The following is a 57372-nucleotide window of genomic DNA, read 5'->3' as shown; positions in this document are numbered from 1 at the left end:
CCTGTTTTCACATCCGAAGGATTTCACCCCCGTTTGCACGACGGAACTGGGCTACCTGGCAGGCCTCAAACCAGAATTCGATAAGCGCAACACGAAAATTATCGGGCTCAGCATCGATCCCGTCGGTGACCACAAGGAGTGGGTCAAGGACATCGCGGAGACGCAGGGCCACGCGATCAACTACCCGCTGATCGGCGACCCGGACCTGACGGTCGCGAAGCTTTACGACATGATTCATCCCGAAGCGAGCGGTGGTCCGCGCACCGCAGTCGACAACGCGACGATACGCGCGGTGTTTCTCGTCGGGCCAGACAAGAAGGTCAAAGCCATGCTCGTCTATCCGATGAGCGCAGGCCGCAATTTCGACGAAGTGTTGCGTCTGCTCGATGCGCTACAACTCAATGCAAAACACACGGTGGCAACCCCTGTAAACTGGAAGCCAGGCGAGGACGTTATCATTCCAACCTCCGTTTCCAACGATGCCGCGATGCAAAAATATCCGCAGGGTTTCAAGACTGTGAAGCCTTACCTGCGGTACGTTGAACAACCCAAATAAAGCGCTCGCAAAAGCGGGCCGCGGAGCGAAACTGTGTTGATTTTCCGGCAGCTATTCGATCAGCAATCGTCAACCTACACGTATCTTCTCGCCGATAGCGCAACGCGAGAGGCGGTGCTGATCGATCCGGTATTTGAGCAGGTACGGCGCGACGCGGCCTTGATCGGCGAGCTTGGATTGCATCTGCTTTACACGATCGACACCCACGTCCACGCCGATCACGTGACCGGCGCGTGGATGCTGAATCGCCGCACCGGTAGCCAGATTGCGATATCGGCCGCGAGCGGCGCCGAAGGCGCGGACCGCTATCTGAGTCATGGCGACAGGTGCGCGTTCGGCACACGATACCTGACAGTACGCGCGACACCGGGCCATACGGATGGCTGCGTCACGCTCGTACTCGATAACGAAACCATGGCCTTTACCGGCGATTGCCTGTTGATCAGGGGCACGGGTCGAACGGATTTCCAGCGCGGCGACGCGCACGCCATGTTTCGCGCGGTCCACAACCACATTTTCACGTTGCCCGAGGCCTGCCTGCTTTACCCGGCCCACGACTATCGCGGCTTGACGGTCACGAGTGTGGGCGAGGAGCGCCGCTTCAATCCACGCCTTGGCGGCGAACTGTGTGAAGACGATTTCGCCGGATACATGACGAATCTGCACCTGCCGCATCCCAAACAGATCGACGTAGCGGTGCCGGCGAACCTGAAATGCGGGCTGGCGGAGAGCTACCCTGCGCAGATGGCGGAGCCCGATTGGGCGCCGCTGACGTGTTCCTTTGCGGGCATCTGGGAAATCAATTCGCAATGGCTCGAGGAAAATCTGCGAGCGGTCGAGATCGTCGACGTGCGCGAGCCCGACGAGTTCAACGGACCGCTGGGGCGCATCCCCGCAGCCAGGCTCATTTCATTGGGTGACCTGGCCGGGCGCGCCGCCGAGCTCACAAAGGAACGCCCGATCGTGACTGTCTGCCGGGCCGGCGGACGGTCGGCACAAGCCACGACCGTGCTGCGGCAGGCCGGATTCGAGCAGGTTGCCAACCTTGCCGGCGGCATGCTGCGCTGGCGTGCGGAAGGCCGCGTCGTCGAAAATGGCAGCCTGTAGCAATTGACTTCAGCGGTCCCCGGCGGCGGTGCGCAATGCAGACAGGCAAAAATTGACGACGATGTCGCTCAACTGATCTGACGTAGGTCTTTGCATCCCCGAGGGCGGCATATTACGGCCGTGCACAGTGAGTGTGGCCAGGCCGTGAGTCGCTGCCCAAACGGCAAACGCAAGCTTTTGCACGCTCAGCGCTTCAGCCTCCGATGCCGTGAGAAAAGGCGTCACCACGCTCTTCAGCAGTTCGAAGGAAGCAGCGCCCGCTTCCAGCAATTCCGGGAATTGCTCATGATTTTCGATCTGCGGTCCGTACATCAGGTGAAAACGCGCCGGGTACGTTTGAGCGAACTCCACATACGCAAGCATCACGGCTCGCAACCGTGCCGGCGCGTCGTTCGGGTCGACGTCATTTAACCGCTTCATGCGCAGTGCCACCATATCGCGGAATCCTTGCGCAGCGATGGCCGCCAATAAACCATTGCGGTCCTGGAAATGGTGAGCAGGCGCGCCCTGTGAAACACCCGCGAGCTTCGCGGCCGCCCGCATGCTCATGCCATCGATACCCTCCGTATCGAGGAGATGGGTTCCCCATGCAATGAGCGATGCCCGGAGGTCACCGTGGTGCCATTGACCCTTCGGCTTGACCGTCCCCTTCACGGTGCGCTTGCGTGCAGTCTTTGGGTTGGATTGACTTTCGGCCACTTCTGATCTCGACATCCGTTCTTTCCGTGCGTGCGGCGCTGTGATGCGTCTGTGCGATACGACCTGCTGCAGGCGATTATAACGGCCGGTTCCGCGACAGCCACAGCATGTCCACGCCGCAGGTAAACCCTTGTCCCGCGGCGCTTGCACCTGGTCAAACAGGCTGCTAAAGTCTGCCAAACTAGTCAGCGACAGGTTTACGCCACCAACGAACCGACAATCGGTGCGACTGGATAACTGGAGACAGCATGACCCCTACGCTTGTGTATGGCGGGCGAACCTACTCGCCCACACGGATGGAGGAGGAAATCCAGCGGGTGCTGGCAGGCTTGCACGACCTGGATTGCGAGGAAGGCGACACGGTCGCTGCCATGCTGCGCAACAGTCCGCACTATGTCGCGCTTGTGCTTGCCTGCCGTCAAGCCGGGCTCTATCTGGCTTCGATCAACTGGCACTTCAAGGCGCTGGAAGCCAACCATATTCTTGCAGATAGCGGAGCGCGCGCGCTCTTTATCGACGAGGACCTGCTTCCTCAGGTGCGCGAAGGTATCCCCGGCGAGATTGCCATTGTTACTGCATCATCCGCTTCGAGCACGAAAGACAACACTGTGGCGCCCTCTCCTGCGAACTGGGCACGGTGGGAGGACTTCGGCGCGGGTCGCCCAAGCATGCCACCGCGCGCTGGCACAGCACATAGTGCGATCACCTATACGTCAGGTACGACGGGAAAACCCAAGGGCGTGCGCCGCCTGCCTGTGGCCGAAGATCAACGCGCGAGTATGGCGCAGCGGTTGCAGCGCGTCACCGACACGGTCTACGGCACGGGCACAGCTGTCACGGCCTATTTGTGCGCGCCGATCTATCACAGCGCCGCAATGAGCTACGTCGTGCACTTCTGCACGCTCGGCGCAACGCTCGTGCTGGAGCCACGCTTCGACGCCGAACAGACCCTGGCGCTCATCGAGAAGCACCGGGTGACCCATGCTTATCTGGTGCCGACGATGTACCAGCGACTCCTGACCCTGGACCCATCCGTTCGACTACGCCACGACCTGTCATCCCTTCAGCATGTCGCATCCACTGGATCTCCGTGTCCCGTGCCGCTCAAGCAGGCGATGATCGACTGGCTGGGTCCGATCATTACGGAAGCCTACGGATCGAGCGAAGCCAGTTATACGACGTTCATCGACTCCGCGACCTGGGCGCGTCAACCCGGCTCAGCAGGTCGTCCACTCCCCGATGCTCGCGTCCATATTCTGGATGACGAAGGCAGACCGAAGCCCAACGGGGAGATCGGTCTGATCTACGTCCGTCAGCACGCCATACCGGACTTTACTTACATCAATCGCCCGGAAGACCGCCGCGCCATCGAACGTGATGGCCTCATTACCCTGGGTGACATGGGTTACATCAATGACGAAGGCTTTCTGTACATCTGCGATCGCAAGGCCGACATGGTGATATCCGGCGGCGTCAACGTTTATCCGGCGGAAATCGAGGCCACGCTGCTCACCATGCCTGGCGTCGCGGACTGCGCCGTCTTCGGCATTCCCGACCCTGAGTTTGGCGAGGGTCTTGCCGCCGCAGTCCAACCCAGGACCGGCTTCGAGATTACGCCGTCAGCGGTCCAGGCATTTCTGCGGAACCGGATCGCCAACTACAAGGTTCCTCGCGTCGTCGACATTCACACGACACTGCCGCGCGAAGACTCTGGAAAGATATTCAAACGCTTATTGCGCGAGCCGTACTGGCGAGATCAAACGCGCGCCATCTGATCTGAATTTTCCGTTCATCGCCTTAGTCGTCCGTATCCATTCCGAGTACCCAGAAGGAGTTTCACATGAGCCTGCCAGGCATTCTTTCTCGACGTCTTCGCCTTCCCGTCGTGGCATCGCCACTCTTCATCATTTCGAATCCTGATCTCGTGATCGCGCAGTGCAAGGCTGGGATCGTCGGCTCTTTTCCGGCGCTGAATGCGCGGCCCGCCTCCTTGTTGGAGGAATGGCTCGACCGCATCACAAGCGAATTGCAAGCCCACGACCAGCGCCATCCCGATCAGCCGTCCGCGCCCTTTGCGGTGAACCAGATCGTGCATCGCTCGAACGACCGCCTGGAGCAGGACATGGAGGTGTGCGTGCGATACAAGGTGCCGATTGTGATTACCTCGCTCGGCGCCCGCACGGATATCAACGAGGCGGTGCATAGTTACGGCGGCATTGTCCTGCATGACGTCATCGACAATGCCTTCGCGCGCAAAGCCATCGAGAAAGGTGCCGACGGTCTGATTGCCGTTGCAGCAGGTGCCGGAGGCCATGCCGGCACCCAATCTCCTTTCGCGCTCGTCCAGGAGATCCGGCAATGGTTCAATGGACCTTTGCTGCTCTCCGGCTCGATCGCTTCTGGCGCGTCAATCCTTGCAGCGCAGGCCATGGGCGCCGATCTGGCCTACATCGGTTCGGCGTTCATCGCGACCCAGGAGGCAAATGCGGCAGAGGGATACAAAAAGATGATCACCGAGTGTGCGGCACGCGATATCGTGCACACCAATCTGATCACCGGCGTGCATGGCAACTATCTGAAGCCGTCACTGGTAGCAGCGGGACTGGATCCGGAGAATTTGCCAACGAGCGATCCATCAAAGATGAACTTCGGTTCAGACCGTCAAAAGCCCAAGGCATGGAAAGAGATCTGGGGCTGCGGACAAGGTATCGGCGTCCTGGGTGACATTCCGAGCGCGGGCGATCTCGTCGCCCGCTTCGCAGCCGAATATCACGCGGCCCGCGCGAATCTGCTGCGTGGGGTCGCCACAGAACAGGGCGCCGTTACCGAGGCGGTGTAGAACACCACCCTGACGTGACATCGCGACGTTGAAAACTGCAACGCCCCCTGGCGCTCCGTTCTGTGGGTAGTTTTCATCTTCGCGATGCGACAAAGACTTCATTGCTGCTACGAGGTTGAAAGAACTTTTTTCATCGACGGCGCGGGGTGCAACACGTAACTCTGTCGTTCATAGAAAGGAACGGCATCCGGCCGCGCGTCGAGAAACACCGCGGTCATATCGCGAGCACGCGCGTCGGCTTCCGCATAGTCCATCAAGGCGCGTCCCGCACCGCTCCCTCGTGTTGCCGCATCGACGACGAGGTCATCGATGTGCAAGTGTGCCCCGCGCGCCAACGTGTGGACGGGCCGCATCCCCATCCCGCCGATAAGCCTGCTGCCCTGAAAGGCGCCGACAAGCTCGTAGCCGGAATGCGATTGCCGCCTCGCCCTTTTCAGAAATTCGGCCTCATCAAGCGAGCGCAATTGCGCGATGACAGGAAAAGCTAGCGCCCATTCTGCCGGGGAAAGCCTGCGGATGTCCAAGCCGTTGTCGTTATTTTCAGCCATAGCTGTATTGCGTCCTCGTTGGGAAATTGCACCTTGATACCGACCGTGACGTAAAGACCGGCTTCGACGAATCAGGCGTTAGGTAACACCCACCGCCGGATCGCTAGTGCCATCCTGGCCTGTTTCAAGACGCCCGGCAAATCGCCGCACGAACTGCCCCGCGGCGCTGACCGTAAAATCATACCAACCGCCCGATTGCGAAAGCGTCCAGTACGGTTCCACCTGCATCCCGGCGGCAACCGAATAGACCCATGGACCGTCGCTCCGATAAGCGTTGGATGTGACGGTGACGGACGCCGGCGCGTTACCGGCATTCATGATCGTCAGGTAGACGGCGTTGTTGTTGTGGTCATAGCAGACGCGTACTTCCGGGTTCGGCCCGCTTGCTGCCGTCGCAACATTTCCCTCGAATAACCGGTGATATCCATTGGGACCCAACACCCACAGGCTGTACTGACCTGCCGGTGAATTGGCGGCGAGGTTCCATGAATCAGAGATCCCCTTACCCGCTTCTACCGTGTAGCGACGTGGATAGCTCGCCAGGTTCAACCTGTCGTAGACGTGGAATACCGCACCTTGGGTTCCGGTGTTGCTGAATGTCAACCACAGTAGGCCGTCTGACGTGTCGACGTTCGAACTGGTATGCAGCCGGTACGGCAACGCACGCGAAGGACGCGACATCAATTGCTGCGTGGGCAACGGCACCGATCCTACCGTGGGTACAGGTACCGCGGCCGCGCCTTGCTGCTGCGAATAGGTCGCGTCAGCCTGCGCTTTGGTCGGCGCGGCGACCAGTGTCGGCGTAGCGCTGTTTGGACTGCTGAAGTTGAAACACGAGGTGAGATCGCCGAATACCGAGCGGCGCCACGGACTGATGTTCTCTTCGACGACCCCGAATCGCTGCTCGAGGAAGCGCAGCGTTGACGTGTGATCAAACACCTGCGAATTGACCCAACCACCGGCGCTCCACGGTGAAACGATCAGCATCGGCACGCGTGCCGCCGCGCCGAAGGGCCGCCCGTCCGGCAGGGTCGAGTCGGCGTCGAACGGCAGGTGCGGCATCGTGAAAAACTCGCTCGAGATGTCGACGGTGGACTTACCGAGGTAGGTACCGTCGCTATTGCGCCACGGCGGATCGGGCGGCGGAGCGTGATCGAAGAAACAGTCGTTTTCATCGTACGGGATGAGCAGGACTGTCCGGCTCCAGATGTCCGGGTTAGCCGTGAGCATGTCGAGCAGCGTCTGGATATACCAGGCACCCTGGTTCGGAATGGACGAGATCGGATGTTCACTGTAAGCCGCAGGCGCTACGATCCAACTGACCTGCGGCAGTGTGCCGGCCGCGATGTCATCCGCGAAAGCCTGCAAGTAACCGCCGTCCGGCATGGTGTTGCCAACGCCCTTGAGTAGCGGCGAAATCGGGTCCATGACCGATGACGAGTATGGCGTGTTGACGGTATAGCCCTTCGTTACCATGGTCTCAACCGCTGCACGGTAGCTCGCGAACGCGCCTAGCTGATTGTTATTGCTGTTATTAGTCGGGTTTTGATAGACCTTCCAGGTGACGCCTGCTGCTTGCAGACGCTCCGGATACGTGGTCCACGGCAGGCCCGTGCTCGACGAGCCGATGGTGTTGCCTGAAACGGTGTAACCCCAACTGGTGTTGCTGGTCACCGAGTGGCCGACGACATTCGAGCCGTTCGTGCCGCTCCAGAGGAAGATGCGATTCGGGAACGTGCCGGTATGCGTCGACGTATGGTACGCATCGCAAAGCGTAAACGCATTGGCAAGCGCCGAGTGAAAGGACAGGTCAGGCGGCTCCAGATAACCCATCGACGCGGCAATGCTCTTCGCCTTCGGCCAGGCCGACATGCGTCCGCCGTCCCATGCGGCCTGCTGATCGCTCCAGGAGTGCACGCCGCCCACGTAGAGTCCGTTCCCCAGGGCAGGATCCAGGTGATACGGCTGAACGGTGCCCGATGTTCCCTGCTGGATCCAGACGGGATTGCCGGAGGCCATCGGAATCGTGAAGCGGTCGCTGTACCCTCGCACGCCCGGCAAGGTACCGAAGTAGTGGTCGAACGACCGGTTCTCCTGCATGAAGATGACGACGTGCTCCACATCGTTGATGGTGCCGGTCGCGTTATTTGCCGGGATGGCTAGCGCGCGCTGGATAGCCGGCGGAAATGCGCTGAGCGCGGCGCCGGCTGCGGCGGCGTGCAGGAATTTGCGGCGATTCATTCTTATCATGGTGGATTCGAAGTGAAGTGGGTCGTCGAGGTGTCAAGGCTGTCCTGGCCCTGCCTCAAGGCGCGCAGTCGATCTGCGAGTTCAGTAGCGGCGATTGCAGTGCGGTCGTGCCCGACGCCGCACATGGACCGGACGCCGGCATCAGCACGATGGGCACCGCGCTGGCGGCCCCGCCCGCGCCCAACGGTGCCGTGCTCCCGTCCACCGCCTGTTTGGACGGCTGACCGTTCGAGGCTGCGGACGCCGGATTGCTCGACCCGCCGTCACCACAGCCGGATATCATCAGACACGCGCCGAAGGCGACTACGGCGGTTGCCACCACACCGCGCCTCGCGCCGCCGCAATGCCGCTTGAGCAGAAAGAGCGTGTTCATTTCAACCCCCTTGATTGGGCAGCAGCGTGGACAGCGGCTTCTGCGACAGGAATATGGACTCCACTTCGGACTGAGTCAGCGCACGATTCCACATGGCCAGTTCGCCGAACATCTCCTGATAGGTCGGCGCGGTGGCACATTTGCCGGCCGTATAAGGCGGCGTCACAGTGCTGCCGCATTTGTTCATCAGATACGTGCCGGTCCCGTCTTCGCCCACGCCCCATTGGCCAAACGGCGACAGCTTGCTCGGATCCACCGAGCCGGTCGACTTGGCGAGAACTTCCGATTTGCCGAGCACCGGGTCCAATGCATACATGCTCATCGTCTTCGCCACACCATCGACTGAGAGCGCGATGTACACCCACTGACCCACGCTGATCTGCGTGTACGGACTCGTCGGACCATCCGCACGTACGCCGCTACCCGAGCCGATGTTGAAGGCAATGCCGCATTGATTGGCAGTGCTACTGGCGAACAGGCCGATCGCAACGCCCGCGTTGCCACCGCTGACATAGTTCTTGTTGGAGAAAACTGGCACGTCGCTCGTCGCGATGCACGACTGCACCTTGAACCAGAAGCCGATCGTGAACTGGGGCGCCGTTCCCTGTGAGACGTCGAATCCGGATGCCGGCGTCAGCTTGTAACCCTCGAAGCCGTTGCTATCGACATAGTTGGTATCCACGAGCAGACTATCGTCGCTGCCAAGCGGCCCCGCGATGACCGAACCGGCCGCGGCGGGCAGGTCGGCTGCGTACGGTCCCAGCGCGCTGTGGCCGAGCTGGTCGACCGCCGGCAACGCACTGCCGAACGGGTAGTAGACGGTAAGGCCGTTTGTGAGCGTGGTTGCAAGAGGCACCGGCGGCACGAACGACACCTGCACGAGCGTTGACCGTAGCGCCGGGCTCGCCGTCGCGCCCGCCTGCACCGTATAGCTCAGCAGGTAACTTCCCTGTGCCGTCAGTTCCTGCGCAAGCTGGGTATCAGTGTAGGTTGTCGTTCCTGAGGGCAGATTCGCGGCAATCACCTTGCCGTCACGCAACACGGTAATCGCGCCACTTGCCGGAGCCGTCCAGTTCAGCACCACGCTCGCACTGGACGAGTTGTTGTTATTGACGGTGGTGAGCAGTTGTGACACCGGCTGCGCGCTGAGCAGTTCGCTGCCGTCCATCGCATAACTGATGGCTGCCGGCACTTCGTTCAGGTAAGCGAGCAGTGTCGGCGTCACATCCGCAATGCTGGGGGATGCGTAGAGTGCGCTGAGCGTCGTGGGCGCCACGGCGCCGTTGAAACCGGTCCCGTTGTTGGTGCTCTGGTTCATGCCGATAAAGGTGGTCGACTCAGGCGCGAGCGGCAACCCGTCGTCCTGGCTGTTCGCACTCAGTCCGTGATTGCCCGTCACCACGACAAGCCACTGACTTTTCGTGTCTTTCGCCGTCTCGGCCACGAGCGTGCCAACGGATTGGTCCAACTGCGTCAACGTGTTCGCGTACTGCGACGCCCCGAGTCCGTAATCGACCGCGGCATCCTGCGCCGCGTGATACTGCGCGAATATCGTCGTATAGCCGCTATCAATCATCTGGACTGCATGGCTTGTCACGCAGTCGGAGGCCGTAGCACTTCCGGAGCAGTCTGTCAGCGTGTCCAGGTAGCCGGCGCTGTGATCCGTCGAAAGTAATTGGGCCAGTCCGCTGGATGCAACCGCAACACCGTTCAGGCCGGTGCTTGACGCCTTGGTCATATGAAACACGCTTTCACTGTGCGGTGTTTGCCGAGGCGCGTCCGACATGACCTGATGACGCGGCGCCCACGTGCCGGTCAGCAGCGTTGCCCATCCCGGCGTGTCGAACGTCGGCTGCTGACTGAGCGTTCCCGCCACGCCACCACTGTATGCAAGCTGTATCTGCAGCTTCGCGAGGTTCGGCAAGGTGCCGGCGGCGATCCCGGCCTTCAATGCACCGTAGGTCGCACCATCGAGATCGATAACGAGCGCGCGGTTGACGACAGGTGCAGCGGCCTGACTACTGCCCGTAGCAGGCGATCCATTCGCTTGCGTGTTTCCGGCGGGAGAACTCGCCGTCTGAGTGCCGTTGCAGGCGGTCAGCGTCCCCGCCGTGGCGACAGCCAGCGCGATCAAACCCACGAAACGGGTCAGGCTCTGCAGCGGACCCGGTGTGCTGGTGCGATGACCACCGGGAGGTGTTGCGCCGGAACCCTTCGCGGCGTGAGGCCGGCACCACGGTACAGCTCGGCCTTTAGAGGGAGTGAAACCATATCTGTCTACTCGCATGCTCGCGCCTTTTTTTCTGGAGTGGGGAAACGCGAGGAAAGAATAGGGACAGCGCACGACGTCGAAATGACGGATTTACCAGTTGAATTCGCGCGAACTGCCGAAATTTTCGTGTGAACTTCAACCAGGACGCCCACACAATTTCAGTGACGCGTGCGTTTCGCACCAGGCCAACCCGCAGCCAGATCAGTCGCCTGAATCAGGTTTGTCACATTACGACCGTATATTGAAAAATTCGATCATTCTCGACAATTTGAACGGATTTTTCGTTGAACGGCCATGACACTCACTCAGATTCGAACCTTTATCGCCGTGGCGCAGCACGGTGGTTTCACCGCGGCGGCGCGGGCGCTTTCCATGAGCCAGACAACCATCACTTCGCAGATCCAGACCCTGGAGCAAGACCACGGCGTGGAGTTGTTCCATCGGCGTGGACGCCGGGTGGAACTCACCGCGCTAGGCGTTGAATTTCTACCGATTGCGCGGCGCATCAGCGGCTGCGAAACCGACGCGATCTCGCTGTTGCACGATAGTGGCGTACTGCAGCGTGGCACGCTCAAGATCGGTGCGGTGGGTCCGTTTCACGTCACCGAAATGATCGAGGCTTATCACGCGATCCATCCGCGCATGCATCTGTCTGTCACGCTCGGCAATTCGGAAGAAGTGCTACGCAATCTTGACCAGTACGACTGCGATGTCGGCGTGGTCGCTCGCGCTTTCGAAGACGCGCGCTACTTTACGCAGCCGTACGCGAGCTTTCCCGTGATCGCCTTCGTTGCGGCGACCCATGCTTTTGCACGACGCGATTCAGTCACGCTGAACGAGTTGGCGGAAGAACCACTTCTCATGCGTGAGCCAGGTTCGACCACACGCCGCGCGCTTGAAGACGCGATGGATGCAGCGAGCCTCAAGCCGCGAGTTGCAATGGACATCGGCAGTCGCGAGGCGCTACGCGAAGCGGTTGCGCGCGGCCTGGGCGTCGGCACGGTATCGCAGGCGGAGTACATCCCCGATGAAAGGCTACGCCCGCTTCGAATCGAAGGCGAGCCGGTCGAGACGCACATTCATGTGTGCTGTCTCAGCGAACGGCGCGACAGCCGGCTGGTTTCGTCGTTTTTCACCGCCGTTGAGCGTTGTCGGCCTTTCAAAAAGTAATCTGGCGGTTTTTCGCCATGGCGGCGCCTCAGGCGGTCGTCACGCTGTCCGGCGAATCTAACGATTTTTCCGTTCAATCCATGGATTAACAACGGGTATTTCGATCATCGACCTGTCACGGGTCACGCCTAACCTGTCGCTCACACTCTACAACTCGAGGTGCGAGCATGAATCCCACAGCCGACATGTCCCACGGCGCATCCACGTTCTCCCGCAGCATCGCGCCGCGCCGTGCATGGCGCGGCCCCATCACCACGGCGATTTTTGACTGGGCAGGCACCGTCCTCGATTTTGGTTGTATCGCGCCGGTTGAAGCGTTCTGTCACGTTTTCGCCGAGGCCCAAGTACCGATTTCCGTCGAAGAAGCCCGTCTGCCCATGGGCGCCGCGAAGCGCGAGCACATTGCGATGATTCTGGCCATGCCGACCGTGCAGGCGCGCTGGATGGCACAGTACGGCCGGTCGTCTTCAGAGCAGGATATCGACGCGCTATACACCGGGTTCCTGCTGCTCGACGAGAAAAATGTGGCCCGTCACAGCGCGCTGATTCCCGGCGCGCTCGAAACAATGGATGTGCTGCGTGCCCGCGGCATCGCCATCGGCAGCACCACCGGCTATCCCCGCGAGGTGATGCAAAACCTGTTGCCAATCGCAGCCGGCCACGGCTATGAGCCGGACTTCTGCTGCACCGTCAGCGACGTGGCGCGTGGCCGTCCCTGGCCGGACATGTGCCTTGCCAATGCCCTCGCGCTTGGCGCAGCCCATGTGCAAAGTTGCGTCGTCGTAGACGATAGTCCCACTGGCCTGGAAGCCGGTCTTGCCGCAGGTATGTGGACCGTGGGGATTGCCGCGACCGGTAACGAAATGGGCCTGTCGCTTCTGGAATGGCAGGCGCTGTCCCGCGCAGAACGCGATGAGCGACTCGAGACAGTACGCGCCAGGCTGCTTGAGACTGGCGCTCACTTCGTCATCGACAGCATCGGCGATCTTCCGCACGTCATCGACCAGATCGAGGCCTCGCTTGCAGCGGGAGAGGCAGCATGAGCGACTGGCACTTTCACAATCCGGTACGCATCTGCTTTGGTGTGGACTCGCTGGCCAAAATCGAAACCGAGCTGGCTGGCCGCAGTTACGTGCTGGTGACTTACCCCAACGCTGTATTCGGCGACATCGCCGAGCGCATCGAGGGCATCGTCGGCCCGGCGCTGTTGCGAATCGATACGGTCGAAGCGAACCCTTCCGTGTCGATGCTCAGGCTTGCGTGTGAGCGGCTCGATGCCATGCCACGCAAGCCGGACGTGCTGGTCGCGCTGGGTGGCGGGTCGGTCATGGACTCGACCAAAGTGCTCGCCGCTGAACATGGCGACTTCGACCGTGTCCTGTCGTATCTCCACCATGGCGATGCAGCCAGCCGGCGCGCGCTGCCGATCATCGCCATTCCGACTACCGCAGGGACCGGAAGTGAGGTCACAAGCTGGGCGACGATCTGGGATCCTGACAATGACCGCAAGCTGTCGCTGTCGCGCGATGATCTCTACCCGGAAGCGGTCATCGTGGATCCGCGCCTGATGATCGGCCTGCCCGTGCAACCGACCATCGCGAGTGGTCTGGATGCCCTGTCGCACGCCCTCGAAAGCATCTGGAATGTCCACGCCAACCCGGTCACGCGAGGCCTTGCCATCCACGCCGCACGCGAGTTGATCACCGGCTTGCACAGAGTCAATGCGAATCCCACCGACCTCGACGCACGCAGCGACATGGCCCTCGGCGCCCTGCGCGCGGGGCTCGCCTTCTCGAACACCCGCACGGCGTTGGCGCACAACATCTCCTATGCGATCACGTTGTCGCGCGGCGTGTCGCACGGCATCGCCTGCTCGTTCTGTCTGCCCGCCGTCATGCAGGCAGCGCTGGGTGCCGACGCCGCCTGCGATGCCGCGCTCGCCGAAATTTTCGGCGACACGGAAACGGCACCAGCTCAGCTTGTCGCTTTGCTCGAATCACTCGGTGTCGGCAGCGATCCGGCTTCGTATGGCATCGACGCAGGTGAATGGCAACAGATCGTCGAAGAAGCCTTCGCGGGTGCTCGCGGTCGCAATTTCATCGGGACGCGCGAGCGCTTCCCGCACTTCGATTTCGTACCGCGGCAGGCTCAAGCCGCATTGCAATGAAAGAGGCATCCGTCATGAACACCTCACACACTATCGAAACCGATGCGCTTAGCCGGCTCGACAACCTGCCGTGGACCCGCTTTCACACGGTGATGCTGGTCGCGCTCGGCGTGGGCTGGGCGTTGGACTCGTTCGAAACCAACATCATCGGCAGCGTATTCGGCGTACTGAAGTCGCAATGGCATCTCAGCGCCGCTCAAGGTTCACTTGCCATCAGCATATGGGTGTTCGGCATGCTGATTGGGGCTATCGCATTCGGCTATCTGGCCGATCGGTTCGGCCGAAAGCGCCTGTTTCTCGCGACGTTGCTGTGGTACGCGCTATTCAGCGTCGCGACGGTCTTTTCCTGGAACTTTGACTCCTTCCTGTTTTTCCGCGCGATGACCGCACTGGCGGTTGGCGGGGAGTACTCCGCGGTCACTGCCACGATGGGCGAATTCATTCCCAAGCGGCATCGCGGCAGAACCGACTCGCTGATTCTCTCCGGGTTTCCCGTTGGCGCGCTTCTCTCCGCGGCGATTTCATACCTTGTTCTGAATCATCTGCCGGCGGAGATTTCCTGGCGCGTTGGATTCGGCTTCGGGACCACGATGGCGCTGATTTTCTTCTGGATTCGACGCGTCATTCCGGAATCGCCGCGCTGGCTACTGCAGCAAGGCCGCGTCGCGGAGGCAGAGGCGATTGTCAGGACCATCACGGAAAGCGCGGCACGCGGCAACCTCTCCGCGCAAGATCGTACGATGCTGGGACGCCAGTATGCGAAGACGCGCTTCACCAGTAACCCGCCGACATTCTGGCGCAACATCCGCGAGCTTTTCGGAACCTATCGCTTGCGCACTGCTTTGGCCAGTGCACTCAATTTTTCCCAGGCCGCGGTCGTGTATGGCGTACTGTCGCTGATGGCGCTTGTCATTCTTCCTTATATGAAGGTGCCGTCAACTGACATGCCGCTCTACTACATGTATGGAAACGCTGCCGCGCTCGCCGGTGGCATCACCGCCGCCGTGCTTGTCGAAGCGTGGGGACGCAGGGCCTCACTGTTCGTTAGCTACACGTTCACGGTCGCCGCAATCGTCTTCATCTATGCAATGCACACGTTGTCTGGAATGGTGATGGGGTACTGCCTGATCCAGTTCGGCGTGACATGGGCCTACATTTCCGGGTACGTTGTTTCATCGGAGATTCTTCCCACGCGGATCCGCGCAACGGGTCTGGGTGTCTCTGTCGCCGTTGGCCGTCTCGGCGCGGTCATCGCACCGTTGATGCTCACCAGTCTTTACGCGACAGTCGGCACGCCCTCTTCCGCTTTGATTGCATTGTTGGTGCTCGCCTTGCCCGGTCCGCTTGCCGCAGGATTGTGGTATCTTCGCGGGCGCGAAACGCGCAACGTGTCGCTTGAAGAAGGCAGCGCCGACGAATGCGCAGCCTCTTCGATTGAGGCAAACGCGCTGACAGCCTGAAACGCTGGACGAACTGGCAGCCGGCGTTGCTACTTCCGAACGGGATCGAACAGTCCACCGCTTTCGATCCCGCGTCACCTGGCCCACCTGGGCCACCAGGCACGGTGGGCCAGGCGGCCGGGTTCAAGCGTCACCTGGCCCGCCCTCCGATCCAGCCGAACCTTAGGACGATTGAACGGATTAAACTACGTGATCTCGTGTTCAGCGCGCAGCAATCGACCGTGCTAGGCTACGCAAAGATATCGTCCGACATCAAACATTCCGGCGGCAGGCCGGGAAACATCGAAAGTTCGGATAACCTGAATATCCGCGTCCGCTCCCTCGTTTAAGCCAAACGAAGGCGGTATAAGGTGGATCGATGATCGACGTTGACCAGCGTATTGTCCGGTGGCCGCGCCTGTGCGTCGCGCTTTGCGGCTGCGCCGCAGTGGCCAGCTGCATGGTCGGCCCCGACTACCATTCGCCTTCAGCGCCAGCTACCGACACCTACACTGCTTCGCCGCTGCCCGAGCAGACAGCCTCCGCGCCGGGCGCCGCCGGTTTGCCGCAGCGCTTTGTTCCGGCACAGGACATTCCCGCTGCCTGGTGGACACTGTTTCATTGCGAACCACTCGATACGCTGATCCATCAGGCCGTCGTCAACAGCCCGAACATCGCCGCGGCGCGCGCCGCATTGCGGCAGTCTCGTGAGAATTTCACGGCGCAAGCCGGCGGTACCCTCCTGCCCAGCGTCGACGCGCAACTCGGCGCCACCCGCGAAAAATTGAACGGCATCTCGTTCGGCGAGCCCGGCGTCGTCGATGAGTTCAATCTCTACAACGCATCGGTCAACGTGTCGTACAAACTCGACGTGTTCGGCGGTACGCGGCGCGAACTCGAAGCGCTGCACGCGCAAGTCGATTACCAAAGCTTCCAGTTGCAGGCCGCCTATCTCGCGATGTCAGCCAACATCGTGACCGCAGCCGTCAAGGAAGCCTCCCTGCGCGCGCAGGTGGAGGCGACCGAGCGCATCGCAGCGGAAGAAGATGAGCAACTGGGCGTCCTCGGCAAACAGTTCGAGCTGGGCGGCGTGGGCCGCACGACGGTGCTCGCGCAACAGACCCTGGTGGCGCAGACCCGCGCGACGCTGCCGCCCCTGCAACAACAGCTCGATCAGGTGCGCCACCAGCTCGCCGTGCTGGCCGGCAAACTGCCCAGCGACGCCACCTTGCCTGAATTCAGGCTCGACATGTTTTCGTTGCCTGAGGCGCTGCCGGTGAGCCTGCCGTCGGCGCTGGTGCGGCAACGGCCCGACATCCTCGCCGCCGACGCCACGCTGCATCAGGCCAGCGCGCAAGTCGGCGTGGCGACCGCGGCGATGTATCCGCAGATCACGCTGTCCGCGAGCTACGGCGCCGAGGCACTGACACCGGTTCAGGTATTCAAGGCCGGCAGCACGATCTGGAGCCTGGGCGCGGGCCTGCTGCAGCCGGTCTTTCACGGCGGGCAACTGGGTGCGCAGAAACGCGCTGCCGAGGCAGCGTACGAACAGGCCGACGCGCAATACCGTGAAACGGTGCTGCTGGCGTTCCAGAATGTAGCGGACTCGCTGCGCGCGCTCGATCACGACGCGACCGGCCTGAAAGCGCAGACAGAGGCCTGGCGGGCCGCAAACGACTCACTTGAGCTGACGCGCGGGCAATATCGCGTCGGTGGCGTGAGTTACCTGTCGCTGCTCGACGCCCAACGCCAGTATCAGCAAACGGTGGTGAGCCTCGTTCAGGCGCAGGCATCCCGCTATGCCGACACCGCGGCCCTCTTCCAGGCGCTCGGCGGCGGCTGGTGGAACACCGCTGCGTCGGCCGCTGCCGCAACGCCGCAATGACGCCATGACATAGCCGGACCGGACACTCGCTTCACCGCTCTTTGCAATACGCGCCGTCAGAAACGAAGGAATGCAACGTCCAGCGCTTCGCCCCATGCCGTGCAAGGACATGACGATGAACGAAAGAAAACCGATGACGAAGCGGATGTTGATCATGCTGATCTGTGTCGGCCTGCTGCTGGCCGCGCTCGTCGGCTTCAACCTGTTCCGCGCGCATATGTTCGCCAAGTTCATGGCGGGCAATGCGGCGCCGCCCGCGACCGTCTCGGCGGTAGTCGCCGGCTATCAGTCATGGCAGCCGCAGCTCACAGCGGTCGGCAGCCTGCGCGCCGTACGCGGCGTGGACGTGACCACCGAAGTCGCGGGCCTCGTGCGCGAAATCGCGTTCCGCTCGGGGCAGGAAGTGAAGGCCAACCAGATCCTCGTCAGGCTCAACGACGACACCGACGTGGCGCTGCTCCATTCGTTAGAGGCAGCGGCAGAACTCGCGCAGACCGTCTACAAGCGCGATCAGGCGCAGTACGACATCAAGGCGATTGCCAAGGCGCAACTCGATGCGGACGCCGCCGACCTGAAGGGCAAGACCGCGCAAGTCGCGGGACAGGCCGCGCTGGTCGAAAAGAAAACCATCCGCGCACCGTTCGCGGGGCGCGTGGGGATCACCACGGTCAATCCTGGACAGTACCTCAACCCGGGCGATGCCATCGTGACGCTGCAAGCGATCGATCCGATCTACGCGGACTTCACGCTTCCGCAACAACAACTCGGCCAGCTCGCGATCGACCAGAGCGTCGTGGTCGACACCAATGCGTATAGCGGGAAAACGTTCGTGGGCAAGATCCAGTCGATCAGCCCGAAGGTCGACAGCGCCACCCGCAACGTACAGGTCGAAGCCAGCGTGGACAACCACGAGCGCAAGCTGCTGCCGGGCATGTATGCCAACGTGAAGATCGACGCGGGCACCGAGCAACGCTATCTGACGCTGCCGCAAACGGCCATCACCTACAACCCCTATGGCGCCACCGTGTTCCTCGTCAAACCGGGCACGCAACGCGATGCGCAAGGCAGGACGCTACCCGTCGCGCAGCAGGTGTTCATCACACCGGGCCCGACGCGTGGAGATCAGGTCGCGATCCTGAAGGGTGTCGACGCCGGGACGCAGGTCGTGACAAGCGGTCAACTCAAACTCAAGAACGGTACGGCCCTTGTCATCGACAATCGCGTCCAGCCCGCGGACAGTCCGAACCCGACGCCTCAGGAACAGTAGAGAGACCGCGCGATGACATTCACCGATCTCTTCATCCGGCGGCCCGTGCTGGCATCGGTCGTTAGTCTGCTGATTCTCGTACTCGGACTGCGCTCGCTCGCCGCGCTGAAAGTCAGCCAGTATCCGCAGACCGAAAACGCCGTCGTGACGATCAGCACGGCTTACTATGGCGCGAACGCGGACACCATCGCCGGTTTCATCACACAGCCGCTCGAAGCCGCGATCGCCCAGGCGCAAGGTATCGACTACCTGTCGTCAACCAGCAGCACCGGTGTGTCGACCATTACCGCGACGCTGCGCCTGAACTATGACGCGAACCGCGCGCTGACTGAGATCAACACGCAGATCCAGTCCGTGCGCAACCAGTTGCCGCCGCAGGCGCAGCAGCCGGTGCTGACGGTACAAGTTGGGCAGACCACCGACGCCATGTACATGGGTTTTTACAGCGACGTGCTGCCGAGCAACAACGTCACGGACTATCTGCTACGCGTGGTCAAGCCCAAGCTCGATTCGATCGAAGGTGTGCAGACGGCCGAAATTCTTGGCGGCCGGCAGTTCGCGCTACGTGCGTGGCTTGATTCGGCGCAGCTCGCCGCGCACGGCGTGACGGCGACCGACGTCTTCACGGCACTCGGCAACAACAACTACCTGGCCACCCTCGGCACGACGAAGGGGCAAATGGTCAGCGTCGACCTGAATGCGGGCACCGATCTGCACACCGTCAACGACTTCAAGCAACTCGTCGTGAAACAGAAGAACGGCGCGATCGTGCGCCTCGAAGACGTCGCGAACGTGGTGCTCGGCGCCGACAGCTACGACTTCAACGTCGCGTTCAGCGGCAAGCGTTCGGTGTTTATCGGTATCAAGGTGGCGCCTGACGCCAACATTCTCGATGTCGCCAAACGCGTCAAAGCCGTCTTTCCCGGGCTGCAGAAGCAGTTCCCGACCGGCATGACGGGAGACATCGTTTATGACGCGACCGATTTCGTCAACACAGCGATCGTCGAAGTCATCAAGACGCTGGTCGAGGCGCTCCTGATTGTCACCGCGGTCATTTTCCTGTTTCTCGGCAGCTTCCGCGCCGTTATCGTTCCGCTGATCGCGATGCCGTTGTCGCTCGTCGGCACGTTCTTCGTGATGCAGTTGCTCGGCTATTCAATCAATCTGCTGACACTGCTGGCGCTGGTGCTCGCGATCGGGCTCGTCGTGGACGACGCGATTATCGTCGTCGAAAACGTCGATCGCCACATGAAGGAAGAAGGCAAGACGCCCTTCGACGCCGCGCTGATCGCCGCGCGCGAACTCGGTGGACCGATCCTCGCGATGACCGTCGTGCTGATCGCCGTCTATGTGCCGATCGGTTTCCAGGGCGGCCTGACGGGCGCCCTCTTCACCGAGTTCGCCTTCTCGCTCGCCGGTGCGGTGACGGTGTCTGGCGTGGTCGCGCTGACGCTGTCGCCGATGATGTGCTCGCGATTTTTCCGCGCGGATCAGGAGTCCGGCCGCTTCGCGCGCTTCGTCGACCGCCAGTTCGAACGCGTCCATCGTGGCTACGGCCGTCTGTTGCACGCGACGCTCGACACCTGGCCCGTGTTCACCGTGATGGGTGCGCTGCTGCTCGCCGGCGCGGTCTACCTGTTCATGACGTCGAAATCGGAGCTGGCGCCGCAGGAAGACCAGGGCATCGTGCTGTCGCAGATCCAGGGGCCGCCGAATGCGACCATCCAGCAGATGCAGACGTACGCGGACCAGGTATTCGATATCTCCAAAGCGTTGCCTGAATACTCGCAGATGTTCCAGCTCACCGGTGCGCCGACGCTCAACCAGGGGATCGGTGGCGTCCTGTTCAAGACATGGGATCAGCGCAGCAAAGGTGCGACCGTGTTGCAGCAGCAGTTGCAGCAGAAATGGAATCAGATTGCCGGTGCACGCGTCGCGGCGTTCCAGTTTCCGCCGCTGCCGGGCTCGCAGGGGCTGCCCGTGCAGTTCGTGATCAGCACGACCGAGCCTTTCGAGAATCTCAACGAGGTGTCACAGGCGGTCCTGCAGAAAGCGCGAGAAAGCGGGATGTTCTTTTTCGTCGACAGCGATCTCAAGCTCGACAAGCCGGAAGCCACGCTCATTGTCGATCGCGACAAGGTTGCCTCGCTCGGGCTCTCGCAGAGCGACGTCGGGCAAGCGCTCGGTTCGGCGCTGGGGGGTGGCTATGTCAACTACTTCTCGATCGCCGGACGCTCGTACAAAGTGATTCCGCAGGTGCTGCAGACTGACCGCCTGAATCCATCGCAAGTGCTCGATTACTACCTGCGCACGCCGGACGGCAGTGTCATACCGGCTTCGACGATTGCGCATATCGAACACAACGTCGTGCCGGAGTCGATCAACCACTTCCAGCAGCTCAACTCAGCGACGATCTCGGGCGTGATCGTACCCGGCGTGTCACAAGGCGAAGTGCTCGATTTTCTGCGCAAGGCGACCGCACAGGTAGCGCCTGCGGGGTATTCGGCGGACTACTCGGGGCAGTCGCGGCAGTTCGTGCAGGAGTCCGGTGGTTTCGTCATCACACTGCTGTTCGCGACGATCATCGTGTTCCTTGCACTCGCGGCTCAATTCGAAAGTTTCCGCGATCCGATCGTGATCCTGATCTCGGTACCGATGGCGCTTTTCGGTGCGCTCATCTTCATCAACATCGGCCTGACGACGCTGAACATCTACACACAGGTTGGGCTCGTCACGCTGATGGGGCTCGTCAGCAAGCATGGCATCCTGATCGTCCAGTTCGCCAACGAGTTGCAGCGGGCCGGCAAATCGAAGCGTGAGGCGCTGGAGGAAGCAGCGGCCGTGCGGTTGCGTCCGATTCTGATGACGACCGCGGCCATGGTGCTCGGCGTCGTGCCACTCGTGATCGCGTCCGGCGCCGGCGCGGCGGGCCGCAATGCGATGGGGCTCGTGATTTTCACGGGGCTGTCGATCGGCACCCTCTTTACATTGTTCGTGGTGCCCGCGATGTATATGTTCCTCGCCGCCGATCACCATCACGAAGCGAGAGCGCCGGGAGCCGGTTAGTCAAGGGGGCGGGAAAGCCCAGGCAGACCCTGCTCACAGCATTCTTCGCAGCACGTTGTTATGCGCGATCAACTGGTGTTTGATGACCGCGAGCACGTGCAACGCGACCAAGCCAGCCAGCAGCGCGCAACTTGCACGGTGCACGGTGAAGAGTTCGTCGGTCAGCGCGCCTTTCGGGAAAGGCGTGTGAATCTCGATCAGGCCGAAGAACGAATAGCCATTCGGGACCATCAGAAAGCCGCTCGCCAGCACGGCAAAGATCGTGACGTAAATCAGACTGTGGACGCCGCTTGCCAGCAAACGCTGCCACGCGGATGTATCGGGCAGCGCGCGAGGCTCGACCCGGACGAACTTCCAGATTACCCGTAGCGGAAAGAGCACGATCAGTACCGTCGCGATCGACATATTCAGTTGCGACAGAAAGTCGTGTACCGCGCCGCCACCCATCCGGGCCAGCATGTAGCCCGCGACGCTCGTATAAATAATGACCGCGGCGAAGACCCAATGAAAAAATCGCGTGAGGCCATCGTAGCGATCGAGGGCACGCTCGCGCTTCGGCGGGTAGGTGTCACGCGCGCCAAGCCGACCGGTCTGCGCGGACGCGGCGCGCGGCTCGCTTGCATGATCACAGCCCTGCGTTGCCGCTCGCGGCATCCCGTTCACAGACATGTCCAAGTCCAAAGTCGTTACGCCGTTTCGAACCGCCGATGCGCGTTGCGCGCATTGCTTGTTGTTCGGCGGGCACTGGCCGCGCTCAGCGTCGGCACACCCACTCTTCATGCTGCAGCGCATCGTACCTATCGTGCATAGGCCCGTCAATAACAATGCAAATGACAATCACTTTCATTTACAAACGTCTTTGCGTGCCTTTCAGCGGGCTTGCGCCGAGGTGATCTTTGGGAATCGCTACAATGATCCGCATGAATTCCTCCCCTCAACCGCATCGCGTGCCAGACATGCTGACGTCCTATTTCTGGAGTGGCGACGCCATCCGCAGCCGACGTGTGAGCGACATCGTGCTCATCGGCACGCTCGATGTGCCTGTGCCCCCTGTACGTCTGCTTGCGGATTGGGAAAGGGAGATATCGTCGAACATGGTCCTGGAGTCCGGGGACGTCGAGGCCATGCCCCTGGCACGAGCGCGGGCGCGCTGGCCGGACTACACGCGCTGCGTGCAGGCCGTGTCCGATTGGACGGGCGCGCTGGGACTGCCCGCCGTGCTTGCTTCCAGTGACGTCGCCCTCATGGCCTGCCGCGGCGCGAGGTACCACCATGACGGTGCGCAATATGGCGGCGCGGCCTTTTGCAATCTCTTCCTGAGCGAGGACAGGGGTCTGGACTTGCATTTCCCCTCTTTGGGTCATCGCATTCCATTGACCCGGGGAACGGCTGTGATCTTCGATACTGGCCAGCCTCATGGCGTCATTCAGCGCCACAGCAGCGGTTTTAATGCAGCCGACTTCGCGACGGACCAGGATTACGTCCAGATATTCCTGACGTGGGAGCTTCCCATCGAAGATGCTCACGTTGGGCACGCACTGAAGGTTGCCTTCGACGTCGCCCCTTCGACCTCGTTGCAACTGGACGAAGAGCAAGTCCGGTTAAACGGCGAACAGGTCACGGTGTGCCCGGATTCTGGCCGGTGGCGCCCGGTTGACTAATCGTCCGGATCACGCCGCGGTATTGCCCTGACAGGCACGTGGATCACTGACTGACGTCGCCGAGTGCCTGGTATGATGGCAGACTTGCGCCCGACCGAAAACTCGCGCTGGCGGTCCGCGCCAATTGCGCACCGCCCGCTGCCACTACGTGGCGCAACGCATCCATTCACAATGACTCAGAGGAAGACCGCCATGACGGCCGCAACGCAATTCGATCAGGTTTCCGTTATCAAACGTGCCAACGTCTACTTCGACGGCAAGTGTGTCTCGCACACCGTTCTGTTCGCCGACGGCACGCGCAAGACACTTGGCGTGATCCTGCCCGGCGCGCTCAACTTCGGCACCGACGCGCCGGAGTTGATGGAAGTGCAAGCCGGCCAATGCCGCATCCGCCTTGAAGGCAGCGATGAGTGGAAGACGTATGGCGCAGGCGAGTCGTTCTCGGTGCCCGGCAAGAGCCGCTTCGATATCGACGTGATCGAAACGCTCGACTACGTCTGCAGCTATCTGTAAAGATGTAAAGACAGACGGGCGCACGGCGCCCGTCCTTTGTCTGGTGTCCATGAAAGACTCCAACCTGGTTGATTGGAGTCTGATCGTGCGAGCAATCCAATAGACATTCTGGATGCCGCCCAACAATTCATTCAAGCGAATGCGCATAGCACGCGCCGCTTAATTCAGGCGTTAGGTTTCCTAAACTGGGAGAACATCTTGGCCGCAAGAATTCTCATGGTTCTTAGTGCGAGCATTATGTTTGCGCTCGGCGTCGCCCACCTGGTCTATACGTTCTGGGGACCTAAGCTCACGCCCCGTGACCCCGCGCTGCAAATCAGCATGAGCCAGATTTCACCCGTCATTACGAAACAAACAACCATGTGGCGGGCTTGGGTGGGCTTCAATGTCAGCCATAGCATGGGGGCAATTCTGTTCGGCCTGATTTTCGGCTTTCTCGCATTGGCTCACGCCCAACTCCTGTTTCGGTCACCGTTCCTGCTCGTTGTCGGGTTGGCCATGCTGGGTGGTTATGCCGTGCTCGGCAAGGTTTATTGGTTCAGTGCGCCTTTCACAGGCATCTGCATTTCTTTGGCGTGCTATGTCGCCAGCATTGCACTATCACGGGTCTAAAACATCGTGACGCGCGATAGAGGTCTGGAAGAGATACTGAGCGACGAACTGCGGTCTGAGCCAGATCTCAGGGAGAAAGCGATGTTCGGCGGGTGGGCATGGCTCGTCAATGGCAACCTCGTGTGCGGCGCCCGTGATGACGGAATGTTAGTGCGCCTGGGCAAAGGCAACGACGGTTGGGCGCTGCAAATCACGGGTATCGTTCCAATGGTCTCGCGCGGCAGGCAAATGCACGGCTGGGTGCGCGTCGCCCCGCAAGTGTACGGAAATGACGTGCTACGCCGGAAATTGCTGGATTCGGCGCTCACCTTCGTCAGATTCTTGCCCACGAAATAATGTGACGCTTAGCGTCGCTTGTCGCGGGTTTCAATGTGACACAGGTTCACCTTCCCGTGGCCGCCGTCCTCCCCCATAGTGATGCGCAGTCGCTTTCTATCCGCATGCCATTACCCCGGTTTATGACGGAATATTCCGCGTAAATACCAGCGCATCCGCGTCACAACCGCGCCCCGAGGCCCCTCGCTCTCCGATGCGTCACTGCGACTGCGTACGCCAGATTACGAGTGGTTACGGCGTAGTCAACGTGCGTCTTATTTGTCATATTTTCAACGATATACTCGGCCCAGATTGTTGTTTCAGGCAACTTCGAGCGTTGCTTCAGGGTCCCGGTACTTCGTTGAAGCGAAAGATAAGCTATGCAGATGCAACTCCGGTTTGCTCGCGCGTCAAGATGGTTCGCAACGTTAGGCTGCATCGCGTTCGTCAGTACAGCCCATGCGCAGGAATTGTCGGTGCTCGGAGGCGTGTTGCGTGCGGATCGTCCCGGAGAATCGGCTTACGCGTGGGGCTTCACCTACTTGCAGGCGCTCGACGAACACGATGCGCTCAGCTACTCATGGCTTAACGAAGGCCACGTTCAGGACAATCATCGCGATGGCCTCGCCTTGCAATACTGGCGGCGCGGATTGTTTTTCGATCGGCGGCTCTCGCTTGCAGCGGGCGTAGGTGTCTACAACTACTTCGACACGATCGCCTCCGTCGACAACAAGCCGTACATCGACAGTCATGGCTGGGGGCCAATCTTCAGTCTGTCGGCAACATGGTTTACCGACGAGCGTCTGTTCTATCAGTTTCGTCTCAACGAAATTCTCGCACCGCGCAGCTATAACACCCTCAGCGCGATGTTCGGCATTGGCTACGAACTCGATGCGCCGAAGGGGCACGGCTCGCTCGCCGGCGGCACGAGCGACAGCGTGCCGACCGGCAACGAGATTACCGCGATGGCGGGCTGGACCGAAGTCAACAGCCTCCGGTCGCCTGGTGCATTCGCGTATGGCTTCGAATACCGCCATGGCTTTGGGCGGTACATCGACGGAACGATTAGCTGGATCAATGAAGGTCATACGCCGCTCGACACGCGCTCCGGGGCAGCGGCGCAGATATGGTTGCGCCGTAGCTTCTTTAACGACCGCCTGAACCTGGGGGTGGGCGCCGGCCCTTACTACGCGCTCGATACGCATCGCGTCAAGGACGGCACGGATACCGGCGGAAAGCTCTCGCTGTTGCTGACGATGTCAGCCGCCTATAACGTCACAAGACATTGGACCGCGCGGGTGTCGTGGAATCGCGTGATGACGAGCTATAACAAGGATAGCGACATCTATCTGGGCGGTATTGGCTATCGCTTTTAGACCACTTCAGCTTTCGCGTAAGCGGCCATTCACCGATTCGCCGACGTCCGTAACACGCTTAGATAACGGACTTGGCTACCGCCTTTCATGCACCGAGCCGATCAGCACGCATGCCCGGCCTGTCATTCATATGACAATCGCGTTGCTGATCGTCGTTTCCGCCTGATGCCGCCTTCCCTGCCATACGCTCGCAAGCCCGCCGCCAACGCCGACACTGTGGCGCATGGAGAGTCTCCGGCGTACTAAGCTTAATGCGGAACTGACCGCACAAATGAAGCGTTACAACGCCCCCGGTTTGACTCGTCATACAAAACAGATGCTGCGGCAAAGGCGCCGCCTTAACGGCATCGACCGTTGAAGAGAACCGGAGCGGGCCATATAGGAAGGAGTCAGCCGTGAACAATTCGCCATACTGGCCCGAAGGCCTTGCGCATCATCTGTCTTCGCCACAGCCTTCGCTGTACGAAAACCTCGAAACCTCTGCCTGCCGATATCCCGCAAAGATCGCGCTTCACTACTACGGCGGAGCATTGAGTTACGCACAATTGCGGCACGAAGTAGAGGCGCTGGCAGGCTTTCTGCAGCGTCAATGCGGTGTCGTGGGTGGCGATCGCGTTGCGATGTATATACAAAACAGCCCGCAATACGTCATCGGCTACTACGCAATCCTGCGAGCCAATGCCGTGGTTGTGCCGGTTAATCCGATGAACACGACCGCCGAACTCCGGCACATTATTGAGGATTGTGGTGCCAAGGTCATTCTGCTCGGTGAGGAGATCTACGAGAATGCACGGCCCCTTCTCGGCAACGCGCTGAGCCATGCGATCGTGGCGCGCTATGCCGACTATCTTGCTGACGGCACCAACCTGCCGCTACCGGCCGTGGTGACCGAGGCCGTCCCCAACCTCGAAGTCTACCCCGAGTTCTCCGCGGCTAACGCGCCGAAAACCGTGCGCTGGCGCGCGGCCCTTGCGGCCGCTGAGCAGCCGTCGCCGTATGTCGCATCGCCCGAGGACCTCGCCGTGATTCCCTACACGTCAGGCACCACCGCGGCCCCGAAAGGATGCATGCACACCAATCGCAGTGCAGCGCACGTCGTCGCGGCCTCGCTGCAATGGTGTGATTTGTCGCCTGACTCGGTCGTCTTGTGCGCAATGCCGCTGTTTCATGTCACCGGCATGCAGCAATCCATGAATGTGGCGATCTCCCTTGGCTCGAGCATGGTTGTGATGACACGCTGGGACAGTCGCTGTGCCGCTCTACTGATCGAGCGCTATCGCGTCGGGTTCTGGATTGCAATATCGACCATGATGATTGACTTCATGAGCTTGCCCGATCTTGATCGTTTCGACTTGCGCTCCATCGAACGCCTGGCCGGCGGTGGCGCCGCCATGCCGAAGGCATTGGCAGAGCGCATTGATACCCGTTTCGGGGTCCCCTATATGGAGGGCTATGGGTTGTCCGAGACCATCTCGGCGACTCACATCAATCCGCCGCAGCGCTGCAAGCTGCAGTGTCTTGGCATACCGATACAGGATACCGAATCAATCGTGGTCGACCCCAGCACGCTCGAAGTACTCGGCCCGCAGGTAACGGGCGAGATTCTGATCAGTGGCCCGCAGGTGTTCAAGGGTTACTGGGGACGCACCGATGCCACGCGCGATGCCTTCGTCGAGGTGGACGGGACACGTTATCTGCGCACCGGCGACCTCGGCTACATCGACGAGGACGGATATTTCTTTTTCGTCGACCGGCTAAAACGAATGATTAATGTGTCCGGTTATAAGGTATCGCCTGCGGAAGTCGAGACTGTGCTGTTTGGACATCCTGCGATTCAGGAAGCCTGCGTCGTTGCAGTACGCGAAACCCGCAGTGGTCAGGCCGTGAAGGCATTCGTGGTCGTACGCGCCGGCGCCGATGTGTCAGCCAAGCAGATTATTGAATGGGCACACGAGCATATGGCTTCGTACAAGGTACCCCGGATCGTCGAATTCGTCCCTGCGCTGCCCCGGACAGGTAGCGGAAAGGTCCAATGGCGACTGCTGCAGGAGCGGGAAAATGCGTCTCCCTCGCTTGCTGGCTAACCGATGCCGACACGAGGGGTACCGCGCTGGGTGGGCGTTCTGCGCGCTGAACGTCGCCGCGTACTTGTCGGCCTCGCCGACAGCCCCGGCTCACGCTAACGACAACGCAGCCGGCTCACAACAATCAACGCACCAACGCCCTCGCAAGCGCGATCACCGCCGACTCGATTACGTCGCTGCCGATAGACGCAAATCCCAGCACCAGCCCAGGCGGCGCCGCGCGGTCGATCGCGTAGAGCGACAGCGGTCGTGTCTCGATGCCCTCGCGCGCCGCACGGCGCGCCATCTCGGCATCGTCTATGCCGGGTGGGAAGAAGGCCGCTGCATCGAGTCCCGCGATGATTCGTGGAACTGTCAGCAGTCCGGAAAGATGTCGGTCGGCGGCCATCTTCAGCGCTTCGGCACGCTCGCCGTACAGCATCCGCATACGCCGGATGTGCCGGCCAAAATGACCGTCTGCGATGAACTCATGCAGCACCGACTGCTGATCCAGTGAAACATGCCGCGTCGTCAACGACAACGCGGCCACGAACGGATCGACCAACCGGTCGGGCAGAATCGCATACGCGGTCCGCAGCGCCGGAAACATCACTTTGCTGAACGTGCCGCAGTAGATTACGTGTCCATCGTGGTCGAGGCTCTTCATTGCGGCCAGCGGATTGCCCTCGAAGCGGTATTCGCTGTCGTAGTCGTCTTCGATGATGACAGCGCCTCGATCCCGCGCCCATTCGAGCAGCGACAACCGCCGTTCAAGCGCGAGCGGCGGTCCCAGTGGCGCTTGCCGCCCAGCCGTGACATAGGCGAGACGCGCGTCAGCGACGTGCCGCCGCGCCCATTCCACGTCAACACCGCCCGCATCAACAGGCACGCCGACAACCCGGGCGCCCGCAGCTTCGAGCGCGAAGCGCGCCCCGGGATAGCCCGGATCCTCGATCCATGCGGCGTCGCCCGGATCAAGCAGCAGACGCGCGCCCAGATCGATAGCCTGCTGGACACTGCCCAGCACCACGACGTTATCCGCCGTACAGGTAATACCGCGCGACATGCCCACATACCCGGCGATCGCCTCGCGCAGCGGCAGATAACCTTGCGCCTCACCGTCGCCGAGCAGATCTCGTCGTGTGCGGCGCGCGCGTTTTGCCGCCAGCCGTGCCCACAGTTCAAATGGAAACGCATCAAGATCAGGTTGGCTGGCACGAAAAGCCCGTGCCGGACTCCCGCGGCCGCTCACCTGAAAAGGGGTTCGCGCAAGCAGACGGCCTCTGGTCGAGAGTGCAATGTCACGTGCTCGCGCAGCGCCATCGTTATCGTCATTGCGGTCATGCGCGCTTGACCGTCCGTCGTACTTCTTGATCGACACCCGATCGCTGCTATCGAACCGTCGGTCCGGCAGTTCCGGCGTGACGAAACTGCCGCGTCCGATGGCGCCCGTCAGATACCCTTCCGCGTCGAGTTGCGAAAACACGCTCAGTACCGTTCCGCGTGACAGAGCAAATCGCGCCGCGAGATCGCGCGACGACGGCAGGCGTGCACCGGGCGACAACCGGCCCGTCAAGATCGCCGAGCGCAGTTCGTCATATAGCCAGCGTTGCAGCGACGTACCGTGCGGCCGCGGCGCCAGTGCAAGTTCGATCTGTTCGGCCCGGCGCATCGTCACCTCTTGCAAATTGGCTCAATCAATTTCGCAATAATGGACCTTTTTCACGACCATTAACAGCCTTACCCTGCTCCTCGTCGAAAGCGCGACATACCGTTGCAAGCGTTCGCCATCGCAGACAGGAGAAGGGAAATGACGCAGAGGGTTTTTGTGGCCGGGGCAAGCGGCGCCATTGGTGCCGCGCTTATGCCGCTGCTGATCGCCGCGGGCTATACGGTGTTCGGTGGCACCCGGCGCGCCGACCAGGTGAGAAAGCTTGAAGACGCAGGGGTCACGCCGGTTGTCGTGGACGTATTCGATGCGGCCGCACTGCGCGACGCACTGGTTCGCATCGCGCCGCACAGCGTGATTCATCAATTGACCGACCTGCCATTCGGACTCGCCCCCGCCCGCATGGCTCAGGCGGTGACCGCCAACGCCCGGATACGTGACGAGGGAACGCGAAACCTGGTCGCAGCGGCCATTTCAGCCGGCAGCAAACGGATGATTGCGCAAAGCATCGCGTGGGCGTACCGGCCAGGCGTGACGCCCTACGACGAAAGCCGCCCGCTCGACCTCGATGCGCAAGGCGCGCGCGGTATTAGCGTACGGGGCGTCGCAGCGCTGGAGCAACACGTGCTGACAACGGCGCCGCTGATTGGCACGGTGCTTAGGTACGGACAAATATACGGGCCCGGCACAGGCGCCGATGCCCCAACCGGCTCAAGCCCGCTGCATGTCGAAGCCGCCGCGTATGCGGCGTTGCTTGCGCTTCAACGGGGCAAGGCAGGCGTATTCAACTTCGCGCGGGACGAAGCTGAGGTCAACAATGTGAAGGCGAAGCGTGAGCTGGGTTGGTCGCCGGACGTGCGATCGGGGACGTGCGTATGAACCCTCGTGCTCTGCCGCTTCTGGCGCACCCGCCTCGCCTGGCCGGGAAGCTCATGACGCTTGCCGCGATGGCGGTGGTCGTGCTGACGCTCGGCCCCGCGGCGCCTCGTTCAGCCGTCGACTGGTTGACGGACATCTGCGGTGGCGGCGGGGATCCGCTGCTGGCCAGTGCATCGCCCGGTGCCAACACCGCGAGCCGGCCCGCTTCGAGCGTCAAGGTTCTGTCGTGCGAAGCGCTGCCTAACGCGCCGGGCAAGTCGGTGACGACGGCCATCGTCGATTTTCCGCCGCTCGGCTTTACGCCCGCGCATCGTCACCCGGGTTCGGTGGTGGCGGTCGTGCTGGAAGGGACGATCCGCTCTCAACTGGAGGGTGGAGCACCCGTTGACTATGCGAGTGGACAAACGTGGTTCGAGCCGCCGCGCGCGCTTCATCTGTTCGCCGAGAATCCCGATCCGACGCACTCTGCGAGGCTGCTTGCGACCTTTGTCGCTGACACCGGTTGCGGGGCGTTGGTGTTGCCGCCGGATGAGGATTCATAGCCGAACGGTGGGGCGAACGGCCGCTCCGGCCGAACCCAGTGGCCAGCTGTCCCGGCGTACGTACGTCTGGCCAGGTCTTGTTGCGTCGTTGCCAGATGCCGTCGTGCCGCCAAGGATCACGATTCCTGCCGGTGCCAGGCATGCGGACTTCGATGTGTACGTTTCACCCTTGCAGCCGCCTGGGGAGATTCGGGTCGCCGCGGTTACCGTGTTTGTGAGGAGTAAGGGGTTACTCGTAAAGCTTTGAGCGACGTGGTGCGGGCTCGAACGACCACTGCTCGGCCGAAGCGCGTGCGGCGGCGGTAAGGCTGCTATAGGTCGCTTTCCTGTTGTTCGCACACCGATGGCCCCGAATGTCAGGTCTCACTGTCGGCGAATGAATGCTCCCGCCCACAACTGCCGTTCAGACCGCTAAAACTGCAATGACAGCTCCCGGGGTACAACGGACCACCACCCAGTTGGTAACTCATCGACCAACGCCGTCATTGAGCCGATCGCCGGCCGAGGGTCGCCATCGGCCCCAAAGCCACCTTTCCGCTTTCCCGAGGGTAGTCGTTCATCTCGGATGGACAGTGCAACCGCCGTCGGACAACGAGGCAATTCAAGAGCATCTCTTACTTCTCCTTCTCCTTTCTAATCTCGGCCTCTTACCCCCGGCATACCGCAACCCGCGAGAGGGATGGTCCCGACGTGGAGATAACTATTTCCCAAGACCGAGAAGGAATTCGCGATCGGGTTCCGGCATTGAATTGAGCCATTCCGATTCGGCTCCTGGTTCGGGCAACACCTTACCGTACTCAACCATCTGGGACGGCGGTAGCTCAGAGAGATACACCCAAACCGAGCGTCTTTCAGCTGCCGTCGCGTTTGCGACAAGCGTGACGAGAGCTTCGAGTAGACCCCTCTTCTGATCCGCGCTTCTGCCCGCGCGGATCTGTCCTTGGACGAATAACTGATCCGACACGAGCGGTGCTCCGCCGAGGAAGTGATCGCCAGCCGGAATGGCCTGAAAAATCACCTGCGCGAAAAAACCTTGCGCGCCGGTCGCCTCGCTATGTGCGCGCGTAATGGCTCGCGCGATCTCCTGCTTCTGCGGATCGGTAAGCCGGCCGGCCGCCGCCGTCACGGTATAAGTTGGCATGCTGCTCTCCTGTCGCAAATGCACGCTACGATGCGGATTTGCAAATCCAGAAATTGGGGCGATGCGTACGCCTCGTCCCTCACAGCCCCGACGCAATATCTAAGGCAATCTGTTGGCGCGCCGGAACATCGATGACTCGTCATTAATGCGCCTTGCTATCGACAGATTGTGACCCATTCAGCGTTCCCGATCCATCTATCGAGGTGCGTTGATCCCGCTCTCCGTAGAGCCCCGCGTGCATCTTCGACCGATCGAGCTCCCCCTCCCGCGCCGACACCACGACAACCGCTACTGCATTGCCAATGACGTTCACGATCAATCTCTTTCGCAATAGCGGTTGGTAGGCTTACTGGGCGGTCGTGGCGTTTTTCGACGTGTAGCGCGACGCGGCCTTGGCATTGGCGAACCGGGGAGCGAGCGCGCGACGGTCGGCTTCCCACTTCGTCCAGTCGTCGCCATCCTGCAGCGTCGGGATGGTCACGAGTTCGCCCTGATCGAGGCCGGCGAGCGCGGCATCCACCAGATCGTCGGCTGTCATCGTGCTCGCGGCTTCCTTTTGCTTCGCATAGCCGGCGACGTCCCAGAACTCGGTGGCCGTTGCTGCCGGCAGCACGGTCTGCACCCGCACGCCCTTGCCTGCGAGGTCGCGCTGAAGCGCATGGCCGAAACTCAGCACGTACGATTTCGAGGCGCTGTAGACACCGTTCAGCAGCTCGACTGCAATACCGACCACCGAGCTGATGTTGATGATCGTGCCCGAGCCCCTGGCGACGAACGCAGGCGCAACCGCGTAGGTGAGACGCGTCAGCGCCGTGATGTTCAGGTTGATCATCGACTCCATGGAGTCGACGTGACCGTCGAGAACCGATGCAACCGAGCCGACGCCCGCGTTGTTCACCAGCATCGTGATGCGCGGGTCTTCGCGCAGCAGGGTTTCGATTTTTGCGAGCGCTGCCTTGTCGTTGAGATCGGCGGCGACTGTTTCGATCGAGCGACCCGTCTCTTTCGTGAGGCGCTCTGCGAGAGCGTTCAGTCGAGTCTGGTTACGTGCCACCAGAATGAGGTCGAAACCGCGTTTGGCGAGACGGTCAGCGTAGATGGCGCCAATACCAGCCGATGCGCCAGTGATCAGGGCGAAACCTTTCGTAGAGGAAGTCATTTTCAGTCCTTTGAGTGGGTGGTTGAACCAACAGGGCGTCGGTTCATGGAGCGAATTCTGACCGCAGACGTCCTCGACCTCAATGTCATATATGCAAGGATTTATGCCATGACTTGACCTGCGTTGCTGTCCGTTTTGTGCTACCTTCAACGAATCAAGCCATGGCTCGCGAGGCATTAATGCATACCGTCGGACTCGTCGTCTACCCCAACTTCCAGTCGCTCGCGCTCGCAGTGGCGAGCGTGTTCGAATACGCCAATCTGCTGCGCGGCGAAGCAGCTTACGAATTCAGCATCGTGTCCGAGCACGGTGGACCTATCGCTTCGTCCCAAGGGTTTTCGGTTCATAGCGAACCACTTGCCAAAGAGGGCTACGACACCCTCATCGTGGCGGGCGACAACGAAGGCCGCCTTCCTTCGGCCGCGCTGGTGGATTACCTTCGGCAAGCGCCGCGCCATTCACGGCGAATTGCGTCGATCTGTACGGGTGCGTTTGTTCTGGCTGCCGCAGGTCTGCTGGAAGGAAAGCGGGCAACGACACACTGGTTCCACGCGCGCGACTTCCAGAAGCGGTACCCGGACGTACAGCTCGAAGAAGACCGCATCTTCGTCGTGGATGGACAGGTCTGGACGTCGGCCGGCATGAGCGCCGGAGTGGATCTCGCGCTTGCGATCGTCGAAAACGACTTCGGACTGGAGACCTCGCGCATGGTCGCGCGCAAGCTCGTGCTTTATCAGCGTCGCGGTGGCGGTCAATCGCAGTTTTCGGCGCTGCTGGAGATGGGCGCGCGCTCGGACCGCGTTCAAATGGCGCTCACCTTCGCGAGCGAAAACCTGGCGAGCGATTTGTCGGTCGAGCGGCTGGCCGAAGCGGCACGGCTCAGTCCGCGTCAGTTCAGCCGTGTGTTTCGTGAGGAAACGGGCCAATCGCCCGCAAAGGCAGTCGAGCGGCTTCGCGTTGAAGCCGCTCGGCTGATGATGGAGACGACTCGTCACCCAATCGAGATCGTTGCGAGAGAGACCGGCTTTGGTGACCGGGAGCGGATGCGTCAAGCCTTCCTGCGTGCATTCGGTCAGCCACCGCAAACCATACAGAGGGCGTCGGGTGTCACGCCCCTTGCGCTTTGAGCGTAGTTCGCCTTACTGCTCGCCCGGCGTCCATTCAGGGCTATAGCCGCCCAGCGCCGGGTGATACATCTCATCCCCGGAATGCTGGGTGAATTCGACGTTGAGCCGGTCTTCACGCAGGCCGAGAATTTCGATGCAGTGCGCGCACAGCGCTTTGGCCACTTCCATACGCAGCTCGGGCGCCCTGCCCTTTCTGATGTCCAGCATCATGACCGCGACCGGGGTGGGCGCTTCGCCGGCTTCGGGAATCCGCCAGACACCGCCCTCTCCCAATTCTCGAATCGCGACGCTGATACGCCTGATGTCGACCGACATCATCCGCGCGTAGGTCTCGCTCATCTTCAGCGCCAGGCGCCGCTTGTCTTCCACTGGATAGTGGTCGTTGACGTCCAGTTGCAGGTAGGGCATGGTCGTCGCACTCCTTAAAAGCCCCAATTTTTCACCCGACGCGGAGCCTCTCCAATGTCAGATGCGCAAGGTTTCCGGACACGCGGATGATTGCGTTACCCGCTGAGGATCAACTTTGTTGACAGTGGAATCGCCCAGATTTGAAAGCAGCCCCGGCATTGCTGACGTGGAGCGCGGCCCTGCGTCAGCTAAGGCCTACGACGCGACGTACGTCATCGGTGGTCGAATGGCAGTTGACGGCGCGAAGCAGTCTCACGAATGTCCAAACGATGGTCGCAATGAGTGTCTCTTCCTGGCCGGCTCCGCCCGATAGTGGCAATGCCAGATAGCGGTCGCTCGTTCCTTGCCGTTTGCGACATACCGCGACCGGCGACAATGGTCCGGCGGACGTCCGACGAACTGGAGGCCGCGAGAATGATCAATTGCGCGGCGCACATTGATGCGCCAGTCATCTGACAGAAACCATCACGGAAGATCAACAGCCAGTCTCGGGCATAGGAACCCTGGAATCAGGGAAACCTCATCGGGCTCCCAAACGCGAAGCGGGCACGTCATCCACATCGCTCGCGAACGGCGGCTTGCGCGCAGACCGTATGAACCGGTCGTTTCGAATCCGGCAGGATCAATGCGGCCTTCGGCAGGCTTCGGCCCGGAATGACCCCGCAGCCAAAGATCTGCCGCTCTGTAGCGCGCACCCGTGGACTATCGGCTTAGGGCGGCCTGGGCCCGTTGCAGCCACTCACTGTTATGTTCGCGGGCGTGGCGTGGCCAATGCCTGGCATCCTGCACAATCTCAGCGTAACGTTCGCGCGCACGCTGGCGGTCGGCCTCGTCGGGCTGCGCCGCTAGCCAATCACCGTACAGGCAACGCGGTGCGGCGTCGCTTGCGCTCGCGAGCGCAATCTCGAACGCGGCGCGTGTGCCTGGCGCGCCAATCGCGGCCAAGGCCCGTGCATACAGCAACGCAGGCTCCGGCTGCCGGCGGGCGAGAGGATGGGCGGCGAACAATTTTTCCAGCGTGTCCTGCGTGGCTGAAGCATTGCCGCTGGCAAACTGCGCACGCGCCAGCCCCTGGAGTAAAGCCGGATCGGATGAGAACGGCCCGCTGGCCGCCGCCTGGTAATGCTCCAGGGCTTCGGCGGCAGTTCCTGCATCGAGCAGCGCTGCAGCCAACCGCATGCGATGCGCGACGGTCGGCGCGCGATCGAAATCCGTGCGCGCCTCGCGCACCGCCCGGTTGGGATCGACAAGCTGCGAGAAGGCCCTCGTTGCCGCCCTTGCCCCACGCGACTGGCGCAGCGAGGGCAAGTAAATGACAAAGAAGTAGACCGCACTGCCAAGGCCAGGGAAAAGAAACAGGATCAGCAGCCAGTACATGTTCTGCTGGTTGCGCACGGCATGCACCGCAAAGAACAGGGCGATGATGACGTAAAGGCTGATTCCGAAGATGCGCATTGACGAGAAGGTCGGTTGTGGGGCGTTGCCGACGGTACGTCAGCGAAACGGCAGAGCGCTATTGTGACAGAAGCGCGCTGCCATGCCTGGTAGCTCGGCGGGACCCTTCCCGCGACCAGGCAGTTAGCCCGGCCCGCCAGACAGCGGTGGCCACGGAGGCTGCCTCACGCCGCACGCGTCGCACGTATTTGTTTTTGCCACTCCGGTTCAGCGGCAGCGCGGCAGTGCCGTCCACTGCAGCCGGTTGTTAAGCCTCATTGCGCCCCTGGCGCCGGAGTACCACATGGGTGGCTTTCTCCGACGCAACGAACTGAACGCATTCGTATCCCAGAGCGCGCATGTCAACTTCCTCGAACAGTCGCTCGCCCCCGCCCAGCAGGACCGGCGAGATCGCGACGTGCAGCTCATCGATGAGGCCCGCACGAAGATATTGCTGGATGGTGTCAGGTCCGCCGCCTATGCGCACATCCAGTCCGTTGGCGGCCTCGCGCGCCCGGTCAAGCGCCTCGTGAATGCCGCCCGTGACGAAATAGAACGTCGTTCCGCCTTGCATCTGGATGGGTGGGCGCGCGTGATGAGTCAAGATGAAAGTTGGAACGTGATAGGGTGGGTTGTCCCCCCACCAGCCTTTCCAGTTCATGTCGGGCCAGGAACCGCGAATCGGTCCGAACATGTTTCTGCCGAGAATCCAGGCGCCAACATTCTTGAAGCCCCGCGCGGCGAAGTCGTCATCGATCCCGGTTGTGCCACCGTCGACGCCAAACAGGCTGCGTTGGAACGTGCGTGTCGGGACTAACCACTGGTGCAAATCTGTCCCGCCCACGCCGAGCGGATTACTCATGTCCTGATTCGGACCAGCTCCGTATCCGTCAAGCGAGATGGTAAAGCCATCAACTCGGACGCGTGTCATTTTCATGCCCTCCTTTCGATTGACGCCTAACGTAATGTTGACCGCAAGATCTGTAGCTTATATCGGTCACTGCGGTATACATTGGCCATAAGAATCCTAAAAAATGCCTTACCAGCCTGGTATTTAGCGTTCACTGAAAAATCAGCTAAATATAACGCCCGTGAAAGCCCGCACTCAACAACGCGTAATCCGGCAGTAATATTGCAATCAAATACGCCGCCTGCCAATCAAAAGTTGCGATACGGCATCGAATAGGTCCGATGCGGGAATGTCGCAAAATGGCCGCACGGAGCCCAACGACGACCGGCTCACATCGCCCCACAAGAACCAGTCATGGCCCTACGAAGCAGTCATTCATAGAACAACATTTGCACCGCGCGATCACCAATTTCTTGCCGGATAATGTCGTAGGAGCGTGACGCAAGCTCTTCCTGGATTGAATTGGCGTTTATCCGTCGTCACGCCCCACGACCCGTATGTAACACGGATCGACTCGGCGTCGCTCCTGACCTTCAACTTTCGGTATCCAACGCTCGGCCCAAAGTGTGAGCCGCGGCTGTCCGGATAGAAAAAGCTTTGAAACAGGACTATGATCCGCAAACTGGGCAGCCCTAATCTTGAAATTGGCGGAGGTTCCTTTGAGAGCGAAAACCACGTTTATCTTTTTCCCGGGCAACGATACTCCAAATTCAGTTCGAGCCGCAGTCGCAGTTTATTGGATTACATTTTCAGTTTTTTTCGTCCGTTTCGTTCTTCAAGTGGGCGTTCCGCCTTTCAGTAATTCCAAGGAAGCTGAAGCGGCGATCACGCTGTTTGGGCTGTTCCTCGCAGTTTTAATCTTCTATGCATTCACCATCACGCGGCTTTCGGATGGAAAACGTTGGGCAAGATACGTTGCGCTTTTTTCGACGGCGCTCGCCATCACAACAACCCTCTATAGTCTGTTTGCACACGGGCTATCCTCCGAGCAGAACAACGTCGTGGGGGTCATAAGCGTTGCCGCGGAAACTGTCGCCGGGTTATTTTTGCTGACCCCGGAAAGCTCCGCATGGTTCAAATCAAAGATTAAATAAACTGACAATCTCAAACGGACTGGGATTGGTTGCTTTGGGGCGACCGGTGTCTGCACGACCGCATGTAATCCACAATCCAGTAATCTATCGCCGCGATAATTTCCGGACCGAAAATAGACCTCTTACAACCATAATGGAGTACGAATGAACTTCGATTGGCACGGCGGCCATATTACGCGGGCAACGGTGGTCGACAAAACCTACAGAAACACACAAAACGTACGCCGTTTTTTAACCTCTCAGTGTGGGCCCGACTTCAAATTTAACCGTGAGTTCATGGCGTGGATTCGCGATGGCTCGGGCAAGAACATGGGCGACGTCGCCGATGAATGGTGTCGACGGCAACGAGAGTCGGCGACCCCGGCGCCAGCTTGACCTGCTACGGCTAAAACACAATTCGCAGACACGTGGGCCAGTTGCGCATATTGCGCAACTGGCCCACGTCGACAATCTATTCAAATGAAGCGTCTCGAACGTCAGACGCCACCGAAGAAGTTCACGTCCGCGTAATCGACGCGCCGCCATCGACTAGCGAAGCGGTACCGGTCACAAAGGACGAATCATCGGACGCAAGATAAAGCACCGAGCGCGCAAGTTCTTCCGGCCGTGCGACCCGCTTGAGCGCATGCAATCCGGTCACGAAAGCCTGCGACTCGGCGGTGTCGTTCATGCCGCGATACATCGGCGTATCCACGGCGCCGGGCAAAACAGCGTTGACGCGCACACCTTGCGGTCCATACTCGGCAGCCAGCGCTTGCGTCAGTCCAATCAACCCGGCCTTGCTCGCAGCGTAGGCCGCGGTGCCCGGGAAAGCGAACGAGTAGCCGACGAACGTCGATGTGAAGATGATCGATCCACCGCCTTGCTTCAGCATTTCGGGGATCTGGTGCTTCGCACCCAAAAAGGCGCTCGTGAGATTGGTCGCCAATGCGCCCGACCAGCCTGCCTCCGACACGCCCGTGGTCGGGCCCATTTCGCCCAGCGTGCCGGCGTTGTTATAGGCGATGTCAAGGCGTCCGAAGCGGCTGACAGCGAGCGCGACCAATGCTTTCGCGAAGTCCTCTGACTGCACGTCACCTGCCAGATACGCGGCCTCACCGCCTTCGCTGACGATCTCGGCAGCGAGCGTTTCAAGTTCAGCTTCGCGGCGCGCCGCGATCACCACTTTTGCGCCTTCGGCGGCGAACAGTTTTGCGGTGGCACGGCCAATTCCTGCACTGGCACCGGTCACGATGGCTACTTTTCCTGTCAAGCGTTGCATGTTCAATCTCCTACTGCGGTTTGTTGGCCAGTGCCCAATGCCTTGGTCCATGTGACGCAATATAGGCTTCAGCCTCAGCCGCAGGAAGGCGCAAAACATGGGTATATCATTCAGCATTTGTGAATGATCGGAGAAGGACATGGATCGGCTACGCGCTTTCGAAGTCTTCGTGACCGTGGTGAGCCGTGGCAGCTTCACGCGCGCCGCCGATGCGCTCGACACGTCGCCCGCCAACGTAACCCGCTACGTGAATGAGTTGGAAGCGCATCTCGGCACACGCTTGCTGAATCGCACCTCACGCAAGCTTTCGCTCACCGAGGGCGGCGAAACGCTTTACGCCCGCTGCAAATCCATCCTCGACGACGTCGCCGAGACTGAAGGGCTTGTGTCATCCGCGTCGGTCGAACCGCGCGGCCGACTGCGCATCAATGCGCCTGTGAGTTTTGGCATTCTGCATCTGGCACCGCTGTGGCCCGAGTTCATGCGGAAGTACCCCAAGGTGGAACTCGACGTTTCGCTGATCGACCGTGTCGTCGATATCGTCGAGGAGGGTTACGACCTCGCCATTCGTATCTCCCGCAGCGGTTCAACTAGCCATGCAGCCCGCAAGCTGGCGACATCGCGAAACATCCTGTGCGCGTCGCCAGCCTATCTGGCGCGTTACGGATACCCGGCAGTGCCGGAGGACCTGGTTGAGCATCGATGCATCGGCTACTCGTATGCGGCCACCGGCAACGAGTGGCAACTGATCGACAGTGAGAAGAAGGCTCACACCGTGAAGGTCAACTATCACATGCATACCAACAATGGCGATACGGCGCGCGCCGCGGCGCTTGCCGGGCAAGGCGTGATCTGGCAGCCCACGTTTCTGATCGGTGACGACCTGCGCGCCGGCAAGCTCATTCAGCTATTGCCCGACTATCGCCTGCCTGATATCGACGTGCTCGCGTTGTACCCGAGCCGTCGACACCTGAGTGCCAAGATACGCGCGGTGGTCGATTTCCTGGTCGATGCGTTCGGCGGTGTGCCGCCATGGGATCGCGTTGACGCGAACGCGAAGTAGCGGCGCCTGGCTTGCCATTCAATATGCTTTCAATTTCCTGTCATAAAGCATCGGCAAACTGGCGGACTTTCGCGCGCTGCGCGTCGCCCTTTCTTTCCGACCGATTCCACGATGCCTCATCCGCTTGCCAGATTCGCGCTCGCCGCGACGTTATCGTCGCTGCTCGCCCTTGCCGCCTGCGGCGGCGACGGTGTGTCGTCCCCTGCCTCCAGCAAGCCGGCGGACGACGTCTCGACGCCAGGCACGACACCCACGTCCCCTGCCACGCCGACGACGCCCCCGCCCGCGACCACGCCGCCGGCAACGACCACGCCACAGCCCGGCAAATGGCAGACGGCAGCGGCGGGCGACATGCTCGACGTGACGCTCGGTGATCTGCATCCGGCGCAGGCCGCGCTCGGCTACGATCAGATCTATTACAAGCTCGGCCGCTACGAGCTGAAACCGAACAAGAAGTTTGACGATTTCTGCGCGGACGAAGGTCTCACTGGCGTAGCGGCGAGCGGCTATTCGTCGACGTCGAAGCTGACCGACGCCGCCAGCTTCACCTGCACGACGACGGATCCGGCGAAGCGCGACACGACGGTGCTGAACCCTGTCGTGGTCGGCCCGAACGGCGACACGTTGTACCTGACGGACGGCCATCACGGCCTGTCGACGTACTACGAGGTGCCGGACGGTGGCCCGGCGCTGCACGTGCACGTGGTCGTCAAGGCCAACCTGAGTGCCTACGCGGGCGACACGTTCTGGGCGGAGATGCAAAACCGCGGCTTCACGCGACTGAAGGACGGCAACGGCGCGACGATCAAGCCGGCGCAACTGCCGACGGGCCTGGGTCTGAAGCTCGGCATGCAGGACGACAAGTTCCGCTCGCTCGTCTACTTCACGCGCGACATCGGCTACAGCAAGCCGACGCCGTCGACGGACTTCCTCGAGTTCTACTGGGCCGACTGGTTGCGCGCGTCGTTCCCGCTGTCGAGCTACACGTTGACGACGCCCGGCACGACCGATCCAGATCCGGCAACGGCCGACACGGGCTACCTGAACGCCGTGTGGAATGCGTCGCAACAGATGGTTGCGTCAGCGGACTCAGTGATTGACGGAAAGACCGGCACGGATCTCGGACGCCTCGCGCTGATCAATAGCGGCAAGAAATATTCGAAGGGGGTCTTCGACGATCTGCGGCAACCGATCACCGCGGCGAGTCCCGGCAAGATCGCCTACGCGCTCGACTACAGGACGCGCCACGGTATTCAGTGACCGCGCACAATCGCTGACCGTTATTGAACTGCCAGGCCTTCATCGAACTTGACTTGTCGCAACCCGCAGCAGGAAAATTACTCTCTCTTGCAGCCGCGCCCCGCGGCGACAAGTCGGTGTTCGCGTGCCTTCAATGGAGGTTCGTATGAGTTATCACCTGGAAGGTCGTCTGCTCGAAGTTTGCAACTGCAAGGTACTTTGCCCCTGCTGGATCGGCGAGGACCCTGACAACGGCACCTGCGACACGATTGTCGCGTGGCGTATAGACAAGGGAACGGTTGACGGCGTCGACGTGGCCGGCAATACCCTCGCGGTCGTTGCCCATGTGCCTGGCAATATCCTGCAAGGCAACTGGACTGCCGCGGTCTATGTCGACGACCAGGCTTCTGAGGCGCAGGAAGAGGCACTGCTGAAGGTCTACACCGGCCAGGCCGGCGGACCGGTTGCCGATCTCGTCAAGCTCATCGGCCAGGTCGTATCCGTGGAGCGAGCGCCGATCCGCTTCACCGTGGTCGCAGGCAAAGGCGAACTCGAGATCGGCACGAACTACTACGCTGAACTCGAGCCCTATCTCGGCGCGACCGGTGGCCAGACCACCCTGTCCGACACCGTGTTCTCGACCGTGCCCGGCGCTCCGGTGTTTGTCGGCAAGGCCCCGACCTATCGATCGAAGAATCCCGCACTCGGCATCGACCTCGACATCAAAAACCACAACGCCCTGCAGAGCACGTTCGTCTTCGACGCATGAGCCCGACGACGGCAGGCCCGCCGCCGTCCCGCGCCTCGCGTCATGTTCACGTGTTCGTGCCAGTCCTGGCTGCGCTCATTGCGCTCGCGTGGGTGGTGTTATGGGCGTGGGCGCGCAGTCCATACGGACGCTATATCGAGCACGGTGACTGGACAGCGTCAGGACCGGCGGCATTTCTGTGCCGTGTCGTTCCCGCCGGAGACGTGGTCGTGCCCACGGTGCTCTACGCTGTCGCATGGATCCTCATGACAGCGGCCATGATGCTGCCGACCACCTTGCCGTTGTTCAATGCCTTCGACCGGTTGACGGCTGGGCGCCCAGACCATGGGTGCCTTCTTATGCTGCTCGGCATGGGCTACATGACGGTGTGGGGCGCCTTCGGACTCCTGGCGCATGCACTTCACAGTGCAGTGCTGTCCCTGCTCGCCAGCGTACCCACGCTGGCCTGGCATGGCTGGCTGATCGGCGTCGCAGTCATTGCGGTGGCTGGCGCGTTTCAGTTCAGCAAGCTCAAGTACCGGTGCCTTGAAAAGTGCCGCACGCCCTTGAGCTTCGTCATCGAGCACTGGCGTGGGCACGCGCAAGCGCGCAATGCGTTCGCGCTTGGCGCGCGGCACGGCCTGTTCTGCGTCGGGTGCTGCTGGGCGCTGATGCTATTGATGTTCGCGCTCGGTACCGGCAGCCTCGGCTGGATGCTCGTGCTTGCCGCCGTGATGGCGATCGAAAAGAACGTTCGCTGGGGCAAGCGTCTCAGCACGCCCCTCGGCGTGGCGCTTTTGTCGTGGGCAGTCGTTCTGGTCGTGACCCATGCATGAGGCGCGCGGTGGCGTGTTCATTTTGCAGACGACTGTGCTCACTGCGGTGGCGATGCTCGCCTTCGCGGCTAATTCGCTGCTGTGCCGGCTCGCGCTGCAGCGGGGGGCAATCGATCCGGTCAGCTTCGCCGGCATCAGGCTGGTTTCGGGAGCAATCATGCTCGCCGTCATCGTGCGGTTCAGGTCAGAACGGCCCGCGGCCCGCCATGCCGACTGGCTCGCCGCTGCCGCGCTGCTTGCTTACGTCGCCTTCTTCTCCTTCGCGTATCTCACTTTGTCCGCAGGCACGGGCGCATTGATTCTGTTCGGCGCAGTTCAATTGACGATGTTCAGCGTGGGTTTGCGCTCCGGCGAAAAGTTCGGCCCCCTCGCATGGCTCGGTCTCGCACTGGCAGTCGCAGGGCTTGTCTACCTGGTGTCGCCGGGGATCGCAGCGCCGCCGCTCGTTGGCGCGGCGTTGATGGCGATAGCGGGCGTCGCATGGGGCGTGTACTCGTTGCGTGGCCGCGGCGTGGCCGACCCGCTCGCCGCGACGGCGGGAAACTTCGCGCGGGCGGCCCCGCTTGCCCTCTTGCTGAGCGTGCTTTTCATCGCCAACGCCCGCGCTTACGCGAACAAGGCCGGGGTTGCTCTCGCGATTGCCTCCGGCGCGCTCACGTCCGGCATCGGGTATGTCATCTGGTATGCGGCGCTGAGCAAGCTTACCGCCATGCGAGCCGCCACTGTCCAGTTGTCGGTGCCGCTGATCGCTGCATTTGGCGGCGTGGCGTTCCTGTCGGAAGCGATCACGCCGCGCCTGGCTGCGGCTTCCGCTACGATTCTTGGCGGTATCGCGATGGTGCTGGCCAGCAAGTCGCGCACATAGCGTCCATCGTGCCGGCGAAGTTCAAGGCCGCCCGCCCGGCTCGGCTTAGCCGAACGTAAATGCATACGCCTGCACGCCGGGATCGAGAAACTCGATCGAGAACGTGTGATCGGTGACATCGCCGGTCTGCCGCACGAGTTGGTAAAGACGCTGTTCGGTCACGGTGCCGCTGCCGTCGGCGGCGACGTCGGTACCGTGCGCGGCACCCGGTGCGGCACCATCCACGCTCACGCGAAAGCGAACCGGCTTGCCGTCCGCGCCCGGACCCAGCACGAGGTGCAGATCGCGTGCATGAAAGCGGTAGACGATGCGACCCGACGCTGCCGCGAGCGTCGCATGTTCGGCGCCCACCTTCCATGCGCCCGCCAGCCCCCAATCGTTGACGGCAGGCTGTGACGGCGCCGAATAGGTGTGCACCTTGTCCTCTGCCTCACCGCCGGGCGACGCAAAATTCTCCGCGCGCTCGTAGCCAATGTAGGTTTCCCCCGACTGCATATCGGCGTTGTCTGCCGCTGCCTGCACGCCTTGTGCGCTCGTACCGGCAATGCCGAGCGCGACCTTCGACGCACTTGCATGACCCGCTTCAGCCAACAGTTGCTGAATCACCTTTTCGGACTCCGCATAGTCGCCTTCGCCAAAATGGTGATAGCGAATCTGCCCTTTCGCGTCGACGAAATAGTGCGCTGGCCAGTACTGATTGTTCAGCGCGCGCCAGATCGCGTAGTTGTTATCGATGGCGACGGGATAGTCAACGCCGAGGTCATGGACGGCCTTCCTGACGTTGTCGATTTTGCGCTCGAACGCGAATTCGGGCGCGTGCACGCCAATCACGACCAGGCCCTGATCCTTATATTTCTGCGCCCACGCTTTAACGTAGGGCAGCGAACGCAGGCAGTTGATACACGAGTACGTCCAGAAGTCGACCAGAACGACCTTGCCACGCAGATCCTGAACCGTCAGGGGCGGTGAATTCAGCCATTGGACCGCGCCGTTCAGCGTCGGTAACACGCCTTCGACGGGCAACGGGGCCGCGCCGCCCGGCGTGGCTTGCGCTGCGCGCATCATCGCGCCGGAGTCGACGGCGGCGCTTGCATCGGCGGCGGGGTTGGCGGTCATCGCGGCATCGTTGGCCGCAGCATGGGTCGGTGCATTGGCCGCCTCGTTGGTCGCTTCATTGCCCGCACTACCTGCCGGCACCGGATTGGCCGGCGTCGCACCCGGCGAAAGCTTGTCCACCAGTTTCTGTTCGAGGCCACCAGTCGCGATGGTCGATACACGCGCCAGCACGCCTGTGTCGAGACCGAGCGCAATCGCCACCACGCCGCATAGCATCGCCGCACCGATCCCGCGGCGAATCCATTCGCCGGCACCCAGCGAGCGCTTCATTGCCGTGAAAACGCGCCCACCGATCAGCAGCGCCACCGCAAGCGACGTCGCGGCACCCGCCGCATAGGCAACCAGCAACAGCGTGGTGCCGACGCTGGCGCCCCGCAATGCCGCACCGGTCAGCACCAGGCCGAGAATGGGACCGGCGCACGGTGCCCACAGCAGGCCGGTCGCAATGCCCAGCAGAAATGACGAGCCCGCGCGAACCTGCTGACCGTCGCCCTGCGCGAAGTTCGACAGGCGATTGCCGGCGCTCACCAGCGGGCGCATCAAATGATCGGCGAAACGCGGCAAGAGCAGCGTCAGTCCGAAGACGGCGAGCAATACGATCGCGAGCCAGCGGCCATACTGGTTAGCCTGGGTGACCCAGCCACCACCCACGGCGGCCAGGGTCGCAACAATGGCGAACGTCAGCGCCATGCCCGCGAGCAACGGCAAGCCGCTGCGCACGAACGGCTGATCGGCACGCGCGAAAACAAACGGCAGCACCGGCAGGATGCATGGGCTGAGAATCGTGAGAGCGCCACCGAGATAGGCAAGAACGATGAGTAGCATGTCGGTTCCGGGTGTAGGTGCCAGTTGTGGATGAAGTGGATGAAAGTGGCCCTATCCTAGAGCGCAGGGGATGTCGAAGTCCTCACGAAAAGTAAAATTAAATGTGATAACTCGCCGCCCGAAAATTTTGCACAATGGCGCAACGGCGCGCTGTGACCGGCGCCAGTTCTTTCCAACGCTGTGAATCACGGCCCTCACCCGCCACAAAAGCCCTCCATGGACCACCCAAAGCGCATCCTGATCGTCGAAGACGACGTCGACATCGCCAACGTGCTGAGTCTTCATCTGCGCGACGAACGCTACGAAGTCGTGCACAGCGCCGACGGCGACGAAGGGCTGCGCCTGCTGGAACAAGGTGGCTGGGACGCGCTGATCCTCGACCTGATGCTGCCCGGTGTCGACGGACTGGAAATCTGCCGGCGCGCCCGCGCGATGACACGCTACACGCCGATCATCATCACCAGCGCACGGTCGAGCGAAGTCCACCGGATTCTCGGTCTCGAACTCGGCGCCGACGACTACCTGGCCAAGCCGTTCTCGGTCCTCGAACTGGTGGCGCGCGTCAAGGCCTTGCTGCGCCGCGTCGAAGCCATGGCGAAAGACTCGCGCATCGACGCAGGCAGTCTGCAGATTGCCGGCCTGACGATCGATCCACTGGCGCGCGAGGCCACCGTCGACGGCAAGCCCATCGAACTGACACCGCGTGAATTCGACCTGCTGTACTTCTTCGCGCAGCATCCAGGCAAAGTGTTCTCGCGGATGGACCTGCTCAATGCCGTGTGGGGCTATCAGCACGAAGGCTACGAACACACCGTCAACACCCACATCAACCGGCTGCGCGCGAAGATCGAGACCGATCCCGCCCAGCCTGAGCGCATCCTGACCGTCTGGGGGCGCGGCTACAAGCTCGCGGTGCCGGGCATGCCAGGCGACGGGACGGCGTCCGGCACCGCACATCAGGACACGCCGTGATGCTGACACTGACCCAGCGACTCTCGCTCGTGTTCTCCGCGCTGTTGCTGGCGTGCTGCGGCGCGTCGGCGTGGCTGCAGATCCGTTCGAGCGACCTGCACGAAAAGGAAGTCGTGCAAAGCCTGTCGCGCGACCTCGCCGACCATATCGCGCACCGCACGACGTTGATGGATGCGAACGGCCTGCGGCCCGACGCGGTGCGCCAGCTCTTCGGCCAGTTGATGATGGTCAATCCGAGCGTCGAGGTGTACCTGCTCGACAACCAGGGGCGCATCAAGGGTGACGACGCCCCCGAAGGCCACGTCAAGCGCGAGCAGGTGGACCTCGCGCCCATCCGGCAATTCATCGCTGGAGAAGCGTTGCCGATCCTCGGCGACGACCCGCGCAGCCTCGACGGAAAAAAGGTCTTCAGCGCCGCACCGCTGCAACTGAGCGGCCAGCAGCCCTCCGGCTATATCTATGTCGTCCTGCTCGGCGAGGCGCACGACGCGCTCGCCGCCCGCGTGGCCGCCAGTTCGGTTTTGCGCACCACGCTGTGGTCGATGGCGCTGGTCGCGCTGCTCGGTTTGCTCGCTGGCTTGACGGCCTTCGCCCTGATCACGCGGCCGCTGCGCCGCCTGACCGACGCCATGCGCCGTTTCGATGCCGACGGCGAGCCCGACACCCAGCCGGCCGTGCCGCGCTCGGCCCCGGCCGGACAGCGCGACGAAATCGCCGTGCTCGAAACAACCTTCGCGCAGATGGCTAGCCGCATTGGCGACCAGTGGCGTGCGCTGACGCGACAGGACCAGCAACGGCGCGAGCTGATCGCCAATATTTCGCACGACCTGCGCACCCCGCTCACCTCTTTGCACGGCTACCTGGAGACGCTGTCGCTCAAGGCCGACACGCTCGGCGAAACGGAGCGCAAACGCTATCTGGCGATTGCCCTGGCGCAAAGCGTCAAGGTCGGGCGGCTCGCGCAGGCGCTCTTCGAACTGGCCCGGCTCGAACACGGCAACGTGCAACCCGCGCTCGAACAATTCTCGCTGATCGATCTGGTCCAGGACGTCTTCCAGAAATTCGAGTTGCCGGCCGAGGCGCGGCACATCGAACTGCGCGCCGGCTTTCCGCCTCGTCTGCCAAACGTCTGTGCCGATCTCGGCATGATCGAGCGCGTGCTGACGAACCTGCTCGACAATGCGATTCGCCACACCCCCGCCAACGGCAAGATCGACGTCGATCTCGCGCACAAGGACGGCAAGGTATCCGTCACGGTCAGCGACACCGGTCCAGGCATTCCAGCGGAGCAGCGCGAAGGGCTGTTCGAACGCCCGTTTAGCTCAGGCGGCGCACATCGCGGCGGCGGACTCGGCTTGCTGATCGTGCAGCGCATGCTGCAATTGCATCACAGTCAGATACGCATCATCGAGCGCGACGGAACCGGCACGACGTTCTGCTTCGAGCTGCCGACTACGAGCAAGCCGGCTGTCGCCGGCATCCCGTCCTGATTGATCGTGCGAACGCGCCGCCGCGGTGACGGGTGACGGGTGACGCGTAGGGAGCATGATCAGATCAGCAAGTCCTCATAGAACGAGCCGAACGGCCGGGTCGGATGGGCAAGCTGGATTTCGAGAATCCAGAGACCGGCGTCCGGACAATCCGCGAAATCGCCCAGATTGCCCGCTTTGTAGATGGCGTGCGGAAAGTCGCTGACACGGTGGCCTTTGATCTCCAGATTCAGACGCCACCCGAGCGCCGCGGCGCGCTGCCCGGCGAACTCATACAGCGCTTTGCCGCCCGCGCGCGTCGAGCGCCAGTGCTGCTCCACGTCGTCGAACACGGTCTTCGCGGCGTCCGCACAGGCCTTCATTTCCGCATCGTTGCCGACCACAAAGGTCGCGCCCGCATCACCCTCGTGCTGATCCCAGACTACCCCAAGGTCGATGAAGAAAATATCGTCCTCCTGGAGGCGCGGGTCGCCATCCGATCGCTGCTTGAACGTCTTCAGCGTGTTCTCGCCGAAGCGCACCAGCACCGGATGCCAGATACGGTCCATGCCCAACTCGTTCAACACGTTCGTGCATAAGGCCGTCGCTTCCGACTCGAGCATGCCGGGCTGGACCCGTTGCGCCAACTGGTTCACGCCCTCCCATGTTTTGCCCTGCGCATATTTCATCGACTCGAGCACGTATTTGCTTCCGACCGCCTGCTTTGCCGCTACGTCCATCCATCTTCTCCGGTTATATCTCCCTGAATATAACGGTCGAGAGATCCAGTGTCACGCTACGCTTCGGCTGAGCGTCGACTCTGGCCTTGAGCAAGCCTACCGACGTTGTCCGCACGCGGTATCTATCAGATCGCTTCGGGTCGCAACGGTACGCAGGACGTGCAGGCCCAAGTCGTGTCCCGAGCCGCTTGCGCTTGCGCCGCATCGGAAGCGTTGCAGAGATTAGCCCGATTGTTTTCTAGCAAGTTTGTCCTATCGTTAATTTGTCGATTACCGGCTTGTGCATCCGCTGTAGGGTCGAATTTCCCGTTAGCGGAGTACAGCCGGGAATCGATTCGCTCGGCGTCTATGTCCTGTAAGCCGACTGCGGTCGCAGGAACGAGTTCATCAGCGTTGGACCGAAGCGTGGCCCAGACTGGGAGGTAGCGTTTCATGGGCGCTCGCACGCAAGGCCGCCGCGCACGATGCCTTCTTTTTATCTGGAGACCAACATGAAGACACTGACCGCCTTGCTTGCTGCCTTCGTTATCTGTTCGACGGCGTCGGCGCAAAACGTTCCCGCGCAGCCCGCAGCCGGGCAGCCTGCGCAAACGGAAAACGCGCCCGCGATGGCAACAGCGGCAGCCCCGGCGGCCCCAGCCGCCGGCGACAACAAGATCTGCCAGATGATGCATGGCCATACCTGCCATCTACACGACAAGAGCCTCGAACTGGGCGCGCACTGCATGTGCGGCGATCACCCCGGCACCGTCGGCACTCAGTAGCATCGCATCCGAAGTAGCCGATGACCACCGGCGCAGCGTCAAAACCCGTCCGACGAAAACCACGCCGCGAGAAAATCCAGCATCGTTCGCAGCGTGGCCGGCAGATGCTGGCGCGACGTATAGACCGCGTGGATGCCCATGTCCTGCGGACGGTACAGCGGCAGCAAGGACACCAGCTTACCGGCGGCAATGAGTGGTGCCGCCGCAAAAACAGGCTGCATGGTGATGCCAACGCCGTGAACCGCGGCCTCGAGCAGGACCGTCGATTCGTTCGCGCTCAAGTTACCGCTGACCGGAATATTGAGCGGCTCCCCCTCGTAGTCGAAAACCCACAAACTCTTGCCGAAATACGAGTACGTCAGGCAGTTATGCAGCGCCAGATCTTCGGCGCGCCGCGGTTTGCCTCGTGCTTCCAGATACTCGGGCGACGCACACACGACTGACGGGCAGTTCGCTAACGGCCTCGCGATCAGATTCGGGTCGAGATGGTTTGTAATGCGGATCGCCAGGTCGATCCGGTCTTCGACAAGATTCACCGTCTGATTGGCAATCTGCAAGTCCACTGCCGTGCGCGGGTAGCGCTGCAGGTAGTCCGCCAACGCCGGCGCCAAGATCTGCTGCCCGAGCGACTGGGCGCACGCAATGCGCAGCATGCCGCGCGGCTCGTCCGTCTGCGGGTCCGCCACCATCGGCATCTGCTCCGCCAGCGCGCGTATCTCCCGGCAGCGGGCGAGCGTCGCTTCGCCAGCCGCGGTCAGTCCAAGCTTGCGTGTCGTGCGATGCAGAAGCCGCGCCCCCGCCCACGTTTCCATCTGGGCCAGATAGCGCGTCACCATGGCGCGCGACATATCCAGCGCATTGGCAGCACCGATCAGACTCCCCCGCTCGACAATGGCAACAAAAACCTCAGCAGCAACGATACGGTCCACGATTCGTCCGATTCAAGAAATCAATAGTTTCACGACAAGCGGTTTTTCAACCGAATCATGCAACATATTCTCCCAAAACCTGATCACTCTCCAGAACAAGGACAACCGTGTTGCTTCGCCGCGCTTTTTTTACCGCTGCCTTCGCCGCCATGGCGTTCGGTGCGCTTTCGTCCGCCGCCTCGGCCCAGCCACTTGAACTCGAGGTCTACAACCCCGGCGAGCACGCCGTCTTCCCCGTTTCCTCCGAAATCATCACGGGCAAGCGCGACGCCATCCTGATCGACGCGCAGTTTCAGCGCAACGATGCTGAAGCGCTCGTGAAGAAGATCAAAGCCAGTGGAAAAAAATTGACCGCGGTCTACATCAGCCAAAGCGACCCGGACTATTACTTCGGGCTCGACGTGATTCAGGCCGCCTTTCCGCAGGCGAAGATTGTCGCCACGAAAGAGACGGTCGCCGGGATCAAGGCCACCATGGACGGGAAATTCGCCTACTGGGGGCCGATCCTGAAAGACAATGCGCCGAAGAAGCTCGTTCTGCCGGAAGTCATGAGCGGACAGCACCTGATGCTTGAAGGCAAGGCCCTCGAGATCAGAGGGCTCAACGGCCTGAGTCCGGAGCGCAGCTACGTCTGGATTCCATCGCTGAAGACCGTGGTAGGCGGGGTGGTGGTGGCGAGCGGCATCCATGTCTGGACGGCCGACACGCAGACGCCCGAATCCCGCGCGAACTGGCAGACAACGCTCCGTGGCATTGAAGCGCTCAAGCCCGTAACCGTGGTGCCAGGCCATTATCTCGGCGAGATGCCGAAGGGCGTCGCGGCGGTGACTTTCACCTCGGACTATCTCACCACGTTCGAACAGGCGGCCGCCAAGGCAGATAACTCGGCCGCGCTGGTCGCCGCCATGAAACAGGCCTACCCCGGCCTCGGCGACGACTCTTCGCTAGCGTTGAGCGCCAAGGTCGCCAAGGGCGAGATGAAGTGGCCACAGTAAGCCACGTCTTTAAACCGCATAGAGAACACCCCATGACCGTTCTGCACTACATCTTCGATCCGCTGTGTGGCTGGTGCTACGCGGCTGCACCGCTCGTCGCGGCGGCCCGCGAGGTTCCCGGACTCACCGTTCAATTCCACGGCGGCGGCATGCTCACGGGCGCCAACCGCCGGCCGATTACGCCGCAGTGGCGCACGTACGTGATGCCGCACGACCGGCGCATCGAGGACCTCACCGGCCAGCCATTCGGCACCGCTTATTTCGACGGGCTGCTGCGTGATACCGGTGCCGTCATGGATTCGGAACCGCCAACGACGGCCGTGCTCGCCGCAGACGCATTGGCGGATCGCGGCCTCGACATGATTGCGCGGCTGCAGCGCGCCCATTATGTCGAAGGACGACGCATCGCCGATGTCGACGTGCTCGTCGAACTGGCCACGGAACTCGGTCTCGACGCAGCCGAGTTTCGGCAAGCCTTCACGCGGCTGAGCGGCGACGCGACCCGGGAGCACATTGCCGAGAGCCGTCGGCTGCTCGCGCAAGTCGGCGCCCAGGGTTTTCCGACCTTCGCACTCGAACGAAACAACGGACAGTTCGACACCTTGGACATGGGCCGCTGGCTCGGGCAGCCGGCAGCGTGGGCAGGCCATCTGGCGGGATTGATGAAGGCCTAGACGAGGCTTGCGGGCATGTTTGTCACGCCCCGGGCCTCACTCCACAACGATTGCCGGCGCTCTCTCGATCAGCGATCTGATCTGCTCCTGATCGGCCGGTGTCGCCGGGTTGTAGACGACCATCTGAAGATCCGGCCGCCCATCGACAGCGAACGACGAGTATTCCAGCGAGATCGGCCCCAGCACGGGGTGGCGGATGTGCTTGACCCCGTCGCCGTGCGTTTGCACCTCATTGTCCCGCCACATGGCGGCAAACTCGGGACTTGACCGGCACAGTTCATCGACGAGCGGTGCCACTTCCGCGTCGGCGCCTGCGCGTGCGGCATCGGTCCGGAAGGCGCTCACCACGACGCGGGCCACGCTGGTCCAATCGAACTGCGCGGCACGGACGCGAGGATCGCAGAAGATCATGCGCAAGATGTTGCGTTTTTCGGGTGGCAGGGTGCTGTAGTCGTTGAGCACGGTCGCGGCCGCGCGGTTCCAGGCCACCACGTCCCATGTGGCAGTCCTGACGATTGCCGGGCTATAGGGCAGCGCATCGAGCAGGCGTTGCAGCCGCGGCGTGATCGCATCACCGCCGCGATAGCGAACTTCGGGCGGATGGCCGAGGCCAAGCAGAAACACGTGTTCGCGCTCGACCTCGGTCAGCATCAGTGCCGCCGCGATGCGGTCCAGCACATCCGCTGACGGATTGCCGCCGCGCCCCTGCTCCAGCCACGTGTACCAGGCCACGCTGATATTGGCGCGCTGCGCCACCTCTTCCCGACGCAGCCCCGCCGTCCGCCGCCGGCCACCGGCAATGCCGAAGGACGCAGGATCGAGTTTCGTCCGCCGGTTCTTCAGATAGTTGCCGAGCCGATTGTCGCCGTCATTCTCGTTCGTCCGAGCCATGCTTAACCTCTTAGGACGTATACATGGATAACGCTACCACTTTAACAGGATGATTTTGCCTCGTACGTTGCGAATTGGGGGCAAGACGCACCAGGAGGACTACAATCATCTATGGCCCTAATCATGCGTTAGCGGCGCGCCAGCTTTGACCGGCGCATCGACAAACCGGTCAGCCCGGTTCACGGCGGATCAGCGGTTCAAGCAGGCCTGATCGCAGCAGCCACGCGTGGCGTCCTGGCCAAGGAGGCGCGATGCGTTCGCAACCAGGCTCACGCGTGTACTTAAGACGCGCCGGAATCGCGGCTGCGGTCGTCGTGGGCTGCCTGATCGTCGCCGGACGCATCACCGGCGTCGTGGTCGACTGGCTGTGGTTTTCTTCAATCGGTTATGCCGGCGTTTTCTGGACGACTGTCTCCGCCAAGGCGTTCCTCTTTGCCGCCGTATTCGCAGCGTCCGCGAGCGTCATCGCCGCCTCGGGATTCCTTGCGCATCGTTACGCGAGGCGCCCCGGTAGCTGGCAAGTGGAAACGGCCCGTCTGTCAGGTACGCCGGAGTTCATCAGTGAACTGGCAGACCAGCTCGCACCGCGCATTCCCTGGCGCGCCAGCATTGCCGGCAGCGCTATCGTCCTCGGACTGCTCATCGCCGCCGGCCAGATCTCCAACTGGGACCTGGTGCTGCGCTTCCTTCATCAGGTGCCCTACGGCGAGCGCGATCCTGTCTTCGGTCAGGACATCGGCTTCTATCTGTTCTCGCTGCCGGCCTATCTGGCGTTCAAGAACTGGCTGCTGCAGTTGCTCGTTTGCAGTGCGATCGTTGCAGCCGTGGTCTATGGCGTACGCGGCGACATCACGTTCGAGCGGCCGCCGCTCGGACTTTCTGCCGCTGCCACCGCTCATGGTTCCGCGCTGCTCGGTGCGTTCTTCGTCCTGAAGGCCGGGTCCTACGCACTCGACCGCTTTTTGCTGCTCTACGACGATAACGGCGTCGTGGTCGGCGCCGGGTATACCGACATTCACGTCGAACTCCCGGTCCTGTGGGTGCTCATCGGCCTTGCCAGCGCCGCGGCCGTCGCTTCGTGGGTCAATATGCGCTGGCGGGACTATCGAATCCCTGCCGCTTCGCTGTTGCTGGTGTTCGGCACCTCGTTCGTGTTCGCTCTGATCTACCCTGCACTGTTCCAGCGCCTCTATGTCAAGCCGAGCGAGCTGCAACTGGAGACGCCCTATATCCAGCACAATATCGCGCTCACGCGAATGGCCTACGGTCTCACCCAGATCGCGGTCAAGCCGTTTCCAGCCGAGCAGGATTTGAACCTCACCTCGCTCGAGGTCAATCGCGCGACCGTCGACAACATTCGGCTGTGGGATGTACAGCCGCTATTGGACACCTACGCGCAGTTGCAGGAGATCAGGACTTACTACAAATTCCTCTCCGTCGACATCGACCGCTACCGGCTCGACGCCGGTTACCGGCAAGTGATGCTGTCGGCCCGCGAACTGGAGCCGTCGATGCTTCCGCCGAACGCCCAGACCTGGGTGAACCTGCACCTTCTGTTCACACACGGCAACGGCGTCGTGATGTCGCCCGTCACCGAAAAATCGACGGAAGGTTTGCCCTCCTTCTATCTGCAGGATATTCCGCCGGTTGCCCACGGCGGGCCTGCCATTCGCGAGCCGCGGCTGTATTTCGGTGAAGGCGGTGAAGGCTACGTCATCGTAAAGGGCAGCGTCTCCGAATTCGACTACCCCAAGGGCAAGGACAACGTTTACACCAAGTACAGCGGGAGCGATGGCATTGCCATCGGCAGCACCGCGCGCCGCAGCCTCTTCGCCTGGCAGTTCGACGATCCGAACATCCTGCTAACCGACTACGTCACGAGCACTAGCCGCATCCTGCTGCACCGTAACATTCAGGACCGGGTGCGCACGATCGCGCCGTTCCTCACCCTCGACCATGATCCGTATCTCGTCATCAGCAACGGGCGCCTTTTCTGGATGCAGGACGCCTATACGACAAGCAGCTGGTTCCCCTACGCCCAGCCGGGTTTCGGCGACGGCGCCAACTATATCCGTAACGCAGTCAAGGTAGTGATCGATGCGTATAACGGCACGGTCGATTTCTATGTCAGCGATCCTAACGATCCAATCATACGGACTTACCAGCACATCTTCCCAGGCCTGTTCAAGTCGCTCGCGGCGATGCCCCCAGACCTGCAGCAACATATCCGTTACCCCGAAGATCTGTTCCAGATTCAGGCGCAGCTTTACCGGGCTTACCACATGGATGCGGCGGAGGTGTTCTACAACCGCGAGGATCTCTGGCAGTTCCCGCGGGAACTGATCGGCATTGATGGTGGCAATAGTCCCGGCACGCCGATGACGCCCTACTACATGATCATGCGACTGCCTGACGAACCAAGCGAGGAGTTCGTCCTGATGCTGCCGATGGTGCCCAGCCAGCGCGACAATATGATCGCGTGGCTCGCGGCGCGTTGCGATCCACCCAACTACGGCAAGCTTATCGTCTACGCGTTCCCGAAGGACAAGCTCGTTTATGGGCCCTTCCAGATCGAGGCGCGCATCCAGCAGAACACCGAGATTTCGCAGCAGATTTCGCTGTGGAACCAGATGGGTTCGCGCGTCATTCGCGGCCATCTTCTCGTCGTGCCGATTGAGAACTCCATCCTCTACGTCTCACCGCTCTACCTGCGTGCGGAGTCGGGTCAACTACCCGAGTTGAAGCGGGTCATCGCCGCATACGGGGACCGGGTGGTGATGGAAGAAACCTTGGGCGGCGCACTCGCGGCGCTCTTCAAGGAAAGCGCCCCGCTCGCCTCGCCGCCGCAGGGCACGGCGGACGCGCGTGCCCGCGAGGCGCTGGCACATTATGACCGTGCGATCGAGCGATTGAAGGCGGGAGACTGGAGTGGTTTCGGCGCGGAACTGGATGCCTTGCGGCCACTGCTCGAGGCGCTGGGTGGGGGGCGGTCGGAGGGGCAGAAGTGATGACGACTTAAGCTGCAGCCGTCACACTGAACTCAACCAGCAACTCCGGCAATCCAAGCGTCGCCTGAACAGTGCAGCGCGCAGGCAAATGCTGAGGATCGACCCAGTTTTGCCAGACGGCGTTCATGCGATCGAACAGCGCCATATCCTTCAGATAGATCGTTACCGCCAGGAGTTGATGCTTGCTGCTGCCCGCCTGCTCCAGCAATGCATCAATGCGCCCGAGCGCTTCGGTGGCCTGCTCCTCGATGGTGCGCGCCTCGGGTGCGCCAGACGAGGTTTGGCCCGCGAGAAAGAGAAGGTTACCTGCACGCACCATCTTGCTCATGCGTGCATTACCAGCGGTTCTTACGATTGAGGAAGCATTCATTTGGGTGCGAATTCCGTCGGCTGTGCTGCGTTGAGGTCAGGGATGTGAGACACGGCGAGATCACCG

52 protein-coding genes (2 of these 52 only partly in view) are annotated in these 57372 nt (G+C 61.5%); 33 read left to right on the top strand and 19 right to left on the bottom strand.

Annotated features, from left to right (window positions below; genetic code table 11):
- A protein-coding gene (locus PQQ96_RS10490; RefSeq protein WP_408291463.1) for a peroxiredoxin crosses the window boundary here: on the top strand, positions 1–556 show its 3' portion. The gene continues 98 nt to the left of window position 1, outside the view; 556 of the gene's 654 nt are visible here — the last part of the coding sequence; its start codon lies off the left edge, out of view; it ends in the stop codon at positions 554–556.
- Between the two features lie 36 nt (positions 557–592).
- Positions 593–1663, top strand: coding sequence for a rhodanese-like domain-containing protein (locus PQQ96_RS10485; RefSeq protein WP_408291461.1), 1071 nt, complete (start codon positions 593–595; stop codon positions 1661–1663).
- Positions 1664–1672: 9 nt separating this feature from the next.
- On the opposite strand, the gene PQQ96_RS10480 is transcribed toward PQQ96_RS10485, so the two are convergent.
- Positions 1673–2542 carry a TetR/AcrR family transcriptional regulator gene (locus PQQ96_RS10480; protein WP_408291421.1) on the bottom strand — a complete coding sequence of 290 codons (870 nt, stop codon included), beginning with the start codon at positions 2540–2542 and terminating at the stop codon, positions 1673–1675.
- A gap of 68 nt (positions 2543–2610) precedes the next feature.
- Between PQQ96_RS10480 and PQQ96_RS10475 the strand changes: the two genes are divergently transcribed.
- Both PQQ96_RS10475 and PQQ96_RS10470 read left to right on the top strand, forming a co-directional pair.
- A complete protein-coding gene (locus PQQ96_RS10475; protein WP_408291419.1) occupies positions 2611–4137 on the top strand; it encodes an AMP-binding protein in 1527 nt (508 codons plus the stop codon).
- Between the two features lie 65 nt (positions 4138–4202).
- Positions 4203–5201, top strand: a complete 999-nt coding sequence (locus PQQ96_RS10470; protein WP_408291417.1) for an NAD(P)H-dependent flavin oxidoreductase — start codon at positions 4203–4205, stop codon at positions 5199–5201.
- Between the two features lie 107 nt (positions 5202–5308).
- On the opposite strand, the gene PQQ96_RS10465 is transcribed toward PQQ96_RS10470, so the two are convergent.
- The 4 genes from PQQ96_RS10465 to PQQ96_RS10450 form a co-directional block, all read right to left on the bottom strand.
- A complete protein-coding gene (locus tag PQQ96_RS10465) occupies positions 5309–5749 on the bottom strand; it encodes a GNAT family N-acetyltransferase (RefSeq protein WP_408291415.1) in 441 nt (146 codons plus the stop codon).
- Positions 5750–5827: 78 nt separating this feature from the next.
- A complete protein-coding gene (locus tag PQQ96_RS10460; protein ID WP_408291413.1) occupies positions 5828–7999 on the bottom strand; it encodes a phosphocholine-specific phospholipase C in 2172 nt (723 codons plus the stop codon).
- 55 nt (positions 8000–8054) lie between these two features.
- On the bottom strand, positions 8055–8372 hold the full coding sequence (locus PQQ96_RS10455; RefSeq protein ID WP_408291411.1) for a hypothetical protein: 318 nt from the start codon (positions 8370–8372) through the stop codon (positions 8055–8057).
- Between the two features lies 1 nt (position 8373).
- Positions 8374–10659 carry an alkaline phosphatase family protein gene (locus PQQ96_RS10450; RefSeq protein ID WP_408291409.1) on the bottom strand — a complete coding sequence of 762 codons (2286 nt, stop codon included), beginning with the start codon at positions 10657–10659 and terminating at the stop codon, positions 8374–8376.
- A 279-nt stretch (positions 10660–10938) separates the two neighbouring features.
- Between PQQ96_RS10450 and PQQ96_RS10445 the strand changes: the two genes are divergently transcribed.
- From PQQ96_RS10445 to PQQ96_RS10415, 7 genes are all read left to right on the top strand, one after another.
- On the top strand, positions 10939–11814 hold the full coding sequence (locus tag PQQ96_RS10445; protein WP_408291407.1) for a LysR substrate-binding domain-containing protein: 876 nt from the start codon (positions 10939–10941) through the stop codon (positions 11812–11814).
- 167 nt (positions 11815–11981) lie between these two features.
- Positions 11982–12857, top strand: coding sequence for a phosphonoacetaldehyde hydrolase (gene phnX / locus PQQ96_RS10440; RefSeq protein WP_408291405.1), 876 nt, complete (start codon positions 11982–11984; stop codon positions 12855–12857).
- The gene (gene psrA, locus PQQ96_RS10435; RefSeq protein WP_408291403.1) at positions 12854–13981 is read left to right on the top strand and encodes an iron-containing alcohol dehydrogenase PsrA; all 1128 of its coding nucleotides are present in this window, start codon (positions 12854–12856) and stop codon (positions 13979–13981) included. Before phnX ends, psrA begins: the two co-directional genes overlap by 4 nt.
- 14 nt (positions 13982–13995) lie before the next feature.
- Complete coding sequence (locus PQQ96_RS10430; protein ID WP_408291401.1) at positions 13996–15441, top strand: MFS transporter; 1446 nt, start codon at positions 13996–13998, stop codon at positions 15439–15441.
- Between the two features lie 358 nt (positions 15442–15799).
- A complete protein-coding gene (locus PQQ96_RS10425) occupies positions 15800–17305 on the top strand; it encodes an efflux transporter outer membrane subunit (protein WP_408291400.1) in 1506 nt (501 codons plus the stop codon).
- 115 nt (positions 17306–17420) lie between these two features.
- Complete coding sequence (locus PQQ96_RS10420; protein ID WP_408291398.1) at positions 17421–18572, top strand: efflux RND transporter periplasmic adaptor subunit; 1152 nt, start codon at positions 17421–17423, stop codon at positions 18570–18572.
- Between the two features lie 12 nt (positions 18573–18584).
- Positions 18585–21638, top strand: a complete 3054-nt coding sequence (locus PQQ96_RS10415) for an efflux RND transporter permease subunit (protein ID WP_408291396.1) — start codon at positions 18585–18587, stop codon at positions 21636–21638.
- A gap of 33 nt (positions 21639–21671) precedes the next feature.
- Here PQQ96_RS10415 and PQQ96_RS10410 read toward each other — a convergent pair whose 3' ends face one another.
- Positions 21672–22307 (bottom strand): cytochrome b, encoded by a 636-nt coding sequence (locus PQQ96_RS10410; RefSeq protein WP_408291394.1) that lies wholly within the window; start codon positions 22305–22307, stop codon positions 21672–21674.
- Positions 22308–22558: 251 nt separating this feature from the next.
- Here PQQ96_RS10410 and PQQ96_RS10405 point away from each other — a divergent pair, with 251 nt between their 5' ends.
- The 6 genes from PQQ96_RS10405 (at position 22559) to PQQ96_RS10380 (ending at position 28199) form a co-directional block, all read left to right on the top strand.
- On the top strand, positions 22559–23299 hold the full coding sequence (locus PQQ96_RS10405; protein ID WP_408291459.1) for a hypothetical protein: 741 nt from the start codon (positions 22559–22561) through the stop codon (positions 23297–23299).
- A gap of 192 nt (positions 23300–23491) precedes the next feature.
- Positions 23492–23812, top strand: a complete 321-nt coding sequence (ppnP, locus tag PQQ96_RS10400; RefSeq protein WP_201073701.1) for a pyrimidine/purine nucleoside phosphorylase — start codon at positions 23492–23494, stop codon at positions 23810–23812.
- 198 nt (positions 23813–24010) lie between these two features.
- A complete protein-coding gene (locus PQQ96_RS10395) occupies positions 24011–24424 on the top strand; it encodes an LIC_13387 family protein (protein WP_408291392.1) in 414 nt (137 codons plus the stop codon).
- Between the two features lie 6 nt (positions 24425–24430).
- A complete protein-coding gene (locus PQQ96_RS10390) occupies positions 24431–24760 on the top strand; it encodes a TfoX/Sxy family protein (protein ID WP_408291390.1) in 330 nt (109 codons plus the stop codon).
- 359 nt (positions 24761–25119) lie between these two features.
- Positions 25120–26115 (top strand): putative outer membrane beta-barrel protein, encoded by a 996-nt coding sequence (locus PQQ96_RS10385; protein WP_408291388.1) that lies wholly within the window; start codon positions 25120–25122, stop codon positions 26113–26115.
- 395 nt (positions 26116–26510) lie between these two features.
- Positions 26511–28199 carry a long-chain-fatty-acid--CoA ligase gene (locus PQQ96_RS10380; RefSeq protein WP_408291386.1) on the top strand — a complete coding sequence of 563 codons (1689 nt, stop codon included), beginning with the start codon at positions 26511–26513 and terminating at the stop codon, positions 28197–28199.
- 124 nt (positions 28200–28323) lie between these two features.
- Here PQQ96_RS10380 and pdxR read toward each other — a convergent pair whose 3' ends face one another.
- The gene (gene pdxR / locus PQQ96_RS10375; protein ID WP_408291384.1) at positions 28324–29850 is read right to left on the bottom strand and encodes a MocR-like pyridoxine biosynthesis transcription factor PdxR; all 1527 of its coding nucleotides are present in this window, start codon (positions 29848–29850) and stop codon (positions 28324–28326) included.
- Positions 29851–29988: 138 nt separating this feature from the next.
- Here pdxR and PQQ96_RS10370 point away from each other — a divergent pair, with 138 nt between their 5' ends.
- Together PQQ96_RS10370 and PQQ96_RS10365 are read left to right on the top strand one after the other, a co-directional pair.
- Positions 29989–30726: an NAD-dependent epimerase/dehydratase family protein gene (locus tag PQQ96_RS10370; RefSeq protein ID WP_408291382.1), complete on the top strand. Its 738-nt coding sequence runs from the start codon at positions 29989–29991 to the stop codon at positions 30724–30726.
- A complete protein-coding gene (locus PQQ96_RS10365) occupies positions 30723–31268 on the top strand; it encodes a cupin domain-containing protein (protein WP_408291381.1) in 546 nt (181 codons plus the stop codon). Before PQQ96_RS10370 ends, PQQ96_RS10365 begins: the two co-directional genes overlap by 4 nt.
- A 700-nt stretch (positions 31269–31968) precedes the next feature.
- Here the strand turns inward: PQQ96_RS10365 and PQQ96_RS10360 are convergent.
- Complete coding sequence (locus tag PQQ96_RS10360; RefSeq protein ID WP_408291379.1) at positions 31969–32409, bottom strand: tautomerase family protein; 441 nt, start codon at positions 32407–32409, stop codon at positions 31969–31971.
- Between the two features lie 346 nt (positions 32410–32755).
- Complete coding sequence (locus PQQ96_RS10355) at positions 32756–33568, bottom strand: SDR family NAD(P)-dependent oxidoreductase (protein ID WP_408291377.1); 813 nt, start codon at positions 33566–33568, stop codon at positions 32756–32758.
- Between the two features lie 179 nt (positions 33569–33747).
- Between PQQ96_RS10355 and PQQ96_RS10350 the strand changes: the two genes are divergently transcribed.
- Complete coding sequence (locus tag PQQ96_RS10350; protein ID WP_408291375.1) at positions 33748–34695, top strand: GlxA family transcriptional regulator; 948 nt, start codon at positions 33748–33750, stop codon at positions 34693–34695.
- A 12-nt stretch (positions 34696–34707) separates the two neighbouring features.
- Here the strand turns inward: PQQ96_RS10350 and PQQ96_RS10345 are convergent, their stop codons facing one another.
- The 3 genes from PQQ96_RS10345 to PQQ96_RS10335 all read right to left on the bottom strand — a co-directional run bounded on the left by PQQ96_RS10345 (position 34708) and on the right by PQQ96_RS10335 (position 37468).
- On the bottom strand, positions 34708–35103 hold the full coding sequence (locus PQQ96_RS10345) for a tautomerase family protein (RefSeq protein WP_408291373.1): 396 nt from the start codon (positions 35101–35103) through the stop codon (positions 34708–34710).
- A gap of 702 nt (positions 35104–35805) precedes the next feature.
- Positions 35806–36558 carry a hypothetical protein gene (locus PQQ96_RS10340; protein ID WP_408291371.1) on the bottom strand — a complete coding sequence of 251 codons (753 nt, stop codon included), beginning with the start codon at positions 36556–36558 and terminating at the stop codon, positions 35806–35808.
- 247 nt (positions 36559–36805) lie between these two features.
- Positions 36806–37468 carry a dihydrofolate reductase family protein gene (locus tag PQQ96_RS10335; protein WP_408291458.1) on the bottom strand — a complete coding sequence of 221 codons (663 nt, stop codon included), beginning with the start codon at positions 37466–37468 and terminating at the stop codon, positions 36806–36808.
- Positions 37469–38106: 638 nt separating this feature from the next.
- Here PQQ96_RS10335 and PQQ96_RS10330 point away from each other — a divergent pair.
- Entirely contained in the window at positions 38107–38541 is a 435-nt protein-coding gene (locus PQQ96_RS10330; RefSeq protein WP_408291370.1) for a hypothetical protein, read from the top strand.
- Between the two features lie 144 nt (positions 38542–38685).
- Positions 38686–38916 carry a DUF6434 domain-containing protein gene (locus tag PQQ96_RS10325; protein WP_408291369.1) on the top strand — a complete coding sequence of 77 codons (231 nt, stop codon included), beginning with the start codon at positions 38686–38688 and terminating at the stop codon, positions 38914–38916.
- Between the two features lie 121 nt (positions 38917–39037).
- Here PQQ96_RS10325 and PQQ96_RS10320 read toward each other — a convergent pair whose 3' ends face one another.
- On the bottom strand, positions 39038–39802 hold the full coding sequence (locus PQQ96_RS10320; RefSeq protein ID WP_408291367.1) for an SDR family oxidoreductase: 765 nt from the start codon (positions 39800–39802) through the stop codon (positions 39038–39040).
- 139 nt (positions 39803–39941) lie between these two features.
- On the opposite strand from PQQ96_RS10320, the gene PQQ96_RS10315 reads away from it, so the two are divergent.
- From PQQ96_RS10315 to PQQ96_RS10295, 5 genes are all read left to right on the top strand, one after another.
- Complete coding sequence (locus PQQ96_RS10315; RefSeq protein WP_408291366.1) at positions 39942–40865, top strand: LysR family transcriptional regulator; 924 nt, start codon at positions 39942–39944, stop codon at positions 40863–40865.
- Positions 40866–40976: 111 nt separating this feature from the next.
- The gene (locus PQQ96_RS10310) at positions 40977–42125 is read left to right on the top strand and encodes a ParB/Srx family N-terminal domain-containing protein (protein ID WP_408291364.1); all 1149 of its coding nucleotides are present in this window, start codon (positions 40977–40979) and stop codon (positions 42123–42125) included.
- A gap of 145 nt (positions 42126–42270) precedes the next feature.
- Complete coding sequence (locus PQQ96_RS10305) at positions 42271–42873, top strand: DUF1326 domain-containing protein (protein ID WP_408291363.1); 603 nt, start codon at positions 42271–42273, stop codon at positions 42871–42873.
- On the top strand, positions 42870–43688 hold the full coding sequence (locus PQQ96_RS10300) for a DUF2182 domain-containing protein (RefSeq protein ID WP_408291361.1): 819 nt from the start codon (positions 42870–42872) through the stop codon (positions 43686–43688). Before PQQ96_RS10305 ends, PQQ96_RS10300 begins: the two co-directional genes overlap by 4 nt.
- Positions 43681–44553, top strand: coding sequence for a DMT family transporter (locus PQQ96_RS10295; protein WP_408291359.1), 873 nt, complete (start codon positions 43681–43683; stop codon positions 44551–44553). The genes PQQ96_RS10300 and PQQ96_RS10295 overlap by 8 nt, the downstream gene beginning before the upstream one ends.
- Before the next feature lie 45 nt (positions 44554–44598).
- Here PQQ96_RS10295 and PQQ96_RS10290 read toward each other — a convergent pair whose 3' ends face one another.
- On the bottom strand, positions 44599–46494 hold the full coding sequence (locus tag PQQ96_RS10290; RefSeq protein WP_408291357.1) for a cytochrome c biogenesis protein DipZ: 1896 nt from the start codon (positions 46492–46494) through the stop codon (positions 44599–44601).
- Between the two features lie 216 nt (positions 46495–46710).
- Between PQQ96_RS10290 and PQQ96_RS10285 the strand changes: the two genes are divergently transcribed.
- Positions 46711–47466 carry a response regulator transcription factor gene (locus PQQ96_RS10285; protein WP_408291355.1) on the top strand — a complete coding sequence of 252 codons (756 nt, stop codon included), beginning with the start codon at positions 46711–46713 and terminating at the stop codon, positions 47464–47466.
- Complete coding sequence (locus PQQ96_RS10280) at positions 47463–48956, top strand: sensor histidine kinase (RefSeq protein WP_408291353.1); 1494 nt, start codon at positions 47463–47465, stop codon at positions 48954–48956. The genes PQQ96_RS10285 and PQQ96_RS10280 overlap by 4 nt, the downstream gene beginning before the upstream one ends.
- Before the next feature lie 59 nt (positions 48957–49015).
- Here PQQ96_RS10280 and PQQ96_RS10275 read toward each other — a convergent pair whose 3' ends face one another.
- Positions 49016–49675 carry a M24 family metallopeptidase gene (locus PQQ96_RS10275; RefSeq protein WP_408291352.1) on the bottom strand — a complete coding sequence of 220 codons (660 nt, stop codon included), beginning with the start codon at positions 49673–49675 and terminating at the stop codon, positions 49016–49018.
- A 491-nt stretch (positions 49676–50166) separates the two neighbouring features.
- Between PQQ96_RS10275 and PQQ96_RS10270 the strand changes: the two genes are divergently transcribed.
- Positions 50167–50439 (top strand): hypothetical protein, encoded by a 273-nt coding sequence (locus PQQ96_RS10270; RefSeq protein ID WP_408291350.1) that lies wholly within the window; start codon positions 50167–50169, stop codon positions 50437–50439.
- Positions 50440–50477: 38 nt separating this feature from the next.
- On the opposite strand, the gene PQQ96_RS10265 is transcribed toward PQQ96_RS10270, so the two are convergent.
- Complete coding sequence (locus PQQ96_RS10265; RefSeq protein ID WP_408291348.1) at positions 50478–51368, bottom strand: LysR family transcriptional regulator; 891 nt, start codon at positions 51366–51368, stop codon at positions 50478–50480.
- Positions 51369–51517: 149 nt separating this feature from the next.
- Here PQQ96_RS10265 and PQQ96_RS10260 point away from each other — a divergent pair, with 149 nt between their 5' ends.
- Positions 51518–52363 carry an MBL fold metallo-hydrolase gene (locus PQQ96_RS10260; RefSeq protein WP_408291456.1) on the top strand — a complete coding sequence of 282 codons (846 nt, stop codon included), beginning with the start codon at positions 51518–51520 and terminating at the stop codon, positions 52361–52363.
- A gap of 32 nt (positions 52364–52395) precedes the next feature.
- Positions 52396–53037, top strand: a complete 642-nt coding sequence (locus PQQ96_RS10255) for a DsbA family protein (RefSeq protein WP_408291346.1) — start codon at positions 52396–52398, stop codon at positions 53035–53037.
- Between the two features lie 36 nt (positions 53038–53073).
- Here PQQ96_RS10255 and PQQ96_RS10250 read toward each other — a convergent pair whose 3' ends face one another.
- Positions 53074–53928 carry a helix-turn-helix transcriptional regulator gene (locus tag PQQ96_RS10250; RefSeq protein WP_408291344.1) on the bottom strand — a complete coding sequence of 285 codons (855 nt, stop codon included), beginning with the start codon at positions 53926–53928 and terminating at the stop codon, positions 53074–53076.
- Positions 53929–54179: 251 nt separating this feature from the next.
- Between PQQ96_RS10250 and PQQ96_RS10245 the strand changes: the two genes are divergently transcribed.
- Positions 54180–56936 (top strand): UPF0182 family membrane protein, encoded by a 2757-nt coding sequence (locus tag PQQ96_RS10245; protein WP_408291342.1) that lies wholly within the window; start codon positions 54180–54182, stop codon positions 56934–56936.
- Positions 56937–56943: 7 nt separating this feature from the next.
- On the opposite strand, the gene PQQ96_RS10240 is transcribed toward PQQ96_RS10245, so the two are convergent.
- Entirely contained in the window at positions 56944–57264 is a 321-nt protein-coding gene (locus tag PQQ96_RS10240; protein WP_408291341.1) for a RidA family protein, read from the bottom strand.
- Positions 57265–57302: 38 nt separating this feature from the next.
- Positions 57303–57372 carry the 3' portion of an FAD-dependent oxidoreductase gene (locus tag PQQ96_RS10235; protein WP_408291339.1) on the bottom strand. 1364 nt of this gene lie beyond the right edge of the window, so the window shows 70 of its 1434 coding nt (coding positions 1365–1434); the start codon falls outside the window, past its right edge; it ends in the stop codon at positions 57303–57305.

The sequence above is a fragment of the Paraburkholderia sediminicola genome, from assembly GCF_046027825.1.
GTDB lineage: Bacteria > Pseudomonadota > Gammaproteobacteria > Burkholderiales > Burkholderiaceae > Paraburkholderia > Paraburkholderia sediminicola_D.
Note: the sequence above shows the minus strand (reverse complement) of the source record. Positions and strands in the feature narration are given on the sequence as shown.

Coding starts and splice junctions, on each gene's coding strand:
- PQQ96_RS10250 (WP_408291344.1), bottom strand. CDS start 53,928: ATGGCTCGGACGAACGAGAATGACGGCGACAATCGGCTCGGCAACTAT.
- PQQ96_RS10295 (WP_408291359.1), top strand. CDS start 43,681: ATGCATGAGGCGCGCGGTGGCGTGTTCATTTTGCAGACGACTGTGCTC.
- PQQ96_RS10260 (WP_408291456.1), top strand. CDS start 51,518: ATGGCGTTCGGTGCGCTTTCGTCCGCCGCCTCGGCCCAGCCACTTGAA.
- PQQ96_RS10455 (WP_408291411.1), bottom strand. CDS start 8,372: ATGAACACGCTCTTTCTGCTCAAGCGGCATTGCGGCGGCGCGAGGCGC.
- PQQ96_RS10465 (WP_408291415.1), bottom strand. CDS start 5,749: ATGGCTGAAAATAACGACAACGGCTTGGACATCCGCAGGCTTTCCCCG.
- PQQ96_RS10365 (WP_408291381.1), top strand. CDS start 30,723: ATGAACCCTCGTGCTCTGCCGCTTCTGGCGCACCCGCCTCGCCTGGCC.
- PQQ96_RS10275 (WP_408291352.1), bottom strand. CDS start 49,675: ATGGACGTAGCGGCAAAGCAGGCGGTCGGAAGCAAATACGTGCTCGAG.
- PQQ96_RS10445 (WP_408291407.1), top strand. CDS start 10,939: ATGACACTCACTCAGATTCGAACCTTTATCGCCGTGGCGCAGCACGGT.
- PQQ96_RS10255 (WP_408291346.1), top strand. CDS start 52,396: ATGACCGTTCTGCACTACATCTTCGATCCGCTGTGTGGCTGGTGCTAC.
- PQQ96_RS10410 (WP_408291394.1), bottom strand. CDS start 22,307: ATGTCTGTGAACGGGATGCCGCGAGCGGCAACGCAGGGCTGTGATCAT.
- PQQ96_RS10415 (WP_408291396.1), top strand. CDS start 18,585: ATGACATTCACCGATCTCTTCATCCGGCGGCCCGTGCTGGCATCGGTC.
- PQQ96_RS10420 (WP_408291398.1), top strand. CDS start 17,421: ATGAACGAAAGAAAACCGATGACGAAGCGGATGTTGATCATGCTGATC.
- PQQ96_RS10405 (WP_408291459.1), top strand. CDS start 22,559: ATGAATTCCTCCCCTCAACCGCATCGCGTGCCAGACATGCTGACGTCC.
- PQQ96_RS10315 (WP_408291366.1), top strand. CDS start 39,942: ATGGATCGGCTACGCGCTTTCGAAGTCTTCGTGACCGTGGTGAGCCGT.
- PQQ96_RS10425 (WP_408291400.1), top strand. CDS start 15,800: ATGATCGACGTTGACCAGCGTATTGTCCGGTGGCCGCGCCTGTGCGTC.
- pdxR (WP_408291384.1), bottom strand. CDS start 29,850: ATGCGCCGGGCCGAACAGATCGAACTTGCACTGGCGCCGCGGCCGCAC.
- PQQ96_RS10450 (WP_408291409.1), bottom strand. CDS start 10,659: ATGCGAGTAGACAGATATGGTTTCACTCCCTCTAAAGGCCGAGCTGTA.
- PQQ96_RS10320 (WP_408291367.1), bottom strand. CDS start 39,802: ATGCAACGCTTGACAGGAAAAGTAGCCATCGTGACCGGTGCCAGTGCA.
- PQQ96_RS10245 (WP_408291342.1), top strand. CDS start 54,180: ATGCGTTCGCAACCAGGCTCACGCGTGTACTTAAGACGCGCCGGAATC.
- PQQ96_RS10300 (WP_408291361.1), top strand. CDS start 42,870: ATGAGCCCGACGACGGCAGGCCCGCCGCCGTCCCGCGCCTCGCGTCAT.
- PQQ96_RS10430 (WP_408291401.1), top strand. CDS start 13,996: ATGAACACCTCACACACTATCGAAACCGATGCGCTTAGCCGGCTCGAC.
- psrA (WP_408291403.1), top strand. CDS start 12,854: ATGAGCGACTGGCACTTTCACAATCCGGTACGCATCTGCTTTGGTGTG.
- PQQ96_RS10335 (WP_408291458.1), bottom strand. CDS start 37,468: ATGACACGCGTCCGAGTTGATGGCTTTACCATCTCGCTTGACGGATAC.
- ppnP (WP_201073701.1), top strand. CDS start 23,492: ATGACGGCCGCAACGCAATTCGATCAGGTTTCCGTTATCAAACGTGCC.
- PQQ96_RS10350 (WP_408291375.1), top strand. CDS start 33,748: ATGCATACCGTCGGACTCGTCGTCTACCCCAACTTCCAGTCGCTCGCG.
- PQQ96_RS10385 (WP_408291388.1), top strand. CDS start 25,120: ATGCAGATGCAACTCCGGTTTGCTCGCGCGTCAAGATGGTTCGCAACG.
- PQQ96_RS10305 (WP_408291363.1), top strand. CDS start 42,271: ATGAGTTATCACCTGGAAGGTCGTCTGCTCGAAGTTTGCAACTGCAAG.
- PQQ96_RS10370 (WP_408291382.1), top strand. CDS start 29,989: ATGACGCAGAGGGTTTTTGTGGCCGGGGCAAGCGGCGCCATTGGTGCC.
- PQQ96_RS10270 (WP_408291350.1), top strand. CDS start 50,167: ATGAAGACACTGACCGCCTTGCTTGCTGCCTTCGTTATCTGTTCGACG.
- phnX (WP_408291405.1), top strand. CDS start 11,982: ATGAATCCCACAGCCGACATGTCCCACGGCGCATCCACGTTCTCCCGC.
- PQQ96_RS10310 (WP_408291364.1), top strand. CDS start 40,977: ATGCCTCATCCGCTTGCCAGATTCGCGCTCGCCGCGACGTTATCGTCG.
- PQQ96_RS10345 (WP_408291373.1), bottom strand. CDS start 35,103: ATGCCCTACCTGCAACTGGACGTCAACGACCACTATCCAGTGGAAGAC.
- PQQ96_RS10470 (WP_408291417.1), top strand. CDS start 4,203: ATGAGCCTGCCAGGCATTCTTTCTCGACGTCTTCGCCTTCCCGTCGTG.
- PQQ96_RS10290 (WP_408291357.1), bottom strand. CDS start 46,494: ATGCTACTCATCGTTCTTGCCTATCTCGGTGGCGCTCTCACGATTCTC.
- PQQ96_RS10285 (WP_408291355.1), top strand. CDS start 46,711: ATGGACCACCCAAAGCGCATCCTGATCGTCGAAGACGACGTCGACATC.
- PQQ96_RS10355 (WP_408291377.1), bottom strand. CDS start 33,568: ATGACTTCCTCTACGAAAGGTTTCGCCCTGATCACTGGCGCATCGGCT.
- PQQ96_RS10460 (WP_408291413.1), bottom strand. CDS start 7,999: ATGATAAGAATGAATCGCCGCAAATTCCTGCACGCCGCCGCAGCCGGC.
- PQQ96_RS10360 (WP_408291379.1), bottom strand. CDS start 32,409: ATGCCAACTTATACCGTGACGGCGGCGGCCGGCCGGCTTACCGATCCG.
- PQQ96_RS10325 (WP_408291369.1), top strand. CDS start 38,686: ATGAACTTCGATTGGCACGGCGGCCATATTACGCGGGCAACGGTGGTC.
- PQQ96_RS10475 (WP_408291419.1), top strand. CDS start 2,611: ATGACCCCTACGCTTGTGTATGGCGGGCGAACCTACTCGCCCACACGG.
- PQQ96_RS10240 (WP_408291341.1), bottom strand. CDS start 57,264: ATGAGCAAGATGGTGCGTGCAGGTAACCTTCTCTTTCTCGCGGGCCAA.
- PQQ96_RS10340 (WP_408291371.1), bottom strand. CDS start 36,558: ATGCGCATCTTCGGAATCAGCCTTTACGTCATCATCGCCCTGTTCTTT.